This is a genomic window from Lactococcus lactis, assembly GCF_029023865.1.
Lineage (GTDB): Bacteria > Bacillota > Bacilli > Lactobacillales > Streptococcaceae > Lactococcus > Lactococcus lactis.
This window is the reverse complement of sequence record NZ_CP118969.1, coordinates 691873-749543: the sequence shown is the minus strand read 5'-3', so window position 1 is coordinate 749543 and position 57671 is coordinate 691873. Positions and strand designations below refer to the sequence as shown.

At 34.2% G+C, this 57671-nt stretch carries 54 protein-coding genes, 1 tRNA gene and 1 riboswitch (1 of these 56 running past the window's edge); of the genes, 17 read left to right on the top strand and 38 right to left on the bottom strand.

Annotated features, from left to right (window positions below):
• Window positions 1-43: 43 nt before the first annotated feature.
• Together PYW37_RS03905 and PYW37_RS03900 are read left to right on the top strand one after the other, a co-directional pair.
• The gene (locus tag PYW37_RS03905) at window positions 44-1024 is read left to right on the top strand and encodes a Gfo/Idh/MocA family protein (protein ID WP_017864844.1); all 981 of its coding nucleotides are present in this window, start codon (window positions 44-46) and stop codon (window positions 1022-1024) included.
• Between the two features lie 57 nt (window positions 1025-1081).
• Window positions 1082-1154, top strand: a tRNA-Arg gene (locus tag PYW37_RS03900).
• A 136-nt stretch (window positions 1155-1290) separates the two neighbouring features.
• Here PYW37_RS03900 and PYW37_RS03895 read toward each other — a convergent pair.
• Window positions 1291-1890 (bottom strand): transglycosylase, encoded by a 600-nt coding sequence (locus tag PYW37_RS03895; RefSeq protein WP_003130347.1) that lies wholly within the window; start codon window positions 1888-1890, stop codon window positions 1291-1293.
• Between the two features lie 657 nt (window positions 1891-2547).
• Between PYW37_RS03895 and menA the strand changes: the two genes are divergently transcribed.
• On the top strand, window positions 2548-3507 hold the full coding sequence (gene menA / locus PYW37_RS03890) for a 1,4-dihydroxy-2-naphthoate polyprenyltransferase (RefSeq protein ID WP_003130349.1): 960 nt from the start codon (window positions 2548-2550) through the stop codon (window positions 3505-3507).
• A 24-nt stretch (window positions 3508-3531) separates the two neighbouring features.
• Here the strand turns inward: menA and PYW37_RS03885 are convergent, their stop codons facing one another.
• The 19 genes from PYW37_RS03885 to PYW37_RS03795 form a co-directional block, all read right to left on the bottom strand.
• On the bottom strand, window positions 3532-5070 hold the full coding sequence (locus PYW37_RS03885; RefSeq protein WP_023189689.1) for a ClC family H(+)/Cl(-) exchange transporter: 1539 nt from the start codon (window positions 5068-5070) through the stop codon (window positions 3532-3534).
• 168 nt (window positions 5071-5238) lie between these two features.
• Window positions 5239-5472 carry a hypothetical protein gene (locus tag PYW37_RS03880; RefSeq protein WP_017864847.1) on the bottom strand — a complete coding sequence of 78 codons (234 nt, stop codon included), beginning with the start codon at window positions 5470-5472 and terminating at the stop codon, window positions 5239-5241.
• 12 nt (window positions 5473-5484) lie between these two features.
• On the bottom strand, window positions 5485-6099 hold the full coding sequence (locus PYW37_RS03875) for a hypothetical protein (RefSeq protein WP_017864848.1): 615 nt from the start codon (window positions 6097-6099) through the stop codon (window positions 5485-5487).
• Window positions 6096-6422, bottom strand: coding sequence for a bacteriocin immunity family protein (locus PYW37_RS03870; RefSeq protein WP_017864849.1), 327 nt, complete (start codon window positions 6420-6422; stop codon window positions 6096-6098). The genes PYW37_RS03875 and PYW37_RS03870 overlap by 4 nt, the downstream gene beginning before the upstream one ends.
• 129 nt (window positions 6423-6551) lie before the next feature.
• Window positions 6552-7385, bottom strand: a complete 834-nt coding sequence (locus tag PYW37_RS03865) for an XRE/MutR family transcriptional regulator (RefSeq protein ID WP_023189691.1) — start codon at window positions 7383-7385, stop codon at window positions 6552-6554.
• Between the two features lie 36 nt (window positions 7386-7421).
• Window positions 7422-8162 (bottom strand): demethylmenaquinone methyltransferase, encoded by a 741-nt coding sequence (locus tag PYW37_RS03860; RefSeq protein ID WP_025016941.1) that lies wholly within the window; start codon window positions 8160-8162, stop codon window positions 7422-7424.
• 97 nt (window positions 8163-8259) lie between these two features.
• The gene (locus tag PYW37_RS03855) at window positions 8260-10965 is read right to left on the bottom strand and encodes a YhgE/Pip domain-containing protein (RefSeq protein ID WP_023189693.1); all 2706 of its coding nucleotides are present in this window, start codon (window positions 10963-10965) and stop codon (window positions 8260-8262) included.
• Window positions 10966-11223: 258 nt separating this feature from the next.
• Window positions 11224-12657, bottom strand: coding sequence for a 6-phospho-beta-glucosidase (locus PYW37_RS03850; protein ID WP_023189694.1), 1434 nt, complete (start codon window positions 12655-12657; stop codon window positions 11224-11226).
• A gap of 121 nt (window positions 12658-12778) precedes the next feature.
• Entirely contained in the window at window positions 12779-13045 is a 267-nt protein-coding gene (gene yidD / locus PYW37_RS03845) for a membrane protein insertion efficiency factor YidD (RefSeq protein ID WP_010906087.1), read from the bottom strand.
• A gap of 116 nt (window positions 13046-13161) precedes the next feature.
• Window positions 13162-14904, bottom strand: a complete 1743-nt coding sequence (locus tag PYW37_RS03840) for a 1-deoxy-D-xylulose-5-phosphate synthase (protein WP_025016942.1) — start codon at window positions 14902-14904, stop codon at window positions 13162-13164.
• 147 nt (window positions 14905-15051) lie between these two features.
• A complete protein-coding gene (locus PYW37_RS03835) occupies window positions 15052-16422 on the bottom strand; it encodes a sensor histidine kinase (protein ID WP_023189696.1) in 1371 nt (456 codons plus the stop codon).
• Window positions 16423-16514: 92 nt separating this feature from the next.
• Window positions 16515-17183 (bottom strand): response regulator transcription factor, encoded by a 669-nt coding sequence (locus tag PYW37_RS03830; RefSeq protein ID WP_211279595.1) that lies wholly within the window; start codon window positions 17181-17183, stop codon window positions 16515-16517.
• A 177-nt stretch (window positions 17184-17360) separates the two neighbouring features.
• Window positions 17361-18335, bottom strand: coding sequence for a LacI family DNA-binding transcriptional regulator (locus PYW37_RS03825; RefSeq protein ID WP_025016944.1), 975 nt, complete (start codon window positions 18333-18335; stop codon window positions 17361-17363).
• A gap of 152 nt (window positions 18336-18487) precedes the next feature.
• A complete protein-coding gene (locus PYW37_RS03820; RefSeq protein WP_025016945.1) occupies window positions 18488-20743 on the bottom strand; it encodes a glycoside hydrolase family 65 protein in 2256 nt (751 codons plus the stop codon).
• 22 nt (window positions 20744-20765) lie between these two features.
• Window positions 20766-22403: an alpha-glucosidase gene (locus tag PYW37_RS03815; RefSeq protein ID WP_050428193.1), complete on the bottom strand. Its 1638-nt coding sequence runs from the start codon at window positions 22401-22403 to the stop codon at window positions 20766-20768.
• A gap of 42 nt (window positions 22404-22445) precedes the next feature.
• Window positions 22446-24020: an alpha-amylase family glycosyl hydrolase gene (locus PYW37_RS03810; protein WP_025016947.1), complete on the bottom strand. Its 1575-nt coding sequence runs from the start codon at window positions 24018-24020 to the stop codon at window positions 22446-22448.
• Window positions 24010-24615, bottom strand: coding sequence for a sugar O-acetyltransferase (locus tag PYW37_RS03805; protein ID WP_032943491.1), 606 nt, complete (start codon window positions 24613-24615; stop codon window positions 24010-24012). Before PYW37_RS03805 ends, PYW37_RS03810 begins: the two co-directional genes overlap by 11 nt.
• A gap of 26 nt (window positions 24616-24641) precedes the next feature.
• On the bottom strand, window positions 24642-26237 hold the full coding sequence (locus PYW37_RS03800; protein ID WP_023189701.1) for a glycoside hydrolase family 13 protein: 1596 nt from the start codon (window positions 26235-26237) through the stop codon (window positions 24642-24644).
• Window positions 26238-26473: 236 nt separating this feature from the next.
• Window positions 26474-28228, bottom strand: a complete 1755-nt coding sequence (locus PYW37_RS03795; RefSeq protein ID WP_044009705.1) for a glycoside hydrolase family 13 protein — start codon at window positions 28226-28228, stop codon at window positions 26474-26476.
• Window positions 28229-28595: 367 nt separating this feature from the next.
• On the opposite strand from PYW37_RS03795, the gene PYW37_RS03790 reads away from it, so the two are divergent.
• From PYW37_RS03790 to PYW37_RS03780, 3 genes are all read left to right on the top strand, one after another.
• A complete protein-coding gene (locus PYW37_RS03790; RefSeq protein WP_025016949.1) occupies window positions 28596-29822 on the top strand; it encodes an extracellular solute-binding protein in 1227 nt (408 codons plus the stop codon).
• A gap of 77 nt (window positions 29823-29899) precedes the next feature.
• Entirely contained in the window at window positions 29900-31282 is a 1383-nt protein-coding gene (locus PYW37_RS03785; RefSeq protein WP_023189703.1) for a carbohydrate ABC transporter permease, read from the top strand.
• A gap of 5 nt (window positions 31283-31287) precedes the next feature.
• Entirely contained in the window at window positions 31288-32154 is an 867-nt protein-coding gene (locus tag PYW37_RS03780; protein ID WP_015426871.1) for a sugar ABC transporter permease, read from the top strand.
• Window positions 32155-32282: 128 nt separating this feature from the next.
• On the opposite strand, the gene PYW37_RS03775 is transcribed toward PYW37_RS03780, so the two are convergent.
• From PYW37_RS03775 to PYW37_RS03755, 5 genes are all read right to left on the bottom strand, one after another.
• Window positions 32283-32936: a CPBP family intramembrane glutamic endopeptidase gene (locus PYW37_RS03775; protein ID WP_023189704.1), complete on the bottom strand. Its 654-nt coding sequence runs from the start codon at window positions 32934-32936 to the stop codon at window positions 32283-32285.
• A gap of 147 nt (window positions 32937-33083) precedes the next feature.
• Entirely contained in the window at window positions 33084-34229 is a 1146-nt protein-coding gene (locus PYW37_RS03770; RefSeq protein WP_023189705.1) for a hypothetical protein, read from the bottom strand.
• Between the two features lie 337 nt (window positions 34230-34566).
• Window positions 34567-34878, bottom strand: coding sequence for a hypothetical protein (locus PYW37_RS03765; protein ID WP_025016952.1), 312 nt, complete (start codon window positions 34876-34878; stop codon window positions 34567-34569).
• Between the two features lie 361 nt (window positions 34879-35239).
• Window positions 35240-35446, bottom strand: coding sequence for a helix-turn-helix domain-containing protein (locus PYW37_RS03760; RefSeq protein ID WP_023189708.1), 207 nt, complete (start codon window positions 35444-35446; stop codon window positions 35240-35242).
• A 16-nt stretch (window positions 35447-35462) separates the two neighbouring features.
• Window positions 35463-35936, bottom strand: a complete 474-nt coding sequence (locus PYW37_RS03755) for a DUF2975 domain-containing protein (RefSeq protein WP_025016953.1) — start codon at window positions 35934-35936, stop codon at window positions 35463-35465.
• A gap of 214 nt (window positions 35937-36150) precedes the next feature.
• Here PYW37_RS03755 and PYW37_RS03750 point away from each other — a divergent pair, with 214 nt between their 5' ends.
• From PYW37_RS03750 to PYW37_RS03740, 3 genes are read left to right on the top strand one after another with little or no spacing between them, the layout of a single operon-like run.
• The gene (locus PYW37_RS03750) at window positions 36151-37146 is read left to right on the top strand and encodes a hypothetical protein (RefSeq protein ID WP_023189710.1); all 996 of its coding nucleotides are present in this window, start codon (window positions 36151-36153) and stop codon (window positions 37144-37146) included.
• Between the two features lie 3 nt (window positions 37147-37149).
• Window positions 37150-38094 carry a hypothetical protein gene (locus tag PYW37_RS03745; RefSeq protein ID WP_025016954.1) on the top strand — a complete coding sequence of 315 codons (945 nt, stop codon included), beginning with the start codon at window positions 37150-37152 and terminating at the stop codon, window positions 38092-38094.
• Between the two features lies 1 nt (window position 38095).
• Window positions 38096-38653 carry a hypothetical protein gene (locus PYW37_RS03740; RefSeq protein ID WP_025016955.1) on the top strand — a complete coding sequence of 186 codons (558 nt, stop codon included), beginning with the start codon at window positions 38096-38098 and terminating at the stop codon, window positions 38651-38653.
• 32 nt (window positions 38654-38685) lie between these two features.
• Here the strand turns inward: PYW37_RS03740 and PYW37_RS03735 are convergent, their stop codons facing one another.
• Both PYW37_RS03735 and PYW37_RS03730 read right to left on the bottom strand, forming a co-directional pair.
• Entirely contained in the window at window positions 38686-39222 is a 537-nt protein-coding gene (locus PYW37_RS03735; RefSeq protein WP_012898278.1) for a YagU family protein, read from the bottom strand.
• Window positions 39223-39331: 109 nt separating this feature from the next.
• The gene (locus tag PYW37_RS03730; RefSeq protein ID WP_023189713.1) at window positions 39332-39607 is read right to left on the bottom strand and encodes a bacteriocin immunity family protein; all 276 of its coding nucleotides are present in this window, start codon (window positions 39605-39607) and stop codon (window positions 39332-39334) included.
• Window positions 39608-39826: 219 nt separating this feature from the next.
• On the opposite strand from PYW37_RS03730, the gene PYW37_RS03725 reads away from it, so the two are divergent.
• From PYW37_RS03725 to PYW37_RS03700, 6 genes are all read left to right on the top strand, one after another.
• Window positions 39827-40645 (top strand): LssY C-terminal domain-containing protein, encoded by an 819-nt coding sequence (locus tag PYW37_RS03725; RefSeq protein ID WP_025016956.1) that lies wholly within the window; start codon window positions 39827-39829, stop codon window positions 40643-40645.
• 64 nt (window positions 40646-40709) lie between these two features.
• Window positions 40710-41012, top strand: a complete 303-nt coding sequence (locus PYW37_RS03720; RefSeq protein WP_003130388.1) for an ArsR/SmtB family transcription factor — start codon at window positions 40710-40712, stop codon at window positions 41010-41012.
• A gap of 91 nt (window positions 41013-41103) precedes the next feature.
• Window positions 41104-42279 carry an NADH-dependent flavin oxidoreductase gene (locus PYW37_RS03715; RefSeq protein ID WP_025016957.1) on the top strand — a complete coding sequence of 392 codons (1176 nt, stop codon included), beginning with the start codon at window positions 41104-41106 and terminating at the stop codon, window positions 42277-42279.
• Window positions 42280-42450: 171 nt separating this feature from the next.
• Window positions 42451-42990, top strand: a complete 540-nt coding sequence (locus PYW37_RS03710) for a YagU family protein (protein WP_017864865.1) — start codon at window positions 42451-42453, stop codon at window positions 42988-42990.
• Window positions 42991-43260: 270 nt separating this feature from the next.
• Window positions 43261-43419, top strand: coding sequence for a hypothetical protein (locus tag PYW37_RS03705; protein WP_012898283.1), 159 nt, complete (start codon window positions 43261-43263; stop codon window positions 43417-43419).
• A 218-nt stretch (window positions 43420-43637) separates the two neighbouring features.
• Window positions 43638-44279 (top strand): CPBP family intramembrane glutamic endopeptidase, encoded by a 642-nt coding sequence (locus PYW37_RS03700; protein ID WP_025016958.1) that lies wholly within the window; start codon window positions 43638-43640, stop codon window positions 44277-44279.
• An 87-nt stretch (window positions 44280-44366) separates the two neighbouring features.
• Here the strand turns inward: PYW37_RS03700 and PYW37_RS03695 are convergent, their stop codons facing one another.
• From PYW37_RS03695 to PYW37_RS03645, 11 genes are all read right to left on the bottom strand, one after another.
• Window positions 44367-45515, bottom strand: coding sequence for an LCP family protein (locus PYW37_RS03695; RefSeq protein WP_081039435.1), 1149 nt, complete (start codon window positions 45513-45515; stop codon window positions 44367-44369).
• Window positions 45516-45543: 28 nt separating this feature from the next.
• Complete coding sequence (locus PYW37_RS03690) at window positions 45544-46341, bottom strand: ABC transporter ATP-binding protein (RefSeq protein WP_017864868.1); 798 nt, start codon at window positions 46339-46341, stop codon at window positions 45544-45546.
• 17 nt (window positions 46342-46358) lie between these two features.
• Window positions 46359-48116 (bottom strand): ABC transporter permease subunit, encoded by a 1758-nt coding sequence (locus tag PYW37_RS03685; RefSeq protein WP_025016960.1) that lies wholly within the window; start codon window positions 48114-48116, stop codon window positions 46359-46361.
• Window positions 48117-48172: 56 nt separating this feature from the next.
• A riboswitch (M-box (ykoK) riboswitch) is annotated at window positions 48173-48342 on the bottom strand.
• Window positions 48343-48460: 118 nt separating this feature from the next.
• On the bottom strand, window positions 48461-49414 hold the full coding sequence (gene arcC, locus PYW37_RS03680) for a carbamate kinase (protein ID WP_025016961.1): 954 nt from the start codon (window positions 49412-49414) through the stop codon (window positions 48461-48463).
• A gap of 24 nt (window positions 49415-49438) precedes the next feature.
• Window positions 49439-50539, bottom strand: a complete 1101-nt coding sequence (gene aguA, locus PYW37_RS03675) for an agmatine deiminase (protein ID WP_023189720.1) — start codon at window positions 50537-50539, stop codon at window positions 49439-49441.
• Between the two features lie 10 nt (window positions 50540-50549).
• A complete protein-coding gene (locus PYW37_RS03670) occupies window positions 50550-51911 on the bottom strand; it encodes an APC family permease (protein ID WP_017864872.1) in 1362 nt (453 codons plus the stop codon).
• 15 nt (window positions 51912-51926) lie between these two features.
• Window positions 51927-52955: a putrescine carbamoyltransferase gene (gene ptcA, locus PYW37_RS03665; RefSeq protein WP_023189721.1), complete on the bottom strand. Its 1029-nt coding sequence runs from the start codon at window positions 52953-52955 to the stop codon at window positions 51927-51929.
• Between the two features lie 233 nt (window positions 52956-53188).
• Complete coding sequence (locus PYW37_RS03660; protein ID WP_223848552.1) at window positions 53189-54019, bottom strand: LuxR C-terminal-related transcriptional regulator; 831 nt, start codon at window positions 54017-54019, stop codon at window positions 53189-53191.
• A gap of 328 nt (window positions 54020-54347) precedes the next feature.
• Window positions 54348-55751, bottom strand: coding sequence for an LCP family protein (locus PYW37_RS03655; RefSeq protein ID WP_025016962.1), 1404 nt, complete (start codon window positions 55749-55751; stop codon window positions 54348-54350).
• 77 nt (window positions 55752-55828) lie between these two features.
• Window positions 55829-56491 (bottom strand): (d)CMP kinase, encoded by a 663-nt coding sequence (cmk, locus tag PYW37_RS03650; RefSeq protein ID WP_003130902.1) that lies wholly within the window; start codon window positions 56489-56491, stop codon window positions 55829-55831.
• Between the two features lie 82 nt (window positions 56492-56573).
• Window positions 56574-57092 carry an SAG1386/EF1546 family surface-associated protein gene (locus PYW37_RS03645; RefSeq protein WP_025016963.1) on the bottom strand — a complete coding sequence of 173 codons (519 nt, stop codon included), beginning with the start codon at window positions 57090-57092 and terminating at the stop codon, window positions 56574-56576.
• 46 nt (window positions 57093-57138) lie between these two features.
• On the opposite strand from PYW37_RS03645, the gene PYW37_RS03640 reads away from it, so the two are divergent.
• Window positions 57139-57342 carry a ferredoxin gene (locus PYW37_RS03640; RefSeq protein WP_010906103.1) on the top strand — a complete coding sequence of 68 codons (204 nt, stop codon included), beginning with the start codon at window positions 57139-57141 and terminating at the stop codon, window positions 57340-57342.
• Between the two features lie 268 nt (window positions 57343-57610).
• Window positions 57611-57671 carry the 5' portion of a PTS sugar transporter subunit IIB gene (locus PYW37_RS03635; protein ID WP_003130898.1) on the top strand. It continues 929 nt past the right edge of the window, so the window shows 61 of its 990 coding nt (coding positions 1-61); it begins with the start codon at window positions 57611-57613; its stop codon lies beyond the right edge, outside the window.

Here is a 57671-nt window from a genome sequence, read left to right as displayed (position 1 = left end):
ATCTTCTAACGAATGATTCTGTCCACCTATAAAGGAGAATTTGATGCTAAAACTTGGAGTAATTGGTACGAGCTGGATTGCTCGCTCATTTATTGATGCTGCCCATATGACTGAAAAATTTCAGTTTTCTGCAGTCTATTCCCGTCGGCTCAAATCTGCTGATCAGTTTTCTGCCGATTTTAAAGACATCCAAAAATTCGATAATCTTGACGATTTTTTTAAAGCTTCACTTGATATTATCTATATTGCCAGTCCAAATGCCCTCCACTTTGAGCAAGCTAAAGCCGCAATTTTAGCCGGACATAATGTCATTGTTGAAAAACCTGCCTTTTCAAATCCTAAAGAACTGACAGAAATTATTAAGCTTGCTAAAGAAAATGAGGTCTTCTTCTTTGAAGCAGCCAGAAATATTCATGAACATTCATTTTCAATTATTAAAGACTTTCTTGCTGACAAAACAGTCAAAGGGGCAGACTTTACTTATTCAAAATATTCATCAAAAATGCCTGCTCTTTTAAACGGTGAAATCCCTAATAAATTTAATGCAAAATTCTCTGGTGGACTTTTAGCCGATCTTGGTGTATATCTTTTGTATGCTGCAATCTTTTGGTTTGGCAAACCACAAAAAGCAACTTATGATGCAGTTTTACTTCCGTCAGGCGTTGATTTAGCTGGTGTTGGAATTCTTGACTATCAAGATTACAAAGTTTCGATTAAATGCGCAGGAAATGTGAATTCATATCTTCCTAGTGAAATCTATACTACTGATGGAACTTTAATTTTGGATGGTGTTAATGCGATTACTTCTGCCAAATTCATTGCTATGGATGGTTCAGAAACTATAATCGACATTGAAGCTCCAAAACACTCTCTTTATGATGAAGCTGTTGACTTTGCCCAAATCTTAGAAAATAATGATTTTGCTGCAAGTTATGACCTACATCAATTTGCCCAAGAAGTTTCAGAAACTTCATACCAAATGCGTCAAAGTGCTGGCATTGTTTTTGATGCTGACAATAAATAAAGCTCATTAAAAGTTGCTGACAGAAATATTTTGTAAGCCTGTCAGTAATTTATCTCTGGTCTCTTAGTTAAATTGGATATAACTACTGCCTCCTAAGCAGTGATTGCCAGTTCGATTCTGGCAGGGGCCATCTAATAAAAAAGAACACCGAATTCGGTGTTCTTTTTTATACTCAATCAATCCCAAACGAACTTGAGAGTTGATTGCTATGAGCCACTAAGTTTGATTTATTTATCAAAGATTTTAAGACGAGTTTTAATCAATGCTTAGTTATAAACAACCCAGCTACCAGCAGGAAGTTTACTTGCCATCGCAATTTGTTCTGCCAAAGTCATTCCAGCATATTCGCCATGACCTAGCAATTGGAAAGCACCATAAGCACCTGAACTTGAATTCACACTATCAATCCCACCATTTGATTCGTGAGTAATGATATAAGCCCATTCGCTAGCAGAATAGCCCGCTGCATTAGCTGTATTCGATGCCATATAATTAGCAAGAGCTTGGATGTCAACTTGTCCAGAAGTTTGGCTCATATTAAGCCCACCAGAAACACTTTGTGTTGCTTGAGTTGGTGCAACTGATGTAACTTTAGTAGGTTGTTCTTCAGCAGTTTTAGTTGTTGCAGAAACTTGAGTTGTTGTTCCTGTAAGAATGTTATTAACTTCTGTTTGGATTGCTTTCACATCAAAACCTTTACTTTGAAGGTTAGTGACACGAGTATCTCCATTTCCGTAGTTTCCGTTAATTACTTCTATAGCAACTTCATGAGTTGATTTAGGTGTATCCGCATGAGCGATTCCGCCCCCAATAAACATGAATGATGCAACTAATCCCGTTGAAATAGCAACTTTACTTAATTTCATTTAGACCTTTCGATTTCGCCACTAAGAACATTCCATAGGATTCAAACTGAATCCAGTCTATCTTCTATTAACATGGTTACTTCCCATACACATCATAAAGTCCGAACGCTTGTGTAGGATTACCGTAAGCAGTTTAACGTCATTGCACGCTATGGACGTTTAAAAATTCATTTCTCACAACTTATTGTGAGTTAAAAAACAATTTAACATCAGTAGTAAATTTTCTCCACCACTCATGAGAAATGATTATATTACCCATTACTTAACCGAACCTTAAAATAAATGCTAAGAATCCCTCACAAAAGTGATTATAAAGCCTTTTCCTTCAAATCTTATTCTCATATTGTAGTATCTTTAGTACGAACTATTGGAAGCTTAAACCGTTCCCAAATCAATTAAAATTAGCATATTTTATATTTATCTTAACAAAGATTACTAAATATAATCTTCAAGTCTATGTTGATTCTTAACCTATAATCAGTTATAATTACAATAGAAATGAAAGCACTTCAGTAAAATGAGTAACATTTGTTAACGTTTTTACTTAAACTTTTTTAATATGATTAAAAAATAGAGAATTATTTTCTCAAAAAATAAATAAGTAAAAGCCGTAAAATAACGGCTGTTTTTATTCAAATTATATTTTCAGGAGTAATTATGTCCCTCAAAAATTTTTTAGAACTCGTCGAAATAAAAACTAAAATCGCCAGTATTTTCCCTTACATTATTGGTTTACTTTTTAGTTTAAGCTATTTTAAAATGATAAATATTGGCCTATCTCTCTTATTTTTAATAGCAATGCTCCTTTTTGATATGACCGTAACTGCTATTAACAATTATCAAGATTTCAAAAAAGCCAAAGATGAAGATTATAAAAAGCAAGAAAATATCATTGGTCAAGCCAATCTTTCCACCCGATTGGTAGCTTCTATTATCTTGTTTATGCTTATTTTGAGCCTTTTTTTAGGATTTCTCCTCGCTTATTTTGTTGGCTGGCTTTTCTTTATTCTTGGTGGAATCGTCTTCTTTATTGGCGTTTTCTATACTTACGGTCCTATTCCACTTTCACGTATGCCTTTAGGAGAAATTTTTTCTGGTGGGACAATGGGCTTTGGAATTTTTGCAATGATCATCTTAATCAACAGCGCTCAATCACCTATTTTTAACCTAAATCTTGATTTCACAAACGACTCTTTTAGCTTTACTGGTAGTATTTTTGCAGCCATCGCCATGATAATTGCAAGTTTACCACTCATTTTTACCATTGCAAACATCATGCTGGCCAATAATTTACGTGATTTAGATAGCGATATAAAAAATCATCGTTACACATTAGTTTATTATATCGGTCGTCCAAACGGAATCAAACTTTTTCAACTTTTGATGTATTCTTCCTATTTAGCTATTATTATTGGATTTATCTTTAGAATATTTGAATGGCCAACTTTACTTAGTTTACTCACTTTTCCAATTATCAGAAAGAATCTAAAATCTCATGCTAGTCAAGTTCCAAGTCCTCGCAGCTTTGTTTATTCACTGAGAAATATGGTTCTATTTAACAGCGCTTATGCTGTGAGTCTGTTTTTATCAATCCTTTGGCAATATTTAAGCAAATAAAAAAAGTGATAGAATATCACTTTTTTATTTTTCATTTAAAACCTGACGAAGTTGTTCTCTAGCAATCACTTCATCTTCTCGTCTAATCAAAAAGGTCAAATAATCTCCTGCTTGTAATTCAGTATTCCCGTGTGGAATGATATCCTTACCTGAACGATGAACCGAAACCAGCAAACATCCTTCTGGTAAATGTATCTCTGACAACTTCTTACGATCCGCAACTGAATCAAATTGAACAATTGTTTCAAACATCATCTGCTTATCCGAATCATCAACATCAATTTCTTTTTCTTTCAACATGTTGTCTAATAAGGAATCATAAATTGGCTCAGATTGTAATAAATCAGCAACGACATAAGCAATTAAAGAGACAAGAGCCAGAGGAAGTAAATGGTCAAATGAACCAGTCATTTCCACCAAAAGAAGGATTCCAGTCATCGGTGCTCGAACAATTGCTGTAAAAGTCCCAGCCATCGCTAAAATTACTAGATTGGCAAATAAATGGCTTGGAAGATGAAAAAGTGAAATAACAATTGTCGCAAAAACAGCTCCAAGACTAGCACCCAAAACTAACAGGGGAAAGAAAATTCCTCCTGGCACACCCGAAGAATAAGATACCATTGAAATCAGATATTTCCCAATGAGAATCAAACATAGAAAGGCTAATCCCATTTCTAAACTAAAGGAATCCATTAAACGATGGCCACTCCCAATTATATTAGGAAACAATAAACCAGTTGCCCCAACCACTAAAAAAGTAAGTAAAACACGAAGAAATGGACTCTTTATTTTCTTCATCAAATTTTGACTTGTGAGGAGTGTCCAGTTATAAAAAGCACCGAAAAGTCCTAAAATAATTCCTAAAATAATAAGTAGCCAATAATTTGAGAGTTCAATTGAACCAACAATTTGGAAATGAAAAACTGGACCACTCCCAAACATTATTCGTGCAACCATATCAGCAACCATTGCTGAGGTCATACAAGTTAATAAAATCAATGGAGAAAAGTATTTAAATACTTCTTCCAAAGTAAACATGACACCTGACAAAGGTGCATTGAAAGCAGCAGATAAACCAGCAGATGCTCCAGAAGCAATTAGAATTCTTTTATGACGTTCAGTTTCAGCCAACCGGCTAGAAACCATCTGACCCATTGAAGCCCCAAGTTGAACTGAGGGACCCTCACGCCCCAGTGATAGACCTGCAAACATTGCTAAAGTCCCAGCGATAAATTTAGCAAAAGCAGTCGTGAACCAATTATTTTTAAAATAACCCTGTAATTGCCCTTTAACTTGTGGTATCCCAGAACCTGAACTCATCGGATATTTCTTCATAAAGAAAGTAACCACAAAGGCTAAGAAAGCCAAACCCAAAATAAGGAGGGGAATAAAAATAATGTGTGAGCTAACAAAGCGATAAATACTCAAGCCCCAAGTTTCAGCTTTTTCCAGTGCCAACCGATAAAGACTGGCCAAAAAACCCGCAGTCAAGCCCACGAGTACACTTAGAAAAAGCAGATAAAGATTTTTATTTGTTGATTTCTCTATATCTTTTAATTTCATTACTACTTCCCTACTAACGCTTATTTTAATAAATTTTTAAGCAAGATTATTATACCATAAAATAGATTCCTTATGTTTTGTACTTTTAATAATATACACATCACCTGTATAAATTTACTCAAAAAGGCACTCAATCGAGTACCTTTAATTTTTTAACTACAGATTTACTTAAAGTTTTCTATCTTTCCAAAAAAGAAAGAGCCCGAAAAACATCATCAAATAAAATGGAAGTGTCAATGCAGTAATTTCTAGTGGTATTCTTACAACAAAAATAAGAATAATGAGAGAAATAGATAAGACTAAACCTCTATACTTAAAAATTGATTTTGGAATTCGTGGCCAAACATAGATTTGTAAAAGAAATGAGATGACGATAATCGCCAGCCATAAAACTAAAAACATCACTCTACCTCCTTACGGAACATAAATTGAATAGACTCCCACCCAGTTTACCTCCATATTAAGATAATCCTTTTGGTGGATACTATTCATATAATCTAAATCACTTTTAACCTTCAAATAATAAGCACCACCCAGAGCAGCAATTGGTGGGGCAAATATACCAACAAGACCTGAACCGATAGCCCAATTATCTAAATCATGGTCCATTTGATAAACTGCTGCATTACTTCTGAAGTAGTAGCAAGTTCCCCACCAAAAATTCCCATAGGTGTATCCCGATGATTTCAGGGTAGAGGCACGATTCACAATTTCTTTAGTGATAGGATTTATAATTAATTTATTCGTTTCAACTTGCTGATTTACAGCATTAATTTGTTGTTTTACTTGTTCAATCTCAGTTTGGCTAACCTGAATATTTTCCGGAATATTTAAAACATACTGGTTATCCTCAACAGAAACATAGGGTTCAAATTGTCCTTGTACATCAGTGTTTGAAGCTTGTCTATTAGAAACTTGCTCTGTTGTCCCGTTAGAACTAATGACATCAGCATTAACTATTATTGGAGTAACTGCTGATAGCAAGATTGCTGAAGTCATAAGACTTACATAAATTTGTTTTGTTTTCATAAGTGTTTCCTTTCATTTTTTTCTGGAAATTGAGCTATCCCAGTCAGTAAAGAACTTCCCTCGCCCCAAGTCACCTTTCGCTCTGAACGAAGTTCCTTGTAAAATTTTAAGACATTTAAAGAATGTTGAGAAGAAATCACCAAAGGAAGCAAGGCATTTCTAAGATGAACGAGTTCAAATTCCATATTTTTAGATTTTTCAATCTGTTCATAATAGTCCATCAGTATTTTCTTTTCTGCTTCGTTTAATTTTGAACCTGCCTGTAGCAATTTCTCAATTCGATTCAAAATTTTCTCTCTCATTTCTCTTTCTTTTTTTAACATATTTCCTCCTTTTTTATTTTTTCTTGATAATCAAGCGCGCTTTCTTTTATCTTTAATTTTATTCTAGCAGAAAAAAAGTCTCCTTTTTAAATCATTGCAAAAATGCAACGAAGTAATCTGGAGACTTTTTTATGTTAATAATTTTCCTAAAAGCTTTTGATATCGTTTTTGATAATAATCTGCTAAATCTTCATATCCAACTTGCCCAAAAATTTCAATGGCATTTTTGATTTGCTTTTCACCGCTTATCTTGTCTTTGAAACAATAGCTATAAAAACCATGTGCCAGATTTCTTAGATTTTCAACATAGAGGTCGTAGAAATAATCTTTAGGGTAACTTTTTTGCAAGATACTTCTAGCTGAGTCACGAGCTCCTTTTGAGGAAAGCAAAACGACCGCTCGATACGAAGATTGAAGAACTCTTCTGCGATATTTAAAAACACCATATAAGTGTTTACTCTTCCCCCATAGTTCTTTCATCAAATACATAATTTCTCGTTCACTGAAACTATCCAAAGTCAGATAAAAAATTGAAAGTTCAAAATAGCCCCATTCTCCAACGTCATAGAGATATTCAACCACATCGTCAGCTTCCATTTGTGTCAGTGTTTCATACCGACTTTTAGCACAATAAGCTAGCATTTTTGAATCATATTCCATAGCTTCTAAATAGAGACTATGAAGTTTATCGACGTCATCTGCAATATCCGCAAGAATTATATCTTCTAAAAATTCTTCTTTATAATCCATTGAAAAATTATTGATAAAATGTTCATACTCAGCTAAAGTCACATTCATCTCTTGCAGCGCACTATCCAAGCGTTCAAAGCTTATCATGGTTTGACCTAATTCAAATCTTGATAAACTCGCTTTTGAAATACCTATTTCTGAAAAATGAGAAAGCGAAAAATTCTTTTGTTCTCGTAGTTTTTTAAAAATTTCCCCATAACGTTTATAAGGCATATTTTTCCCTCGAAATTTTTATTTTTTATTGACCGACTACTTTTTACCAATACGAATATTTGATTTAGGTTTTTTGGATTTAGTGGCAAAATGACTTGCGATTGCTCCACCGCCATGTTTTTGATAGTCTACGGCAACAAAGCCAGCTTTTCTAAAAAGTTCTTCAAGCGTCTTGGCATCTGGAAAATCTTCTGCTGATTTTTGAAGCCATTGATATTCTTTTAAAGATTTGGCAAAAACTTTACCAAAAAAGGGCATGACATTTTTAAAATAAAGTTCAAAAGCTTGTTTATAAATTGGTAATGTGGGGTGTGAAGTTTCGATACAAACTACTCTGCCCCCTGGTTTTAACACACGAAAAATTTCTTTTAATACAGTAAGATAGTCAGGTGTGTTTCTTAGACCATAACCAATCGTAACTACATCAAAACTTTCATTTTCAAAAGGTAAAGCCATTGCATTTCCTTGGAGAAATTCAATGTTTTTCTTCGCTTCTTCTTTAAGTTTAGCCTTAGCAATTTCGAGCATATTTTCTGAAAAATCAAGACCAATTACTTTACCAGAAGGGCCGACACTTTCAGATAAATCAAAAGTCCAGTCTCCAGTTCCACAACACAAATCAAGAATAGACAGACCAGTTAAATCTCCCATCCTTTTCATTGTTTTAGCACGCCATAAATCATGTTGTTTAAAACTGATAATGGCGTTCATTTTATCATAATCTGATGAAATACTATTAAAAATTTCTTGTACACGTTCTTCGTTTACTTTTGTCATAGACATATTATAGCACAAGTTCTCCCTTACTATTTGCTCATTATGATTATAAATAATAGAAAAACTACTGACCAGTCTGTCAGTAGTTTTCTTAACATTAATGGAAGAAATGACTCTTGCTTCCGATTTCGGAAATTTTCTTCGTTTTATCTTCAAAGTGTGGGAAGAGGAAGGCACCTATTGCAACAAATACTATTGATACTGCTACAAGAATGATTATCGCAAACCAAGCATTTGGCCAGTAAATTCCTCCCGCTGATTCTCGTAAAAGGTTGACAGCATGAGTAAATGGTAAATAAGGATTAATGGCTTGGAAGAATTTTCCAGAAACTTGGATTGGATAGTTCCCACCACCACCAGAAATGGAAAGAACCAGGATGATAATCGCTATTCCTTTACCTACATTGCCAAACAGGGCGACCAGAACATAAACCATTATCATAAAGGCTATGGATATTAGTAAGGCAAAGAGAACACTGTAGAATGGATCTCTTACATCTACTCCTAAACCAAAATAATTTCCAAGCGTTACAATCAAGGCTTGAGCAAGTCCAATGGCTACGAAACTTCCCATTCGAGCAAAGAATTGTTCACGTTTAGAATAACGTTTTTTATCTTTATCTGATAAGTGAACCTCCGTTGTTGCCAAACTTGAAAGTAAGACTGCACCGACCCACAGACAAAGCGCAGTATAGAAAGGTGTACTTGCTGAACCATTATTGGCAATCGGATAGATTTGATTTTCTTGGACTTCAACCGGTTGTGTCAGGAAGTCACTTTCTTTGGTCGCATCTAATTTTAGGAGTTTGACGATTTCACCTAAGTCAACTTCTTTTTCACCTTTTTGAATAGCTATGGCTGCTTTTTGAATTCCTGATTTGATTTCAGGCCAATCATTTTGAATTAAATCGTTGGCTTGATTCAAAGCAGACTCAACATCAGGCATTTTCTCATTTGCCATTGTTAAGGTATCTGTCAAATCCTTACGAACACCAGCATAATCATTTTTAAAGAAATCAGAAGCAGTCCCTAACTTAGTTTTAAGAGTAGGAAACTCATTTTTATAGAGATTAGCTCCTTCATTAATTGCATTAACAATCGTTGTCATATTGCCATTTAACATTACATTCGCATCATGAATTTCTTGTTTAATGGCTGGCATTTCGCCTTGATATTTTTCTAAAATGGTAATAGCATTAGAAACTGTTTGACTTGTTGAATTTAGTAAGGCATCAAAGTCGATTTGTTGAGCTTGATTTAATAAACCTTTAGCGTCTGTTATGGTATTAATCAATGTTGTTAGAGCTTTATTAATTGTACTACTAATCTCACTGACATCAATTTTATTAATTAAATCAGAAATATTATTTACTACATCATTGATTTGTGATAGATAAGCTCGAATTTTAGATACATCACCCTCTTGCACTAAGTCATTTAGGTGACTCATTCTGGTACTAAGTTCTGACAAGAGCGAATCTAGATTAGTTAATTGCTCAATAGTAGAATCTAAATCGTGATTTCCATTGCTTTCTTGCACCTGCTTCATATATTCAACAATATTTTGAATGGCTTCTCTTTGTTTAGCAATGTTATTAGTAAAATTGGTAATTAAGCTATTTATTTGTTCCTTTTCATCATCAGTTAATTGATTATCGGCAATCGCTTGATCAATAACAGAAATAACGGATGAAGTATTTTTTGAGAACTCTTGAATTGATTGAAGTGTTATTTGAACGCTATTTGTAATGCTAGGCAATGCACTCTGCATTTTTTTCACCGCATCCAAGGTTATAGTCCCCAAACTATCAGCATCTTGTCCCAATTTTTTAATGTCTGGCATTGATTTTTGGACTTGATTGATAATTTGTAAACCTTGTTTGGCTTCTTGAATACCTTGAGTCATGGTACTTTCTACTGACGCAAAGTCATCATCAATCATCGAGATTTGTTTTCCAGCATTTTGAATCTCAGGTATTTTCTCTTGAAGGGTCAAAACGAGTGAAAAACTTTTATCAATTTCTGGCATTTTATCATTTAATTTAATGACCTTTTGACCTAAAGCATCTACTTCTGGTAAATAAGTGATAAATTCATTAGCTTTTGCCAGTTTTTCTTTAATTTCTGGCATTTTTCCATGAAGATCAACAACTTGTTGAGTGTATTTATCAATGGTTCCTAAATTATCATTAGTTGATAAAATCGCTGATTTAACCTTCTGAATACTTACCATGTTTTTATCAATATCGTAACCAATTGTATTGAAGGTTTTTAAAAGGGTACTACTTGCCGTTTTGATAAACTCTTCAGAAATTTGCGATTGTAGAGAAGAGGCTCCTTTTGATGTTATTTTGGGAGCGATGGCATTGATTTTTTCGTTAATTGAATAAACAATTTGTGGTTTTTTAATATCACCCGTGGTGAAACTTAAGAGGTCTTTTGAAAAATCCTTTGGTAAATAGATTCCAGCATAGTATTTTCCAGATTTCACACCTTTATCTAAATCTGCTTTGGAATCAACAAATTTCCAGCCTAATTGGTGATTTTTCTTTAAATTTTTCAGTACTTCATCACCAATATTGATGGTTTTATCTTGAAAACTTGCCGATTTATCTGCACTATAGACCGCAATTGGCAGTTGCGAAGTATTGGCATAGGGGTCCCACAGGGCTTTAATATTAAACCAAGCATATAAAGAGGGAATTATCATTAGGGCGACAATTAAAAAAGTCGCCACGGGATTTTTAAATATTCGCTTCCAGTCTAGGGCAAACAACTTCCATGTATTTTTAATACTTTTCACTTCTTATCCTCATCATTCTTATCTCACTTGTAACTTTTTAAATTTCTTAAATATCATCGAGGCTTTTTCATACTTCATGACTGCGGATTTAAAAATTACGCAATACACGATTTTATCATATTTCATAAAAAAGTTCTAGCACTGCTTCCTTTTAATGGACACTTGCTTAACTATTGTAAATTTTTCTTGCTAGATAAAAATCTTAAATCAAAGAAATGTTTTGTTTGATAAAAAAAGGAGGAAACCCCCCCTTTTTAATTATTCATTTGTTAAATCTTCACCGTTGCTTGCAATAACTTTCTTGTACCAGTTAAATGATTTCTTAGGCGTCCGTTTCAAACTTCCTTTACCAGAATCGTCTCGGTCGACATAGATGAATCCATAACGTTTGCTCATCTCACCCGTTCCTGCTGATACTAAGTCAATACATCCCCAAGAAGTATAACCTAATAGTTCAACGCCATCAAGTTCAACTGCTTTCTTCATTTCTTTGATGTGTGCAGCCATGTAATCAATTCGATAATCATCAGCTACAAATCCATTTTCATCAGGTTTATCTACTGCTCCTAAACCATTTTCTACAATAAATAATGGTTTTTGATAGCGGTCATAAATAGAATTCATTGTGATTCTTAAACCAAGTGGGTCAATTTGCCAACCCCATTCACTGGCCTCTAAATAAGGATTTTTTACAGATTCAAAGATATTTCCAGCTGATTTATCTGCATCCTCATCCTTGACTTTAGCGACTCGACTTGCATAGTAACTAAATGAAATAAAGTCAACTGTGTTTTCAGCAAGGATTTCTAAGTCGCCTTTTTCAATCGGAAGTGTAATTTCTTCACGCTCTAATCTCTTTAAAAGGTAGTTTGGATATTTTCCACGAGATTGAACATCAATGAAAAAGAGATTATCATGATTTTGTTTTTGAGCTTCAAAAACATTTTCTGGATTACAATCAAATGGATAGTAATCTCCAGCAGCTAACATGCAGCCTATCTTATTTTCTGGGTCAACTTCATGTCCAATTTTTGTTGCTAAAGCCGATGCTAATAGTTCATGATGAGCGGCTAAGTATTTGGCTTGTTCTTTATTTTCTCCTTCTTCAAAAACAAGTCCTGCTCCCATAAATGGAGCATGGAGGAGCATATTAATTTCATTAAATGTCAACCAATAGCGAACTAATCCTTTATAACGAGTAAAAATTGCTCTGGCTAAATTTTCATAGAAACCAACCATTTTTCGATTACGCCAGCCACCATATTCTTTAATTAGGTGGACAGGACAATCAAAGTGAGTGATGGTTACTAAGGGTTCAATTCTTAAACGCTTGCATTCTCTAAAAATATCTTCATAAAATTGCAAGCCTTCTTCATTTGGCTCTTGTTCGTCGCCTTTTGGAAAAATTCTTGTCCAAGCAATAGACATTCGATAGGTTTTAAATCCCATTTCAGCAAAAAGTGCGAGGTCTTCTTTCCAATGATGATACATATCAATCGCTTCTTTTGCTGGATAAAAATGGTCTTCATCGAATTCAAGGTGCTTCATTTCCCCTGTAATAATTGGAAAACGATCTTTTCCGTGTGGAACAAGGTCGACATTGGCAAGCCCACGTCCTCCCTGATTATAGCCGCCTTCACATTGATTAGCTGCAGTTGCTCCGCCCCAGAGAAAATCTTTACTAAATGGCATAATAGATGACACTCCTTTTTTATTCTTTTTTTCATTTTAACATTTTTTTATGACATTTGATAGCGATTTCATCTATTTTTTGAAGCGTTTTCTATAATTTTATAAATAGAAAAGACTCAAATTAATTTGAGTCTTCTTCTTTTTCTGGTTCTGCCCAATTTCTTCGCAAACTAAAATGGTCTGGAACTAAATCATATCCTGGCTGGCAAAATGGGTGACAACGTAAAATACGTGCTGTTCCCATTGCCAAACCTTTGGCTGGTCCATGTTTTTCAATGGCCTGAACCATGTAATTGGAGCAGGTAGGATAATAGCGACAGGCTGGTGGCAAGGCTGGAGAAATCCAGCGTTGGTAGCCATGTACTGCTTTTACTAATACTTTTTTCATCTATTTCACTTTATTAAGTAAGAACTTATCATCATTCTTGCTAGTTTTACTGACAGACATTACCAGTTCTTTATTTTTACTGACAGAAATATTTTGGAACATCTGTCAGTAAATTTTTATTTCAAAAGACTAAGAATATCAGCAACCATAAGTTCTGGTGTCAAATGATAACGATTATAAAGTTCTGTCACTGGAACAGAATCATTAAATTCACGTTTCGCACCAAAGTTCAAAACTTTAACATCATACTTACCAAGGAGGGAAGCAACTTTTTGACCAAATCCTCCGTCAAGAATTCCATCTTCGATCGTCGCAATAACTTGATGATTTTCAACTAAGTTTTCAAGGAAAGCTTGGTCCAAATCGTTGATGAAAAGTGGATTTATTAGGGTTGCATTAATTCCATTTTCAGCCAAAACTTTAGCTACTTTTTCACCATGTGAATAAAGACCACCAAGTGCCAAGAGGGCAACTTTTTCGCCTGATTTTGTCATTTGATATGAAGGGGTTGAATAATCTGTGAGAACAGTCGGACGTGATTCTAAGCCGTGTTCTGGCATTTGAATCACAACTGGTTCTTCATGTTGCTCAAGTGCCCAATCAAGAATTGAAATAAATTCTTCTTCAGAAGTTGGAGCAAGATATTTGATATTTGGAATGTTTGAAATCCAAGTCATGGCTGATGAGCCTTGGTGTGTTTCATCTGAACCTGAAATAACTCCACCTTTAACAATAACAATTGCTGGTTCTTCATTAATTGCTAAGTCATGCCAAAATTGATCATAAGCACGTTGAACAAAAGTAGAATTGTGGAAAATAATTGGACGAGCACCAGCCGCAGCCATTGCACCACCAAAAGTAATGGTAAATTGCTCAGCAATTCCTGCATCAATATAACGGTTAGGATATTTAGCTGCAAATTGTTTCAGTCCAAAGATTCCTGGAATTGCTGCATTGATGGCAACAAGAGGAAGGCCTTCTGAAACCTTTTTATCCATGTAATCCAACATAACTGAACTATAAGATTTACCAGAATCAATCACTTTTGATTGACCAGTTTCTAAATCGAAAGGCATGTGCCAGTGAAAAGCTTCTTTATTTTCAAGAGCTGGTTGATAACCACGTCCTTTTTCAGTATGAATATGAAGGACAATTGGATGGTCGATATCTTTTACTTCTTCAAATAGGTGAATTAAAGATTCAATATCATTTCCATTTTCAAGATATTTATAATCTAAACCAAAAGTTTTAAAGAAGTTATTTTCGGCTTGACAATTTGTCGCCCGAAGTTCGGCAAGGTTACGGTAAAGTCCTCCATGATTTTCAGCAATTGACATTTGATTATCATTAACTAAAATAATGAGGTTTCCTTTGAAATCTCCGGCATTATTGAGGGCTTCCATAGCAAGTCCCCCAGAAAGTGAACCGTCACCAATGACCGCAACAATGTTGCCTTTGTCATTTGTCAAATCACGCGCTTTGGCATAACCTAAGGCATTAGCAATTGAAGTCGAGGTATGGCCAACTGTGAAAAAGTCGTGTTCTGATTCTCTTTGACTGGTGTAAGGTGTGATGTCATGGAAATGTCCATCAGTAAATCCATTTTTACGTCCAGTTAAAATTTTATGTGGATAAGTTTGGTGAGAAACATCCCAAATAAACTTATCAATTGGTGAATTGAAAACTTTATGAAGGGCAATTGTTAATTCAGTCACACCCAAGTTTGGGCCAACGTGTCCACCGATGTTTGATACTTTATGAAGAACTGCTGTTCTAATTTCTGAAGCTAATTCTTCTAGTTCTTGATTTGATACTTTTTTTAAATCCGCTGGGCTGTCTATTTTTTCTAACACTGATATCTCTGATTTTCTCCTTTTTAGATTTACTTAGTTATTTACTAACAGAAATTGTCTTTAAAAACTAGTAAATCGACTGACAAAATTGTCATAATTTGAATGTTACTATTATCTTATCATAATTTGTCAGTAATTTTTTCCTATCATATTTTACAACTTTTGGAAAATTTTTGCAGGATTTGAAATTGTGCTATCCACACGAATTCTAACAATGAATTTTGTACCTTTAGGTTTATTATCTTCAACTGTAATCTTCCCATTGTAAGCTTCAACAATTTGTTTGGCCAGAGAAAGACCCAAACCTAAGCCACCTTTTTGACGCGTTCTTGCTTTATCTACTCGGAAAAAGCGGTCAAAGATTTTTTTCTTATCTTCATCAGAAATTCCTTCACCATTATCGGCGACAGCAAAAACTAAGAATCCCCCATTTTTTTGAACATCTACAGAGATTTCACCCTCATCACCCGTGTATTTAAGAGCATTATCAAATAATATGGTTAGCAATTGTTTGATCAGGGCTTGGTCCAAATTAATCGTTCCATCTAATTTCAAATGGCCTGAAAACTTTTTACCTGCGTTTTCAGCAAGCATTTCATAGCTATTAAAAATATTCTCAAAATAAGTTGCCGTAGTCGCCTCTGGCTCAATTCTGATTCCAGAATCTCGACGAGCTAAGTTCAGTAAGTTACTTGTTAATAAACGCATATTACGAACTTCTGATAAACTTTCAGAAATATTTTCTGATTCATCAATAATTGTTGCTGTTGGCTTTTGGAAAAGTAATTCTAGACGATTTTGCAAGATTGCCAGAGGTGTTCTCAATTCATGTGAAGCATTTTCAACAAATTCTTTTTGTTTTTCATAAGCGGCCAAAATTGGTTTTAATGTCCAGTTTGCAAGATATAGACTAATAATTACTGACAGAAGCCAGAAAGTAATCATTGTTGTCACAATGACCCACATGGCTCGGCTCATGGCATCTTGAATTTGGTCAACATTTGAAAAAATTTGTGCATAAACCGGAGTTACTGTTCCATCAGTATTTGTAATAATAAATTGTGATGTTGTCAGATAACGATAGTGCCAATTATCTCCATAAGGATTTTTTACAGAAACAGTTTGAATAGTGTTAATTTGATTTTCGTTAAATTTCATTGTTTTTTGCAGAAGGCTCATGCCAAAGTCTGTACTTATATTTGCATTTGAACCCGCTGAAGGTATGAAACTTTTACCCTCTGAATCATAAAAAATTACACTATTATTGGGACCGTAATAGCCACTATCTTGCGAATTATTCATTCCTAATTGATTATTCGCTGCTTCTATCAAAAAGACTCGGTTTTGAGCCAAATTGTGTAAATTTTGGTCAGTCGCTCGATACATTCCTAATTGCATGACTTGAATAATAATCACGGCTAAAGCAACAAAAATGACTGTAAAAGCTAGAAAAAAATGAAGGAAATTTTTCCCATCATTTTTTACAATAGCTGAAGATTTAACTTTTTTAATTATTTTCTTCAAAGAGGTCTCATTTCTAGATAGATTTACTGACAGAACTTTTTGTTAATTTATAGATGACTTTCATCTCTAGACAATAAGCTGTCAGTAAAATTTTATCTCAAGATATAGCCAACATTTCGCAAGGTTGAAAGATTATTGACAAATTCTGTATCTTTCAATTTTTTCCGAATTTTACTCATATAAACTTCAACAACAGTTACTGTTATATCACTGTCATAGCCCCAAATCCGGTCAAAAATTTGCTCTTTTGGCAAAACAACATTTTGATTTTGCATTAAATAAACGACTAAATCAAATTCTTTTCCGATTAAATCAACAGGTTGATCATCAACTAAAGTTGATTTATTTGATAAATTCAAACGAATATTTCCATAAGTTAAACCGTTTGAATCTTCTAATTTACCTGTCCGTTTCAAAAGTGCTTGAATACGTGCTTTTAGTTCATCTAAATAGAAAGGTTTTGTTAAATAATCATCTGCTCCAATGTCGAATCCGTGCATTTTATCATCCAAAGATTCCTTAGCAGTCATGATTAAGACTGGTGTATCTACATTTTGCTCACGTAATTCCTTTAAGACTTCAAAACCATTCTTTTCTGGAAGCATTAAATCAAGCAAAATTAAATCATAAATTCCCAATTCTGCCTCATAGAGTCCTTCAACTCCATCATAAACCTGTTTGACTTGCGCAAATGATTTTAAGAAATCGTAAACAGATTTTGAGAGTGATAAATCATCCTCCACTAATAAAATTTTAATCATTGAATCCATCCCTTTTCACATTTTTTAGGGCTCATAATTTATAAATTATTTTTAGTTAAATTGCTTGGAAAGTCAATAAAACTGCGCCCAACCCTTTCTATTATTTTACACTATTATCATATTTTTGTCTTGTACTAGGCTTAACCTTATCTTAAACAAAACTAAAAAAGCTAGAACTTAAATTCTAGCTTTTGTTGATTCTCTAATAATTAATTCAAAAGGGATAATTGATTTTTCTGGCAAATTTTCTTTCTTATCTCGTAAGTCCAAGATTTTCTTAATTGCACTTGCCCCTAATTGCTCAATATGAATGTCAAAAGTTGTTAAATAAGGATGAATCATTGCTCCAAAGATAGAGTTGTTGTAAGTAATTAAACTCACATCTTCTGGAACATTTAGACCTTGACTTCTTAGACGTTCCACAACTTTTAAAGACAAGACATCATCCATAACTACAAGAGCTATTTCATTTCGCAAGGAAAAATTAGCATCCATAAACAAGAGGTCATGATTGAGCCCAAGTTTCTCGGATTCATCTTTAAAACCTTGATAACGTTCTTCAAAAACTTCTGTTTCTTTCGTATCGGTCACAAATGAAATATTTTGATGTTTTAATTGTGCTAAATGACGAACAGCCTCGCGTCCAAGCAGCATATTATCATTATCCACATGGGTAATTTCATTTTTTCCTTCAGCCGGAGTTCCAACTAAAACAAAAGGAACCTTATTTTCTAATAAATAATCGCGAACTTCATCATTTTTTCCAGCGTAAAGCACGATAAATCCGTCAACACGCTTTTCTGAATATTGAAGTTCAATCTGTTTTTTCAACTCTTTGGCTGAATGCCCCGTCGCAATAGCGATTGAAACATCGTAATCACGAGCTGTTTCATTGATTGAGGTCAATATTTTCATAAAGAAAGGTTGGCTCGCTTTGTCAGCCACTGGCGGGAAAACAACACCAATTGTATTTGTTTTTCCCGAAGCTAGAATCTGAGCCGCTGCATTCCTTCGATAACCTAATTCATGCATGGCTTTGCGAACTTTTACTTTTGTTTTATCCGAAATCTCTGAACTATCTTTAATGACCCGACTGACCGTTGAGGCATTAACACCAGCTTTTTTTGCAACATCTTTAATTGTAACTGCCATATTTTCACTTGAGACTAGCTAAACCCAGCTCAACTCACCGCTCCTTTCTCTTTCTTTTATTTGACACTCTGAAATTTTATTTTGCCAAATTTTCGATTAATTTTCAACTATTTTTTAGATTTTTGATAAAAAAGTCATTTAAAGACATCAAATTACTTTGTTTTCGTAACATAAAAATCTTTTAACTCAATTTTTTCACCATAGATTTCAAGATTTAAGACTTGGCCACGTAATAATTCAAGTTTCACTTCTTGACCAACAGAAATTTTTAATAAACGTCCGCGATAGTTAATGTGAAAGGCATAACCCGTCCATGCTTGTGGTAAAAATGGGGCGAAACTCAATTGACCATCCCAGGTTTTCATTTGGGCAAAACCATGAACAATCGCCAACCATGAGCCAGTCATTGATGTGATGTGAAGTCCATCTTCTGTGTCGTTATTATAATTATCTAAGTCAAGACGAGCTGTTCTTTCATACATTTCAACAGCCTTGTCTTCCATGCCAAGCTCTGCTGCTAAAATCGCATGAATGGATGGAGAAAGTGAGCTTTCATGAACAGTTAATGGTTCATAAAAATCAAAATTTCGTTGTTTTTCGGCTAATGAAAATTGATTGCCGAAGAAATAAATTCCTTGAAGCACATCTGCTTGCTTAATATATGGACTACGTAACACTCGATCCCAAGACCAATTTTGGTTCAATGGAAGATTTTTAGGGTCAAGTTGAGCCACTGGAGTCAAATCTTTATCTAAATAGCCATCATGTTGAACAAAGATACCCAATTCTTCATCTTCTGGATAATACATTTTATCCACAATTTCTGCCCAGTGAGCAATTTCAGCTCCTTCAATTAAATCTGGGCGTGGATATTTCGCTAAACTTTCAGCAGTATAAGTCAAAACCCAAGCTGCCAATTTATTAGTGTACCAGTTGTTATTGATATTATTTTCATACTCATTTGGGCCTGTGACTCCATGAATCATGTATTTATCATTTCGTTTACTATAATGCACACGATCTGCCCAAAAACGAGCAATTTCAATCAAAACTTCTAAGCCTTCATGAGCAAGATAAGTTTCATCTCCCGTGTAGTTGCTGTAGTTATAAATCGCATAAGCCATTGCTCCATTACGGTGAATTTCTTCAAATGTAATTTCCCACTCATTATGACATTCAACACCTGTAAAAGTAACCATTGGATACAAAGCACCTTTAAGTCCTTGTTGACGGGCATTATGTTGTGCTTGTGGCAATTGATTATGACGATATTTTAAAAGATTTTTAGCAACTTTTTCATCAGAAAGTGCCAAGTATAATGGAACGGCATAGGCTTCTGTATCCCAATAAGTTGCTCCGCCATATTTTTCTCCAGTAAATCCTTTAGGGCCAATATTTAAACGTTCATCTTCGCCGTAATAGGTAGAGAAAAGTTGGAAAAGATTAAAGCGAATCCCTTGTTGAGCTTCTGCTGAACCGTCAATTTGTACATCAGCAATTTCCCAACGTTTTTTCCAAGCGATTTCTTGTTCTTTATAAAATTCATGATATGTTTTCTTAGAAATTTCAAGGGTCAAATTTGATAGCACCTTTGTTAAATTCGAGGGTTCAATATCACGACTTGTGACAACTAAAACATTTTTGATAAAGGTGAGTGGTGCATTTTCTATTAATTTTGCTTCGTAAACATCTAAAACAGAACTTTCTCTTGTTTCTTGCTTAACTCGAGTAAAATCGCCTGCAAAGCTTTGTTTAGCTGCTACCGTAAATTGTTCAACTCCAAATGGATTAGGAATTGTTTCGGTGACAATAAATGAACCTGTAGCTGTATTATCAAGGTTTTTTACTGTCCAAAATTTTTCATCGTAGTTGGAATCTTCATTACGAACATTTGCATCAATGATTGAGGCTGTACGGATTTGATGAATTTCACCATCTAAGCTTTCAAACATGAAAGCAAAAACCGCAAGTTCTTGTTGAGCAATTGAGAAAAATCTTTCGGCGGTCACACGTACTCCATAAGCTACATAAGTATAGGTGAGTACCCCTTTTTCCATATCAAGCGACAGATTAAAATCAGTCACGTGACTTGCGGCTAAATCAACTTCTTTGTCATCAATAAAAACTCTGACAGAAGCAAAATTGAGGGCATTGATTGCTTTACCAAAATATTCAGGATAACCATTTTTCCACCAACCTACACGTGTTTTATCTGGAAACCAAACCCCTGCAATGTAAGTTCCTTGGTGACTGTCGCCACTATAAGTTTCACTAAAATTTCCGCGCATTCCCATGTAGCCATTGCCAATGGAAGTAAGTGATTCTTGCAAACGACGGTCTTCTTTTTCAATCTGATTTGATGTGATTTTCCAAGGGTCAATGCCCATAATTCTTTTGATTTGTTTCATAGTGTTATCTTGTTCTCACCTTCTATTTTTTATAAACCCGATATTCCCAGGCTGACAGAACCATTTTTTCTTGAAATTTTTGATTTGAACTACCCAAGACTTGTTGATAATTAATGACAGAACTTTCAGCAGAGCTGTCAGTAAAACTGTCAATTTTTGTAAAATCTAAATGAGCTTTTTTGTCAGCCAAATTGACAATAATTAAAAATTCAGCTCGTTCATAAACTAAAACTTGAGGATGTCTTTTAAAATGAAATTTAATTGAACCCTCTGAAATCGCTGGTTCTTGATGCCGTAATTCAATCAATTTTTTATAAAGTTCAATGAGTTCTTGATTAGTTTGACTATTAATAACAGAAAAATTTGGATTAATTTCCATCCAAGCTTGTCCACTTGTAAATCCTGCATTTTTAGAATTGTCCCACTGCATTGGTGTTCTTGAGTGTTCACGACTATTTTGAGTGACTTCTGCTAGTGCTTGATTTGCTGACAGTTCTGTCAGTAACATTTCATATTTCTTTTTAATCTCGTCAGCTCGTAATTGCTTTGCGTCAGTAAATGGAAAATTAGTCATCCCAAATTCCTGCCCTTGATATATGAAAGGCGTTCCTCTTAAGAGCATATAACTGACAGCTAACGCTTTTGCTGATTCTATTGAACCATCGCCAAAAGTATCAATACTTCTTGGTTGGTCATGATTTTCAATATACAAAGCATTCCAACCCCGTTCAAGCAAATCTTCTTGCCAACGCATAATGACTTTTTTGTAGCCATAAATACTGCCCTGACCATTGCCATTTGATTTTCTGACATTATGTTCTAATTCAAAAATCATATTGATATAGCCAGCTTCATCGGTCCAATCGGGCGCTTGCTTGGAGCGAACCCCTGAAGCTTCCCCAACAGTCAAAGCACCATATTCATCAAAAATAGCTTTCAAATCTGACATATATGTTTCAATCCCAGCAACATTCATGAAAGGCACCCACGGGCCGTCGCCTTTCCAAGATTTAATTTTATAGTTCCATGGCATTTTTTGAATGTGTGAAATCGCATCTAATCTGAAGCCATCTATTCCCAAATCTAACCACCAGCGAATCATGTCATAAATTTCTTGCCGAACTTTGGGATTTTTCCAATTTAAATCAGGCTGCTCTTTGGCAAAAACGTGAAAATAAGCTTGTTTTGTTTTTTCATCATAAGCCCAAGTTGAACCACCAAAAAAGGAAATCCAATCATTTGGCATTTGGTTAGGGCTAGCGTCTTCCCACAAATAATAATCACGGTAAGGATTATCTTTTGATTTTTGACTTTCTAAAAACCAAGGATGTTGGTCTGATGTATGATTGACTACCAAATCCATGATGACTTTCAAGCCATTTTCATGCGCTTTATCTAGTAATTTTTTAAAATCTTCAAGTGAGCCAAACATTTCATCAATGACTTGATAATCAGAAATATCATAGCCCCCGTCAACTTGTGGACTCTTGTAAATTGGATTTATCCAGATAAAATCAATCCCCAATTCACGTAGATAAGGAATTTTTTCAATGATGCCATTGATGTCGCCAATGCCATCTCCATTGGTATCTTTGAAAGATTTTGGATAAATCTGATAACCTACCATCTTGTGAAAATCATTTGTTTTTATTTTTTTCATAGTTTTACATTTTCATTTTTAAAGTCCCTAAACTGAACTTATTTATTTTTTCAAAATAACGGTGCTGTAAGCTGGAATTGTCAATTTTCCATCAGTTAATTTTGCTTGAGAACTACTGACAGAAAGTTGGTCAGTGATTTTTGTCCCAACAACGCTTTTTGGGAGTTTCATTGTCACATTTTCTGTATCGGAAAAATTATTGATAATAGTCAAATCCTTTCCATAATTAATGACAGACAAGCTCTCTTCACTGACAGAAATATTTTTCAATCTATCCGTCGCAATTTCAGGATATTTTGCTTTGACCCGTAAAATTTTTTTGTACCAATTGAGCAGTGAGTTCGGATTGGCTTCTTGTTGAGCTACTGAGCCTCCGTCAGTTGTGGCAATTTCTGTCGCACCTGGCACAGAAATGTCTGCTTTGGGAGAATCTGTCCCGGCAGCATTCCACGGCATTGGCAAACGTTTATTTTGGTCAATGCCAGAACCGGTCAGCCCCAATTCCTCACCGTAGTAAATAAATGGATTTCCCGGCATCAAAAGATAAGTTTGAGCAGCCATTTTCTGCATGGATAAAGAACTTAAAAGTGTTGCAGATCGGTCTGTGTCATGATTACTCAAGAAAGGAGCGTCAATGGCTTTCGGGTTATCCGCATGAATTTCTTGGTCCCATGCTTCAATTTGTTGACCAAATAAAGAGCCTTCACCTAAGACTAAAGCTGAATTAATTGGACTTGAACTCGATTGCAAAGCATTCGGAAAGTCAAATAATGAATCAATACCTGATGGATAAATATCATCAATTGCCGAAGCCGTTGAAAAAACTTCACCCACTAAATAGGCTTTTGGATTTTGCTTTTTGACCGTGTCTGTCAGCCATTTGGTAAAGGCCGTCGTTTTTTTGTCATCATTTGAGAAATAAAAACCGACAGCGTCCAAACGAAAACCAGAAACACCTTTGTCTAACCAAAATTTCGTAATTTTTGCAATTTCTTTTTTGACCTCAGGATTGGCAAGATTGAGGTCTGGCATGAATTTATCAAACTCTGACTCATAGTATTTGCCGTTGCTGGCTAAACTATAACCCTCTTTAGCTGTATCTGACCGATTATAATAAGCCACATATTTTTTGTCGCCAGCTAGTGCTTTTTGAAACCAAACATTATCAGTCGCCGTGTGGTTAAATGGCATATCTAAAATCACAGCAATTCCTCGTTTTTTAGCTTGAGCAATCAGATTTTCAAAATCAGCCATTGTTCCAAATTTAGGATTAATTTCTTCGTAATTAGTGACATCATAGCCATGATAACTAGGACTAGCAAAAATCGGTGTCATCCAAAGTCCTTGCACTTTTAAATCCGTTGTAGAATTGGATTTTCCAGTATTCAAGTAGTCTAAATGTTGCGTGACCCCATTTAAATCACCTTCGCCATCATGATTTGAATCGGCAAATGAACTCGTAAATATTTCATAAAAATTACGATACAAACTCCTATCAACCTTTTGGCTGACAGCCACTTTTTTTACTGATGAATCTTTTGAATTTGCTTTTTGACAAGCACTTAAAGCACACGTCGCAAGTAAAGTTACTGACAGAAGTAAAAGCCTATTTTTCATAATATTCGTTCTCTTTTTCTTCCCAGTAAAGTCGGTCAGAATCAGTAATTTCGCGGAGAATTCTTGCTGGATTACCTACTGCAATCACATTTGCTGGCAAATTTTTTGTCACTACCGTTCCTGAACCCACAATTGTATTTTCGCCAATCGTAACCCCCGGATTAACAATTACTCCTGCACCAAGCCAAACTCGGTTACCAATCGTAATCGCTTTTCCATATTCTAGTCCACGCTGTCGAACTCCGGCATCAATTGGATGAGAAGCCGTAATCAGACTGACGCGAAGTCCAAACATCACATCATCGCCAATCGTAATCGGTGCAACATCCAGAAAAATACAGTCCATATTGGCATAAAAGCGCTGACCAATTCTTGTATTTTTACCATAGTCGATGTAAAGCGGTGGATTTACAAATAACTCATCGCCAGTTTGACCAAAAAGTTCTTTTTCAAGTGCCACAATTTTTTCTGTATCAAGTAGATTGAGTTGGTTAATTTCTTGATTTAATGCTCGATTATTATCAGGTTTGTATTCTGGTTCAACTTTACTTGCTTTATAGAGTTCGCCAGCAACCATTCTTTTAAATTCGCTCATTTTCACCTCACCCTTTTGCGCTTTAACTATTCCACTTCGCAAGCAAAGGCTTCCCAAGCTTTTAATTTAATCTGAGAAAGTTCAGGCAGGAAATTTTCATTGTGGATCAATAAGTCACGACAGACAAATCCTGTTTTAAATTGATTTTCTTCATCAGATAAATTGGCAACGACCAAATATTTCTTGCCCTTATAAGTCCGCAAATATGCAAAAACATCAGCCTCAGAATCAATCAACTTGAAGTCCCCATAAATGACCCAATCATGTTGTTTACGAAGTTCAATCAACTTTTGATAAGTATAAAAAACAGAATCAGGATCACTCATGGCTTGATCAGCATTAATTTCTTCATGATTAGGATTGACAGCGAGCCAAGGTTTTCCATCAGTAAAACCTGCATTTTCTCCAGCAGTCCATTGCATTGGTGTTCTTGCATTATCACGACCAACACGACGAATTGAATCCATGATTTCATTTTCAGAATGACCAGCAGCTAAGCGTTCAGCAAACATATTCCGTGACTCGATATCATTGACTTCTTCAATTGATTCAAAAGGATAATTCGTCATTCCAAGCTCTTCACCTTGATAAATATAAGGCGTTCCTTTCATCAAATGCAATAAAATCGCAAAAGCTTTAGCTGATTTCAAACGATATTTCCCGTCATTTCCCCAATTTGAGACAATCCGTGGTAAATCATGATTATTCCAAAAAAGTGAATTCCAACCTTTTTCTAAAGCTTGCCATTTGGCTAAAATTTCTTTAAGTTTTGAAACTGAAAATTCCTTTTTATCCCATTTTTCGCCCTCATCAAGATAAGCATTTGTGATGTGTTCAAATTGGAAAACCATTGATAATTCTTGACGTTTAGGGTCAGAATAAAGTTCCGCAATCTCTGGTGTTGCTCCCCAAGTTTCACCCACAGTCAACAAATTTTTCTGACCAAAAGTTGCCTGATTCATTTCATGCAAATACTCATGTAATTTAGGCCCATTTCCTGTGATTTCTTGGTCAATTTCTTTCCCAATCAAGTCAATCACATCCATACGAAAACCGCCGATTCCCTTATCAATCCAGAAATTCATCATGTCATAAACTTCTTGATGAACCTGAGGATTTTCCCAGTTTAAATCTGGCTGACGCTTGCTAAAAAGATGAAGGAAATATTGGCCCGATTCCTCATCAAATTCCCAAGCAGAACCAGAAAAGGTAGATTGCAAACCATTGGGTTCATCAGCCCAAATATAATAATCACGATAACCGTTATCTTTTGATTTTCTAGCTTCCACAAACCATTTATGTTCATCAGAAGTATGATTAACTACCAAATCCATAACAATTTGAATATTTCGCTTTTTAGCTTCCAAGAGCAATTCATCCATATCCGACATCGTTCCAAAAACATCAGCAATTGCTTGATAATCAGAAATATCATAACCATTATCATCCATTGGCGATTGATAAACTGGACTCAACCAAATTGCACCAATCCCAAGTTTTTCAAGATAATCTAATTTAGAGATAATTCCCTGCAAATCACCAACACCATCACCATTAGCATCCATAAAAGAACGCGGATAAATCTGATAAACGACTGTTTTTTGCCACCAATTTTCTTTCATATTAATTACTCCATTAAGATGTGAGTTCATTCTCCTATTTTCCTAGGATATAGGAGAATGAACTCAATTAAAATTTTACTGACAGCTTTATAAGTTAATCCCGTCAGTAAAATACTCACTAAACCAAAGATTCTGTCAGCAATTTTTACTGACAAAACTATCAGCAAAGCCGATAGTTTCTTTATTTACCGATTCAATGATTCCCTCGGTCGCAGTGAACTGACAGAATCCGTTTTCTATTTATAGATTACAAAACCATATTGTAAAATATTATTTTGGTCAACCAAATTAGAGAAAACCACTTCATCAGCTGAAAAATAAGCCGGTTTTTCGCCAATATTGAAAATAGCTTTCAGAGATCCACGTTCAAATTTCACAATGCCATTTTCTGAATCTACGATTTTCCATTCTACTTCTGAATCACTTAAAATTCCTTGATATTGTTTGCGTAGAGCAATCAAATTTTTAAAGAAGTCAAACATCTCTAAATCTTGATCTTTTTCTTCCCAAGGCATCACCTTACGACACTCAGGGTCCATTCCACCTGTCACCGCATACTCATCCCCATAATAAATACAAGGCACACCTGGTTGCATGAAGGTGAACGTTTCAACCAATTTCATCAAATTTTTATTATTTTTTGCAACAGTCAAAATTCTGGGTGTATCATGAGAATCTAAAACATTAAACATCATTTGATTCACTTGCTTACGGTATAATGTCAGTTGCGTATTAATATTAGAAACCATTTGTTCCAAAGAAATCTTCTTCGTAATCAAACCATCTTTAATCGCATCAGTATAAGCATAGTTCATAACGGCAGAGAATTCGTCACCAACTAACCAAGGTTGTGCAGAATGCCAAACCTCACCTAAAATATAAAAATCATCTTTTGCCGCATCACAAGTTGTGCGGAATTTTTTCCAGAAAGTATGATCCACTTCATCCGCCACATCCAAACGCCAAGCATCAATATCAAACTCAGAAATCCAATAATCAGCTACTTTCAAAAGATAAGCTTCAACCTCTGGGTTAGCCGTATTCAGTTTTGGCATATGTGGGGTGAAGGCAAAAGTATCATAAGTTGCATTTTCAGCATTTTCAAAATCATCAGTCGGAGTATAAGTTGCTGGCCAACTATTAACATGGAACCAATCCGCAAATTTTGATTTTTCCTGATTTTTCAATACATCTTGCCATTGAGCAGACGTATCTCCGATGTGATTAAAGACCGCATCTAACATGACTTTAATACCACGCGCATGTGCTTCTTTCACCAAAGTTTTAAACAATTCCTTATCCCCAAACTGCTTATCAATTTCCGTATAATCTTCTGTATCATATTTATGATTAGAAAAAGCTTGAAAAATAGGGGTAAAGTAAATACCATTCACACCGAGTTCAGTCAAATGTTCCAAATGATCAATCACCCCTTGCAAATCTCCCCCATAAAAATCTTGACGGTCAGGAACATCTTGTGGATTCCAAGCTTTTGTTCCCTCAGGATCATTGCTCGTATCCCCATTGGCAAAACGTTCAGGGAAAATTTGATACCAAACCGTTTCTTTGACCCATTCAGGTGCTTTAAAACGATCACTTTCATGGAAATAAGGCAAACGGAAAGCCCCATATTTTTTAGTCACCAAGCTCTCATCATAATCAAACATTCCTTGGTCTGTGTAAACTACTTTTTCTCCATCCAAACCTGTAATGACAAATAAGTAATCTACTCGTTTCGTTGCAACAGTAATTTCGGCCTCAAAATAATCGCTAATATTAGTAGAGAGATACTTTTTCATCTCTACTTTTTGACTAGCCCAATACTGTGTTTCAGGGTTGTCAAGCCCTTCCCACGAATAAGGATCGCCATAAAATAATTCGACTTTTTCCACATCACATTTTTGTGTTTGCAGACGAACATGCATCAGATTTTTTGCATAAAGATAAGCAAATTCCGACTCAGGACGATGATAAATTGCAGCTTTGTTCATAATAGAACCTCCAAATTTTTTTGATGGCTGTACTGTCTTAAACTATTTTCAATTAATCTCAAGGACAGCGAAAAGCACCTTTTCCGTCGCTTTTCGATAGTGTCATTTCCACCACATCTGGAGAAGATAAATCTCACATTAATCATATTTTATCATAACGCTTTCATTGACGCAACCGTTTGCGAAAATTTTCGCATATTATTTTTTAAAACATTTATTTTTCATTCTAAAGAATACGCTGAAAAGTCGGTATAAACCAATTTCTAAGTAATCAAAATGTAATATTTTTTCCCTTGACAAAAAGCAAACGGTTGCGTAAAATGAGGAGTGTATAAAATAAACCGTTTTCATTAGGAGGAAACACAAAATGAATTCATGGAAAAAAGTTGCTCTTGGTGGAGCATCTGTACTCGCCCTCGCAACCCTCGCAGCTTGCGGTTCATCAGCAAGTTCTAACAAATCATCATCTTCTAGCTCAGACAGCATTAAAGGAACAGTTCGTGTTTATGTAGACACACAACAAAAAGCAACATATACAGACGTTGCTAAAGGATTGGCTTCAAAATACCCAGACCTTAAAGTTCAAATTATTGCCAATGCGTCTGGTTCAGCAAATGCTAAAGTAGATATCGCAAAAGACCCTTCTAAATATGCTGACGTCTTCGCTGTACCAAATGACCAACTTGGTGATATGGCTGATAAAGGTTATATCAATCCAGTTGCTACAAAATTCGCTAACGAAATCAAAAAAGACAACTCTGATGTCACTGTTAATGGTGTAACTTACAAAGACAAGATTTATGCATTCCCTAAATCAACAGAATCTCTTGTCCTCTTCTATAACAAGTCTAAATTGTCAGCTGACGATGTCAAAACTTGGGAAGGAATGACTGCTAAAGCTGGATTTGCTGCTAACTACACCGACCCTTACTACTCTTATCCAGTATTCTTTACAGCTGGCACAACCCTTTTCGGTAAATCAGGCGAAGATGTGAAATCTACTGACGTTGCATCGGCAAATGGTGTTAAAGCACTTGAATGGATTGCTGCACAAAAATCAAATAAAAATGTAATTCAAACAACTAACGCCTTAAATCAACTCCAAGCCGGTAAAGTTGCTGCCATGTTTGACGGTCCTTGGGATACTGCTAACATTAAAAAGATTTTAGGTGATAACTTCGCAGTTGCTCCTTACCCAACAATCAACATTGATGGACAAGCTAAACAACTCCAATCATTCCAAGGTATTAAAGGATTTGCAGTCAATTCAGCTTCTAAGAGTCAAGCTGCTGCTCAAACAGTTGCTCAATATCTCTCAAGTGAATCTGCTCAGTTGAAACTCTTTAATTCTCAAGGAGATGTTCCTACAAATAACGACGCTCAAATGAATGACGCTGTGAAGAATTCAGACGTTACCAAAGCAGTTATTACAATGTCTAAAGAAGGAAATTCTGTAGTAATGCCTAAACTTCCACAAATGGCAACTTTCTGGAATAATGCTGGTCCTTTGATGAACGGTGCTTACACTGGCTCTATCAAACCAGCTGACTATCAAGCTCAATTACAAAAATTCCAAGACAGCATCTCTAAATAAGAGACAATCTAATGGTTATATGTGAATAAGAGGTTGGGCTCCTTCAGCCTAACCTCTTAATTTTTAAAGGAAATATTATGACTAAAAAGAAAAAAAGAAAACTCACTGAAAGCACGATTTCTCCTGAAGAAAAATCAATTAAATTAGGCGAAGTTTTCTCAAAAGGGGACACAGTAACAAAATTAACCTTCTTTGTTATGGGTTTGAACCAAATTAAAAATAAACAATGGGTAAAAGGCTTCACACTTTTAATTCTTGAAATTGCATTTATTGGCTGGCTTCTTTTCTCTGGAATCAGTGCCTTCTCTCTTCTTAGTAGCTTAGGCCCAAATAAAATAAAAAGAACAATTACCGATGCCTCTGGTTTTCCACAAACTTTGCAACCAGATAACTCTGTTTTAATTCTACTTTGGGGACTTATTGCCTGTCTTGTTGTGATTTTATTTATACTGCTTTATTGGTTCAACTACCGCTCAAATAAGCATCTTTATTATTTAAAACGAGAAGGTAAACATATCCCAACAAATAAAGAAGAACTCGCTTCTTTACTTGACGAAAAACTTTATGCAACTTTGATGGCTGTTCCATTGATTGGTGTTCTAGCATTTACCGTTTTACCTACTGTATATATGATTTCAATGGCGTTCACAAACTATGATCGCCTTCATGCTACTGCTTTCTCATGGACTGGATTCCAAGCTTTTGCTAATGTTTTAACCGGTGATTTAGCTGGCACATTCTTCCCAGTTTTGGGATGGACCTTAGTATGGGCAATTGTTGCAACAGCTACAACATTCCTTGGAGGTGTATTACTAGCTCTTCTCATTGAATCTACTGGAATTAAATTTAAAGGATTCTGGAGAACCGTTTTTGTTATCGTATTTGCCGTTCCACAATTTGTAACCTTATTGATGATGGCACAATTTTTGGACCAACAAGGAGCTTTAAATGGAATCTTGATGAATCTTCATCTTATTTCTAATCCAATAAACTTTATTGGTGCAGCTTCTGACCCAATGGTCGCACGTATTACGGTAATTTTTGTTAATATGTGGATTGGTATCCCTGTCTCAATGCTTGTGTCTACTGCAATTATCCAAAATCTCCCCCAAGATCAAATCGAAGCTGCTCGTATTGACGGAGCAAATAGTTTGAACATCTTCCGCTCTATCACTTTCCCTCAGATTCTCTTTGTTATGACTCCTGCATTGATTCAACAGTTTATTGGTAATATCAATAACTTCAACGTTATTTACCTCTTGACTAGTGGTTGGCCAATGAATCCAAATTACCAAGGTGCAGGTTCAACCGACCTTCTTGTTACTTGGCTCTACAACCTCGTATTCGGTCAAACACAACGCTACAACGCAGCCGCAGTTCTTGGTATCTTGATTTTCATTGTTAATGCATCTATTTCATTAGTAGCATACCGTCGTACAAATGCATTTAAGGAGGGCTAATTGAAATGAAATCTTATAAAACGCAACGCCGTATCTCATTAAGTTTGAGATATATTCTACTCGCTCTCTTAGCAATTGTTTGGATTTTCCCTATTATTTGGATTGTCTTAGCCAGTCTGACTCAAAACAATACAGGGTTTGTCTCAACAATCATCCCAAAAACATTTACCTTTGAGAATTATATCCAACTTTTCCAAAATAAAAGTGGTAGTTTCCCCTTCGTTTCATGGATTATTAACACTTTTATCGTAGCCGTTATCTCTGCTACACTTTCTACATTTATTACGATTATCATGTCGTATACACTTTCCCGTTTACGTTTTGCTTTCCGTAAACCATTCTTGCAAATCGCCCTCGTTCTCGGAATGTTCCCTGGATTCATGTCAATGATTGCTCTTTATTATATTTTAAAAGCAATGAACATGTTAAACCTCGGTGGTTTGATATTGGTATATGTTGGTGGAGCTGGATTAGGTTTCTACATCGCTAAAGGCTTCTTTGACACCATCCCACGTTCAATTGATGAAGCTGCAACAATTGATGGAGCAAACAAATGGCAAGTTTTCACGCATATCACCTTGCCTCTCTCTCGCCCAATCATTGTTTATACTGCTTTAATGGCATTCATCGCCCCATGGACAGACTTCATCTTTTCTGGAATCATTTTAGGAAATAATCAAGCCCATCCAGAAACCTTTACAATTGCCTATGGTTTATATAGCATGGTTCACTCGCAAAAAGGAGCTGCCACAGCCTTCTTCACACAATTTATCGCAGGCTGTGTTATCATCGCCATCCCAATCACAATCCTATTTGTCATCATGCAAAAATTCTATGTCAATGGAATCACAGCTGGTGCGGATAAAGGATAAATATCTTCATAAAATATAAAAAAAACAGACTTTCATTAGTCTGTTTTTTTTATTCTTTTTTTGATCTAAGCATATTTTTAATTAGTTACCAGATGAATCTTTAATCAAAATATTATTATAACCTATCCTTATTTCGGTATCACAAAAGGTAAAACAAATAGAAACACTAAATCAAAGACTAAATGAACAGCATACGAAGTCCAAATACTCGATGTTTTCAAGTAAGCGTAATTGAATATCAATCTCGCCACTCCCTGAACTAATAAGATTTGAATAATTGTTCGCAAAACATTTCCACCATTATAGGTATTAAAATGAATTAAACCAAAGATTACCGAAGTGACTAAAGTCGAAATCATAGTTGATAATCCCCACTTTGTACGAAGTATTTCCAATATTCCGATTGAAAATAATTCTTCGCCCATAATCATAAACGGGACGAAAAATATCATGATATAATCTCCAAATACTGCATTGGCATGATTCCCTGAATTACCAAAAATCAGTGCAACAATAATTCCTCCAAGCATTGACCATACCGTATTAATAATTAAACATGCAATGGCAATTTTTGTATATCTTCCCTGTGGTTTTGAAAACCATATCAATGCCTGATTTCCAAAAATCACAGCTACTCCTACAATACTAAAAATCAGAAGTGTAAATTCTTGAACATATCCAATATGTAAATCAATACTTGACATGATATAGAAGCCGACAAACAATAATAAAAGTCCAATTATCGTTCTCAGAATATCCGTTGACTTTATTTTCTGTCCCATCTCTTTTTTCTCTCTCATAATAAATAAACTACGATTCTCACTATATTAATTATACCTACTCCCAAGTATAAATATAAGTTTAAGGTTTGAGAATCTTCAGCATAATAGTTTCAACGCAAATTGAACAAAATCTTCAATAAACCAGAATTATTTACTATGACGTCCATGTTTTTGAAATAACGCAAGGATAACTCCTACAGCACCAAAAAGTATCATTCCTATAAATGTAAGAAAAAGTGAGAAACCCGCATCATCACCTGTTGTTGGTAAACTTGCAGCAAGAGTTTTAATTTCATTTTGATTAGCTGATTTAGTTGCAGACGTTGTAATAGCTTTTGTTCCCGTAGCTGTTGCTTTTACAGCTTTAGCACTTTCAGGTTGTGCACTATGGATTGATACCGTTCCACTTGAAACGATAGGATTGACTTTAACAGCTTCTTTTCCAGCCACTTTATTAGTTGTTTCTGTAGTTTCTGTAGTTTTTGCACTATCTTTTTTGTTTAACTCTTGCAACTTAGTGACGCTCTTACGGTAATCTGTTCCACTAATATTATGTTCTTGTGCTTCTTTTTCAGATGCTTGACGCTTTAAAACTGCTGTTTTATAGTCACTATCTTTGATATTATCTGGGTTTCCGATTGATGCTTCTTGTGCTGATATTTCAGCATCTTTATACGCTGAAGGAGATTGGTTATACTTAGCTGCTTTAAGATTATTAAATTCTGCTCTTAATTCTGTTTGTTGCTCTTCATGCTGTGCTTGAAGCTCTGTAGCTTTATAATCTGAAGGAGATTGATTATATTTAGCCGCTTTAAGATTATTAAATTCTGCTCTTAATTCTGTTTGTTGCTCTTCATGCTGTGCTTGAAGCTCTGAATTCTTGTAATCTGTTCCAGATATTGAATTTGGATTCCCTGCCGCCGCTTCTTGCGCTTCAATTTCCGCATATTTATATGGGGTAGCAAGGAGATTATTTGTAGCGGCCACTTGATTTGTTGCAATATCCATTACTTTATGTTGAGAAGTAAGTTCTGCATTTTTTTCATCACTTGCATTTTTATTGTATGTCGCTGCCTCTTGATTCGCCTCTTTTTGAGCTTTGAGTTCATTAAAACGTGCTCTTAACTCATCTTGTGTTGGTGTTGAATCTGTTGAACTATTTTGGGGATTATTTAATGATTTCTCCGTACTATTTTCTGCGCCTGATACAGTAGCTGCATCTACGCTTTGCATACCAATTGCAGTAAGTGTCAGTAATGTCACCGTGGTAAGTAAAATTTTAGAATTTTTCATGAAGTCTATCTTCCTTTTTTATTCAGACTTTTAAGTCCATATTTTTGTAGGAGGGAAATAACTCTTCCACCCTTACAATGCCTTAACCCCTGTCGCTTAAAAATTGCAACAAGGGTCATCATTTAATGCTAAAGATATCTAAGTTTTTACTATGAACATCCAGTTTGTTCTGTAAAAGTGCTCCCTACCGTATTTCTAGCACTTCTTTCTATACTATGTTGTTCTTTTTTAAATTCAAGAGTTATTCTTCTGTCAAGCTCATAATTTATATACACTTTAAAAGCAATCAATGAAACGATTAGGGTAAGAAATATGAGACAGATTATTCCAACTTTTCTCATTGTCCTATCTTACTTTCCTTTTCATTAAACTCTTTAGCATCATCTAGAGTTTTCACCAACTTTGTATCCGATAATTTAGAATTTTCATTTTGGGCATTCTCCCATTCAATTGGTACTGATTTATAAAGCAGCATAATCATATTGTATTGACGAGCACGCGCTATATGTTCAACTTTATACTTTTGTATTAACACCTCACACCGTTGTGATTCGTGGATATTAAAGACGATACTTATTACCATAAAACACATTAAAACTATTACAGCACCTTGTATTGGAGAAATTTTGATCCTTTTTCTCTTTTTCATATCATTAATTTCTTTATTTTAGATTTTCTATCCTTTATTTTGGTTCCTATTATAGTAATAGGAGAACAAGTCTTGTGCTACTTTACCATACATGCTACAATATTTTAAGGTAGCAAAAAAGAACTGGTGTCTTCACAAAAGACCTCATTAATTTTGTTATTTTCTCTATAAATGATTTACTCAAATTTTGGTCGATGCGAGTAAATCATTTTTTTGATATCAAAATACCACTTTATTTTAGTAAAAAAATTACTGATTGTCAACACTTTTTTATCGTTTTACGATATATTTTTATTGTTTATCTTGATATTTAAAGAAATAAAAAAACACCTCTAGGTGTTTTTATTTATTATTTAAATAATTAGTCCTCTATATATTCAAGTAAATCTCCTGGTTGACAGTTTAATACTTTACACAAACTTTCTAAAGTGGAGAAACGTATAGCCTTGGCTTTTCCATTTTTTAATACCGAAATATTGGCCATCGTAATACCAACTTTTTCTGACAACTCTGTCACGGACATTTGCCGTTCTACCAAAATTCTATCTATATGTACTTTAATCGCCATTAATTTCTTCCTCCTCTTATACTGTTAAATCATTTTCAGATTTTATTTCAATAATTTTTCTGAGGAGTTGTTCAATTACGGCAGTAAATGTACTTAAAATTAAAGGTGAAAAAATGAAAACTAGTGCAATTGGAATCGTAGCATAAACCTTTGTAGTCATTGCCGCATGATACATCATTGGGAAAATTCCCCATAAAACAACAAATACAGCATATGTTATCTTCTTTATTCTATTAATTATTCCCTGAATTTGTTTGGTGAATATAACATCTTTATCCATATATTTTAATATCTTATATACTTGAGAGCAAGATACTAAATTTAACAACAAAGATATAAGAAATGAAAAATAAAATAAAACTTTTATAAACAATATATCAGGTTTATGGAAAATTTCCCATATTCCTATCCCAAATACAATAGACAATATCACTGTTATAACCATAATGACTGACACGACAATTTTTAGTGGAATTGTATTAATTTTCATGTTAAGCTCTTTTCTAATTTCTTAAACTATTGTATCATAACCCCCTTAGAATTTATATCAACATATTCAATAACTGTTTGACAAAATGCACTTGCATAATAATTTTATAAATAATCTTCAAAATACATCATCATTTTTCTGATATTACTTATATTTATTCACTTATATGCTATAATTAAGCCGTAATGTCACCAAAATTGGAGTATATAAATTTATGAAAAAATTTTTTATTATCATCTTTGCTATTTTTTCTATTGGAATTTTAAGCAGCTGTAAAACTTCAAGTAAAGATAGCGTTAAAACTAATACTAATCCTCACCAAGCTATTCAAGGGGAGTGGATTTCGTATTCTGAAAGTAAAATCAATCTTCCGAAAACAACGAGTACTGCAGATGCACATAAACTGCTAGATTTAACCGCATCTACCAGTGAAAAAATCAAGTTTGATAAGAAAAAAGTCACACTTGCTACTAATGAATACGACTATAAGCTAGGTCGACAAATTATTATTGGTTCATACAGTTATGATTATAAGTTAGAACATGGTCAGGATATTTTAAAATTTGATACGACGAGTTCAGATATTGGTGGAAATGTTTATTATCGAGTAGGAAGTAAGCTTGAAAAAGAAAAGACCAAAGAAATTAACGACAAAGAAGCCAAAGAGAAAAAATCAGTGACTCATTTGAATGAAGTTTGGAAAGCAAAAACAGACATCATTGAAAAATCACTCAAGGAAGCAATGATTGGAACATGGTCAGGCCACTTTAAGGCAGTAGCAACTACTGGGCAAGGTGTGGCTTGGGCGCCCGGAATGCAAACATTAACTTTTGATGGTGGAACTAATCTTTCATTTCACGCCTCTTCTGATTCTTTGACAAATTTTGACCAAAAAGTAATTCACAACGCTTATGCTTCTTATCAACCTAATGGAATTTTAGGATTAGAACCTTCAGATCATATTCCAGTAGATCCTAAGAAACTTTTAAATATCATTAAAGACCTCACCGCCGAACAAATGTTTAACCGTATCAAATATATTGCTTTTTCCTATGATGTAACAACTGATACTGGCACGATTTCTCAAAGCTTTTCCCCTTCCGAACTTTCATATAAGAACGGAAAGTTATCATTTGATACTGCCTTACTCATCACACAATGTGGTGATGAAGGGGTTCAAATTTCTGGAAATGTTTCTAAAACGGAGTAAAAATTGAAAAATAAAATTATCGTAGTAGCTATACTAATAACAACTTTTTTCTCTCTTTCAGCATGTAGCAAACTAACAAAGTCAGAAAGTACACTAATAAAGGGTCAGTGGGAACTATTACAAGAACCCATACAAGTAACAAGTAATCTCAAATTATTAGATTTTCCCAATAAGAGTACTTCTATCGTTAATTTCACTAAAGAAAAAAATTATCAATTTAATGAAAAGAAACATGAATTAAGTTATCTCAACTCCTACAAATATCAAACATCTTTTGATATTTCGGGAAACATTTTGACACTAAGCAATAAAAAGCAAAAGATGATCTACTATCGGAAAAATTCCGTTCAGTATAAAAAAGCAATAACTCCAATTAAAAATAACATGACTTCAGTTAATGAAGCATGGAAGGCTCAAAATCAATCTTTTTTGAAGGATTTTGAAGAGGCAATTGCAGGAAACTGGTCGAATGCCAAAGGAAATGCCCAAGTTAATTTAAATCATGATTCTCCAGATCCTGATGCCACTCTAACCATCTCCGCACCTAAATTTCTCTTCTTTGACATTTCCTTTACTGGAGGTGCTCGGGATAAAACGATGTCAGTCAACTTTAAAGACAAAAATATCTCTGATGCTGCAATAAAAATTTCATATTACGATTTTGACACTCTTTTAGATCTTGGATGGAGTGCCTCAGAAAATTTAAACGAAACAAAAGAAAAAATAAAAAAATTAAGTTTCAGAGATTTATTTATGGACTTGGAAGAAGTGACCTTAGCATATAGCATTCCCGACTCAACATTAAGTCAAGAGATTACTGTTTCTGCCTATAGAGCTACAGTTTCATCAAATATCACTCATTTTGATGAGTGCACTATCACAACAAGAGACAGCTCCACAGATCACGAATTTAAAGCTTATTTAACCCCCGTAGAAACCACAAATTAATATGAATCTATTTTCCCTGAAACTACTTCTAATCCCTATTCTAGTTTTATCACCACTTGCCTTATTGTTAATTGAAAAATTAACTAAAAAAAAATATATTACCGCTAAAAATATCTCAGAAGACGTAATTAAGGCTGATGAGATTGAAGCTCTTATTTTAGCTGTTCTTAGCTCATGGAATCAGTCAAAACTATATCAAAACAGTCAATTTTACAGTAAAAATTTACTAAAAAAACAGGACAAACATATTGTTCACAATGATATGTATGGAAAAAAAGAATCCATTTTTGATATTCAGATTGAAGGAATAAACAACCTACACCAATTCAAGAATAAAATTACTGTGGAAATTTCCCTTAAAGCGAAATATTCTCTATCTTTTGATGAAAATGATAGCCTTATGTACCTTGTCACCTCAAGGTCAATGTCCAGATATAATGAAATGCTAAAAGATCCCCTGCCTGATAGACAAACATATCAAAAAGACGTACAAAAGTGGGAATTTGTTATTGAAGAAAATCTCTTTAAAGTGAATAAATTCTCATCAAATCTGAAATAAAAAAAGCCCCCTTAAGAATGGCTCTTTTTATTTTAGAAAAGTGAAAGAACATCTGAATAGTGAGTAGCAATCATATAAAAACTCACAGCAGCTATTGACCAAGCCCAGACGATGTGCCCAAAAAATTCTGAAAAGTGTTCTGAAAAAGGTTGCTTCCAAGGTTGTGGTACCGTTCTAGTAATAGGCATTAACAGAATATGCCATAAAAACCAGATAATAATACCGTAAAGAGCCCCCTCGCCTAAGCTTATACCACTCCATATTTGTGATAAGACAACAAAAATAAATGAAAAAACAATTGAAAAACTGAAATGAAGAATCAAGGCAAACCAATACACTTTTTGGTCTTTAGAATACAAAAAGTAAGCATGAGTAATTTTTTGGGGAAAGCCAATTTGTTGCATAAGTTTTTGAGGAGGGTTTGTTTCATCTCGCTCTTTTGTACGAGGAGGAAGAATGGCTTCCCAACCAATTTTTACCATTCCAGAAATTAGTCCAGAAACAATACCAATCCATAAGCAAGGCAATAAAATTCCCAAAAACCAATCCAACGATATATTTTTTACCATTTTAAAATCTCCTTATAATATATAAAAAAAAACTACTCTTATTTTATAAAAAATTTATTATAAAGTGTATTGAATTGTTTGCTCATTCTAAAGGAAAGATTTATTATCATTAAAGCGAAAGCCAACTTCCACGTTGACCTCTTTCAATAAATTGTTGCGACAACTGAAGATAAAACCTCACAACTTCACTAGATAATTCCTGTTTTCTAGCAAGAGGCGCTAGAGAGTGTTGGAGATCGTTGATTACCTTCGGAGTATAATTTCCCTTTTCTAAATTATTCTTACTCTTCACTAAAACTTCACGTTCTTTGCTATTCAATGTTTTACAAAGAATTAAATCATAAAGTTCTTCTAAGATTTCTGCTTCACTCGCTTTTTTGACCATTTGTTCACTCCTTTAACCTTTCAGATAGCTTATTTTATAATTTTCTGATAATATAGTCAATTTCTTCCGAATCTATTTTATTTATTTCTAAATCTTTAGTCAATACTCTCTCTAGTATTTTAGTCATTTTTAAATTAGAATAGATATATAAATAGATTTTGTGTCAAAAAATCTATAATACTTTATCAAAAAATATTCATTAACCTCTAAATAAGAAAGATGATATCAATGGATCAAAAAACTAAAATTATAAATTTCACCGCTCGTACTTTTCGTGTTTTAGTAGCAGTTGTCTTTGGATATACCATTTATGATTTATTTTTCAGAGAGTTATTAACTCGTAAAATTCATATTTTTTTATATATTGTCACATGGCTAATTTTGTCCTATCTGATTATCCCCAATATCACAAAAATCATCACAAAAATTTATCTACCGGAATACTTTATTGGAAGGTCTAGAACTTCTGATGGTGTGTTAGGTGATTCGGTAAATTTATTAATTGACGGTTCAAAAGAAGATATAGAAGCTGCTTTTTTAGGAATGGGGTGGACAAAATCAGATAAAATTACTTTAAGGTCCTCTCTCAAAATTATAAAATCAAGCTTATTACATCAAAGCTATCCCACTGCACCCGTTAGCTCTCTCTTTTTATTTTCTAAAAAACAAGACCTCGCCTTTGAAAAAGAAATTGCTGGCAGTCCTAAACAAAGGCATCATATCAGATTATGGGAAACTCCACAGGATTATTACCTCCCTGGGGGAGTAAAGTCTGATTGGGTCTGTGCCGCTTCTTTAGATATTGGTATTAGATTTTCTTTATTTACAGGACAAATTACTCATCGTATTGATGAGAATATAGATGAAGAAAGAAATCTTATCGCAAATGAACTCATCGAGCATGGACTAGTTGAAGAAAGGAAGCTATATACTCATTTCACAAATCCTTATCGAAGTAGAAATGGTGGGGGAGATAAGATTTCTACAGATGGTTCTTTAGTTTATTTGAAATTAAGAAAAAAACCCAACAAACGATAGGTATTTAACTTACTCCCAAAATCTTTTATATTGACACATCGTATTTTTTCGATATAATAGACTTATGGAAAATGTGGAAACTTTTAAAACCCTATCAAATGAATATCGATTGAAGATTCTTACTTTACTCAAAGAACCAAAAAAACATTTCTACAACGAAACTAAAGTAGATGAAGTTGAAACGGGTGTTTGTGTAGGTGAAATCCAAAAATTACTGAACTTAACTCAGTCTACTACTTCTCATTATTTATCTATGTTAGAAAAAGACAATTTATTAATTGCTACTCGCATTGGTAAATGGACCTATTATCGTCGAAATGAGGAGATGATTTCCGATTTTAAAAATTTCATATTAGAAGAGTTATAATTAACTTTCTTTTTATTTCTTCATATCGACATTTCTCGAATTATAGTTTTAATAATCTACTTTCCAAATATAATAATAACAGGATAAAAATATGTCAAATCAACTAACTGATCATGTTACCTTACGTCATGGGGCAACTTTAAACAACCGTATTGTAATGTCTCCAATGCAAACTCATTCTGGTTTAAAAGGTGGTTTCGCTTCTGATGATACTATTCAATATTACTCTGCCCGTTCACAAGCGGCAGGTATGTTAATTACAGAATTCCATTATGTAAGTGAAAATGGTGGACCAGCATATGTGCCAGGATATCCTGAACAACTAGGAGCTTATTCTGACGCTCATCTTGAAGGACTACGCAAAACTGCACAGGCTCTAAAAAAAGATGGAAATAAAGCTATTCTTCAAATTCATCATGCTGGGCGAGCCGCTGTAGGACGTCATGTTAATGGATTAGATGTGGTGGCTCCTTCTGCTATCGATTTTTCTTTCTTAGATTACCCTGTTCGTGAACTCACACTAACAGAGATTGATGTTATCATTCTTGATTTTGGTAAAGCCACAAAACGTGCAATTGATGCTGGTTTTGACGGTGTTGAAATTCATGGAGCCAATCATTATTTAATTCAACAATTTTTCTCAAAACTTTCTAATCTTCGCACAGATAAATGGGGTGGTTCACTGGAAAATCGAATGGCCTTTCCGCTAGCTGTTGTTAAAGAAGTAAAAGCAATCGTTGATGAATATGCTCCTAAAGACTTTATCATTGGTTACCGTATTTCTCCTGAAGAACTTCATGGAAAAAATGTTGGCTATGATTATAAAGAAGCTCTCTCACTTATCTCTGAAGTAATTAAATATGAACTTGATTATATCCATCTTTCATTATGGGCAGGATACAATTCTAAACCTGAAAATAGCGAAAAATCTTATGCTGAACTTTTTAGAGAAATCTTTGATGATAAAACAAAACTTCTTATTGTCGGTGGTATTTTTGGGGAGGATACAGCTACTGATGCGATTGAAAACTATGCTGATTTAATTGCTGTTGCTCGTGGAACTTTGATTGACCCTAACTTTGCTAAAAAAGTTACTGAAGGAAAAGGGGACACAATTCTTCATAAGATTAGTCCGGAAACAGTTGAGTATTCTCACTTAACTCCTGGATTACTTGAAGCCTTTAGCCGTGAAGATTCTCTTGGCTTACCTCCTTTACCCGGAGGCGAATCAATCAGGACTTTGCATACAGGAAAGTACGATATATAATTATTTCCTCACAGAAATTTCTGTGGGGATTTTTAAATATCTAGTAGCAATTTTTTTACTTCCTTTGTTTACAATTTTGGAAGATAGCATCAAAAACACTGAATCCTCTGGTATTTTTGAATTACATTTAACTTTTTGTTAGAATAGAGGACATAAGAAAGGAGTATTAATATGTTCTCATTAAGAAAACCAATTGCTTCTCTAAAAGAAATTATTCTCAAAAGCATTTGGTTCGGATTTATTTCAGGTATGATTTCTGGAATGGTTAAAATTGGTTGGGAAGCAATTCTTCCGCCACGAACTATTGCTCGTAATTTAACCAACCCTCCACAACATATGATGGAACAGTTTGGTGTGCCATCTTCTCTCACCCACTCATACATTTTATATTCTCAAGATCAAAAAGTATTTTGGTTCTCTTTGATTCTTCACTTTAGTTTTTCAATTTTCTTTGCTGCATTATTTATTTTTATAGCGCAATACTGGAAAGCTATCACTTTATGGCAAGGTGCTGCTTATGGTATTGTAATATGGATTATCTGGCATATTATCTTAATGCCAGCTATGGGAACAGTTCCTGCTCCTTGGAACCAACCTTTCGACGAACACTTTTCTGAGTTCTTTGGACATATTGTTTGGGCCTGGGCCATTGCAGCGTGCGCCTACTACTTAATAGCTAAAGATAAAAAAGGGCACTTAGAAAATATTTAATATAGTAGAAGGATTATTCCTTCTTTTTTATTTTTTTTAGTTCTTTTTCGGAAAAATATTGCCCTGTTTATCTCTAAAAGGATTGGATTAACAGATATTTTATCAAAATATCATAAACCTGATTTTAAATTTCAATCTAAGGGCAAATACTTTATTACCTATTAATTTTCTCGTATATTGCAAATACTTTGTTTTTGTGTTAAACTGAACTTGGAATTTCGTTGTGATTGTTATAGTCCCTTTCGTTAAAAAAAGAAAGGAGAATGTATTATGATGACATACACTAACAAAAATAAATTTTTTGAGTATAGTATTCAACTTGATACTTCAAAAAATGTGTTTCAAGCTTTTTTGGCTAACAAACCTCAAATTTTTGGTATTGGTAATACAATTGAAGAAGCAACACACAATTTAGAAAAAATAGTATAGGAGAATAAGTCAATGGATGAACATCCCTCACCGTAAAAGCATCTACTTTAGGATATAGAGTAGGTGCTTTTTTTGTTGTCAGATTTTTTCAAATACACTTTTAAGCTACCTATTTTTATCCATTGTTTATATTCCTTAAAAAATTTTTATTCATGTTATACTTATTTAAATAGCTTTATTAGGCTTGTCAATCTATCTAAATTTTGGAGGTTTCTCTTTTGAAAAAACTTTTTACCGCACCTATGAGCAAATCAGCAGTTCCTCTATCACTGATTTTACTATTAGCTGGGTTTTTAGCATTATCTTTTGGGCTGCCAGTTATTGCTCCTTTTTCCTTAGCTATTGCTGGATTTATCAGCCTTTACATTCTTTTTGGGAAAAAGGGAATTTCTTACACTTTTTCTAAACCTCAAAAAATAGTGAGTACTTATTTTGCTGGACTTATAGGTGCTTATATTTTTGCTGGAGTTGGCATTCTAATTACTAAAATACTATTAAGAAGTTCTCCAAATTCTAATCCAGTAGCAGATGGAATGACTCTTTTTGGACTTCTTAAGACAATTCCTATGCTTTTAGGGGAAGAGTTAATTACAATAATTTTACTTATAATTATCGCAAACTTATTAGGTGGAAAACGCAAAGCTTTAATTGTTGCGGTTATCATATCCACTTTAATATTCGGATTTCTACATTTACCTACTTACGACTGGAATTTTGCCCAAGTTATTTTTATTATTGCAGCCGCGAGAATTCCCTTTACCCTTGCCTCTTTAAGGAGCGACTCCTTGTATACAGGTTTACTTATTCATATTACCTATGATTGGATTATTTTTATCCTTGTAATCCTATCCCATCACTAATTCATTCTGTGATTGCCCTTCTAATTGTAAATATTTTATTAAGTAATTAAGATAAATAGCTCCTATGATAGGGGCTATTTATCTTAATTACTTAATAAAACCATTTGAAGTCTTAATATTAGGCAGAGGGCCAGTAGTTGTATTACCGCTTGTCCCAATATATGTATTTCCATTCGTTGAAGTATCTTCTTGTGCTTCAGCTTCTGGATTCTGGACAGTATAGTCACTTTGATAAAGATAGTCACCATTTGTATGGAAGGAATATCCATTGTTATCAGTCTCATTTTTACGATCTAATTCGAGAGAGACTCTTAATTTATGACTGACAAATTTGATACTATCTTTATAGAGTTCTACCATACTTCTTCCTTGGTTACTGAAAGTTCTCCAATCAAAAGTTAATTGTTGTTTAGAGTAATTACTAAAAGTTAAAGCGTTAGAAATAAGCTCTTTAATATCTTTTGGTGTGATATCAGTCTGAATATTATCATCTAAAGAATCAATAATAGAATATAAATTAGTGAAAGAAGTCATTGATTTTAACTTCTCCTCAACTGCTGAAATTACCTTTTGTTGCCTGAAACCTCTCATAATATCTGTATCTACATGTCGTTCTCTAGCATATGAAAGAGCCTTGGCACCATCTAAGTGTTGCTCACCTGAATTAAACTTTATAGACTCAATACCACTTTCATCAGTACCCATAAATGACTTTTCAACATCAATATCAATTCCACCTATAGCATCAATAAGCTTAATAAATGAATTGAAATTAAAAACACAATAATGATCAATAGGAATATTAAAAGTTTTTTCTACCGTGTTAACTGAAGCCGAAGGTCCTCCATAAGTATAGGCAGCTTCTATCCGTTGCATACCTTTGTATGATTTTGAATCAATTTGAACAAAACTATCGCGAGGGATACTACAAAAAGTTGTCGTTTTTGTTTTTTTGTTAATTGTAATAATCATCATCGCATCCGTTCGCGTCGTTCCCAAATTTCTCTCTTGAGTATTATCTAAACCCATGATCAAAAATGACTCTGTATCTTTATGTTTCTCAGATTTATAGTTATTATCAACTTTATGATAACCCTTGTCTAATATATTATTTAAGCGATGATTGGCCATAGCGATATACCCGAATACTCCAACTGCTATTATTATTACTAGAGATATGAGAAATCCGACCATTTTTTTTATTTTATTATTTCTTTTTCTCCTATGTGGAATCATATTAATTTTTCTTCCTTTCTTTTACCTACTAAAAATTTTTATTAACCTTAAGTTCTGTCATGACTACCATCTCATTAGTAATTTCTTCAACAATACTTGAGATACTACTTATAGTTCTTTGATTTCTTGGGATATCAATGTTGTAAACTTTCGCAATCCTCCCTGGATTTGAATCTAACAATATAATCCTATCAGACATCTGCACTGCTTGTTCTATATCGTGCGTAATCATTACAATTGATTTTGTGACAATTTGTTGACTTAACCACATACTTATTAGTTGATCTGACAGCTGTTTGGATGTTACAACATCTAAAGCAGAAAAAGGTTCATCAAGTAATAATAATGTAGGTTCTGCGGCTAAAGCTCTAGCAAATCCTACTCTTTGTTTCATTCCGCCAGAAATTTCTCTTGGATATGATTTTTCATTGCCCTCTAGCCCAATCATTTTTATTAGTTTTTTTACTCTATCATTAATTTCATTTTTAGATATTTTCAAATTATTATCTATGCCAAATGAAACATTTTTATAAACATTTAACCATGGGAATAGAGCAAAATTCTGAAAAACCATACTAATGTTTGGATCCGGTTCTTTAATCTTTTTTCCTTCAAAGATGATTTCTCCATGACTTGGATGAACAAGACCAGCTAAACTTCTCAATAATGTCGATTTCCCTGCTCCTGATTGTCCAATAAGACTTACAAATTCTCCTTCCTTTACGGTAAAGTTTATGTCTTTCAGAACTTGTATATATTTCTTTGATCTTTCTACTCCATAATCTTTGCAGAGTGAAGTTACTTTTATTAAATTTTTCTTTTCCATTCTTATTTCCTCCCTTTTTAATAATGGAATTTTTCTCTAGCATATTTGTAAAGTGGTTGCCAAACGAATATAATACACAATCCTACTACAGCACACATCGCCAAAGTACCAAGTGCTGATTTATCTTTAATTCCATCATTCACAGCAATATATTGCCCTAAGCCAGTAACATTTATTGTTTCTTTACCCCACTGTAGGCTTTCCGCTGCTATATCTGCATTCCATGCTGCTCCCGCAGCATTTATGATAGCTGTTATCAAGTACGGAAACATTGATGGAATGAGATAGCGAGTCCACCACTTAAACTTGGATAATGGAAAAATTTTTGTGACTTCTTTTATATCATCTGGTATTGCTAAATACCCAGCAATAACATTGAAAAAGTAATACCATTGACAACCAACCATGATTAGCGGCAAAATCCACCACTCAAGTTGCTTATACCCTAAACTAATAAAAATTACTATGAATGGAGTATATACGTTTGAAGGAATCGATCCAACAACTTGTCCAATTGGTTGGATAAAGCTTAAACGTCTTTTGTTACTTGCAACCCAAACCCCAAGAGGTGTAAAAATCGCTGCTGCTATAAGCATTGCTAATACTACCCTCAATGTAGTTAAAAGCATTAAGTGAGGGATTATTGAAAAATCTTCATGAGGTAAGAATCTATAAAGTTTAATAGCAGAGATAACAACCGCATACCCTAAAAGGATATACCAAATGATTGAAATATATTTCTTAACTTTTCCTAGATATTTAAAAATAAGATTTATCCTAAGAATATACCAAACTCTAGCTAACTTAAAAATCCAGAAATCTTTTATTTTTTGAATCCATTTCATTAATATTTTTCCAAAATTAGATGCTTTTACTAAATTGTATACAATTGATTTTGGAGGATTACCTTGAGTTGTTCCTTCATCATAACGATAATAATAAGTAGCTTTAACCAAAGGTTGAAAAACTAAGAAATTTAGTATGACGACATTAATAATTAAAGCAATAACAGCGAAACCACAAGCTTTAAAGTCTGCACGATCTAATGCAACTTGAATATAAGAGCCAATTCCTGGCAAAATTAAAGTTTCAGACTTAGGGATTGCGACGGTAACCTGTTCACTTGCAACAATGGCAAACCATGCTGCTGACTGAGATATGACAAGATTCCATAGTAGGCCTGGAATTGAATATACAAATTCAAGACGCCAAAATTTTTCCCAAGCACTATATCGAAATTGTGATGTTACTTCTTTCAAATCTTTGGGAACTACTTCCATTATTTGGTAAAGTGACAACATGATGTTCCATGCTTGTCCAGTAAATACTGCAAAAATGGCAAGCGCTTCAGCTCCCATTACATTACCTGGATATAATCCAAGTAAAAATGCAGTAGTGAATGTCATGAAACCTAATAAAGGAACTGATTCTAAGAAATTGACCATCGGCAAAATAATTCTTCTTGCAGTTTTAAACTTAATTGCCAATACACCACAAATAACAGAGAATAAAATTGACCACATCATTCCTACAATCATGCGAAACATTGTTCGCATTGAAAAATACGCAAGGTTTCCAATAGATAAAAAATCGTGCATTTTCTTGACATCATCCACTGAACTTTGAGACGGTAACGATGAAAGGGGTTGGTTAATAGTTATTTGTGTCACAATAAGAATAAATGCAAACAAACAAATAATACCAATTAAAATAAAATCACCCATAATAGATTTTACTTTTGGTTGTTTTGTATCAAGATATTTTCTTCTTGACATAAAAAGCCTCCTTTTCATATAAAGGGAGGCTCTCAAAATCAATAGATTATTAGTCTATTTAATCACGACATTTGAGTTTTGGCTTTCTGAGACGTAAGAAATGATATTTCTAGTTATCTTGGAAAAGCCTTGATTCGACTAGTCCTGCTTTACCCATTATTGTCTCTCGACAGTTTTGAGCGATAACCTATGTTCTTCAGAGTAACCTCACCTAATATGATTAGTTTTTATTTACTACAAAAAAGTATAGCACTAGCTATACTTTTTGTCAAATTAAAATGGGTAACCTACTTAAATTCTTTTTATTTCAAATTTTAAATAAATTATTTTGAAAAATACTTTTTTTAAACTAAATCGGGTACAATCCGTGTTCCTGCCCCACTTTTAACAAAGTTTTCCACATTTTCAAGTGAAGTAATCGTGGCTTGCTTACCAGTATTTTCGACAAAAGCGACAGCTGCTGCCACTTTTGGTTTCATAGAACCTGCCGCAAAATAACCTTCCTCTAGATATTGACGCATTTCGCTAACTGGTACAACTCCTAACGCTTTTTGGTTGGGTTTACCAAAATTTAAAAAGACATCACCGACAGAGGTAAAAATAACTAGTTCATCAGCATCAACAAGTTCTGCTAATTTTGCTGCCGAAAAATCTTTATCAATTACCGCTTCAACTCCTTGATATCCCTTATTTTTTTCAATAACAGGAATTCCTCCGCCACCAGATACTGTAACCAAAGCTGATGATTCTAACAATGGTTTAATTGCGTTAGCTTCAACAATTTTGAGAGGTAAAGGTGAAGGAACTACTCTTCGGTAACCTCGTCCAGAATCCTCAATCAATTTCCAATCAGGATATTGAGTCTGAATATTTTTAGCCTCTTCTTGGCTATAAAAAGGTCCAATAGGTTTTGTCGGATTTTTAAAAGCCTCATCATTAGCATCAACTACTGTTCTTGTCACTACAGAAACAAATGGAACATCAGACATTCCATTATTAGCAAGAGCTTCTGTAAAAGCTTGTGCCATCCAATAACCGATTTGCCCTTGAGTCATAGCAACAGCTGTATCAAGTGGAATTGCCGGATTTTTAACTGAATTACTTTCAAGTTGTTGCAAAAGTAAATTACTAACTTGGGGGCCATTTCCATGAGTGACGACCATTTCAACATCATTGTCTTTTATTAAAGGCATTAATTGTGCAGCAGTCTTATTAAGTGCCATAGATTGTGCTTGCGCTGTAGGGTCGCTAGTTAAAATAGCATTCCCCCCTAGAGCAACTACAATACGTTTTGCCATTTTCTGTTAAATCCTCTCTACTCCTTATTTGGCTTTAGGTTGTTGTTGAGTAATACAATGGATATTTCCTCCACCATAAACTACTTCAACAGTGTTCACGCCAACTATTTCGCGGTCTGGAAACATCTCTTGAACTTGTTTTAATGCTAGAGCATCATTTTCATCACCGTATTGTGGTACGATAACTCCTTTGTTTGTAATCAAGAAATTCATATATGAAGCAATACAAATATCTCCATCTTCACGTGGCATTGTTCCTTCAACTGTATCAATTCTAAATTGTTTTTTAATCGTTACATTTTTAGCTGGACAAGTCAATTTATGAACTTTGAGTTGACGTCCTTTAGCATCTGTCATTTGGCTCAAGCGTTTATAGGCATCTTGTGCTGCTTCATAAAAAGGTGACTTCTCATCCTCAGTATAAATGCATGCAACTTCCCCTGGTGCTACGAAGCAAGCAACATCATCCACGTGACCGTTTGTTTCTTCTGGGTCAATTCCATCCCCAAGCCAAAGAATTTTTTCAGCATTCAAATGTTCTTTAAGTTTATTTTCAATGTCCTCTTTGCTCATGTGAGGATTGCGTCCTTCAGATAAAAGGCACATTTCAGTAGTCAAAACTGTTCCTTGACCGTCAACATGGAACGAACCTCCTTCAAGAACAAAATCATCTGTCCGATAAGAGTCAACACGTTCTAATTCACAAACTTTTTGTGCCACTAGATCATCTTGATCCCAAGGAAAATATAGACCATCAACAAGTCCACCCCAAGCGTTAAAAGTCCAGTCATTTGCTCGAAGTTCGCCCTTATCATTAATTACAAAACTTGGCCCACAGTCACGAACCCACGAGTCGTTGTTAGAAACTTCAAGCACACGCACATCAGCGGGTAATTGATAACGAGCATTTTGATATTGGGCTTGTGAAACTAACATTGTTACTGGTGTAAATCTACTAATTGCTTTAGCAACATTAGTAAAGGCAATCTGAACAGGTTTTGCTCCATCACGCCAGTTATCTGGACGTTCGGGCCAAATCATAAAAATTTGATCTTGAGCTTCAAATTCACCAGGCATCCGAAAACCATCTTCTTTTGGTGTTGTACCAATAATACGTTTTGCCATTTTTTCTCTCCTATTTTTTTATTTTTTTAAATTTAATAATTAATTCACCAATCACAATAAAAATAATTGCGCCAATTGTAATCGGTAATTGTTCTGTTAATGATGCCTTATCATATTGCAAGGGTATGGCTGTAAAAATTAATGATATGATAATAATAATCATTGGTAAGGCCATATATACTTTCAAGATTCCGTCACTACCACTCACTTTAAATGGACGTGGAGTCTCAGGGTCAATCTTGCGCAATTTATAAAAAGCAGGGAAGACCGGAATATAACTCAATAAAAATAGTACTAAATTTAGTGAGAAGAATGACCAGAACAAATCTTGGTTGGGTAATAATGGGGCAATCACAACAATAAATGTCGCTACAATCCCATTCATCAAAGCTGCCCCCCAAGAAATTCCATTAGAAGCACGTCTTTTTGAGAAGAATTTAGGCATATCACCATTATCAGCAGCATAACTAGCAATATTATTAACCCCTTGTGACCAAGAAACCATATTACCCACTAAAGTCAGCATAAACAAGAAAGCGATTAAACTAATGAACCAACCTGTCGGTGTACCCAGCATCACTTGGAAACTATCTACCAATCCCGAACTTGTCGATAATTTATCGGTTGGAATAGCAACACCGATCCCAAAGGCCGAAAACATATAAATCGCTGCAATTACGATCCCACCAATGATGATTGATTGTGGGATTTGTTTCTTAGGATTTTCCATACTGTCAGCAAAAGTACAAATGACTTCAAACCCCAGTAAGTTAAAAATGATTACTGAGATAAATGATAGACTATGCAAATCAAAACTGGGAAGTAATGATGCTAAAGTATAATGATTTGCTACTCCCTTAGTCAAAGCTGAATAAACTCCTAAGCCTCCTAATGCTAATGCTAAGAATACCTTAATTACTGCGCCGCCATTTAAAATCCAAACGCTATCACTTACTGGATATAAACTAATCAAAACAATAACCCAGATGAAAATTAATTCAATTAATAGTGAAATACCTGTATTTAATTGAAAGCCAAACATTGTATGCAATAAATCAGGACAAAGTACAGCAAGTGAAGCCATCCATAATGGGAAGTTTACCCAATAAAACCATGAAGCACGTGCTCCCCAACGATGACCAAAGGCTTTTGTAATCCAATCATACAGCCCACCCTCACCAGTATAAGTTGTTCCAAGTTCAGATGTAATTAGACCATAAGGTAAGAGAAAAGCAACGATGAGAACAATCCACCAAAAGAACTGCGAGTTACCAATAGCAGCAACCGGTGCTGCTGCTTCGGCAACAAAAACAACACAAATGACAGAAAGAATAGCACTAAACAGACTAAATTTTTTCTTTCCATTTTCCATAAATGATACACTTTCTTATTTGGCTAAGTAAGCCTCTAACTCAGCCTTAGCTTTGGCTTTGGCTTGTGCTTTCAAATCATAAGGATTTTTTTCAGCATAATCGGACATCAACCAAACAAGGAGAGCACGAATTGAAGTCAAGCGATTTTCGGCTTCGTCAAAACAAATTGAGTTTGGACCATCAATAACCGCATCAACAACTTCTTCACCTCTTGAAGCTGGAAGACAATGCATAAATTTTGTATGTGCTCCTGCTTTTGCCATCATCTCAGGTGTCACTTGATATTTAGGGAAGAAAATCGCTAGACGTTCTTCTTCTGATAGTTCTGCATCATACAAACCGTACCAAACATCTGTATAAAGGAAATCTGCACCGACAATTGATTCTTCATCGTCTGTTACTTCATAAGTACCACCAGAAACCTCACAATTTGCAGCTAATTTTGCTTGATGTTCTTCATTAAGTTGGTAGCCTTTAGGGCCAAAATGAACAAAGTGCATTCCCATTTTAGTTGCGATTAAACCTAATGAGAAACAAACTTGAGTCGCATCACCGACAAAGACAACTTTACAATCTTCTAATTTTTTACCAGCTGGTAAATGTTCAATCATTGTAGTCAAATCACCGACTTCTTGTGTTGGATGATTATAGTCTGACATCCCATTAAGAACTGGAATGGTTGTATGTTTTGCAAGGTTATTAACTGATTCATGACGATCAACACGCGCCATGATGATATCAAGCAATCTAGAAAGAACTGTGCTTGTATCTTCTATTGTTTCATGACCACCGAGTTGAATTTGACCAGGTGCTAAATATTCTGCATGTCCTCCTAATTGAGTCATAGCTGTTTCAAAGGAAACACGAGTACGAGTTGATGTTTGTTGGAAAATCATTCCTAGTGATTTGTTTTTAAGAAGTGGTGGATAGTAGCCATTTTTAATCGCTGCTTTGATTTTTAAGCCCAATGTTACAATATCAAGAATTTCTTCTTTAGTGTACTCTTCTGTTGTGATGAAATCACGTTTGTTTGTTGTTACCATTTCTTTATTCCTCCTGAATAAAATAGTTATTTGACTTCCCTCTTGGGAACGCTTTCAGTATATAAAGAGCAAAAATATAAAACAATCAACTCTAGGATTTAATCTTTTATAAAAGCCGAAAACCCTTTGATATCAAAGGGTTAAGTAAAAAGCTTTAGTAAGGTTTAGAACTATTTTAACCGCTTTCTTAATTAAAATAAAAATAAACTCCATTAAAAAATGGAGTTTTAGGATTATTGAGTAAGCTCTGATTTTTCAAACGCTTCCCAGACTTCGCAAACTTCTGAACGTTTTTCAACTTGGAGTTTTATAAAAATATTGTGAGTGTGGGTTTTGACTGTTCCTAGAGAAAGATATAATTGATTGGCTATTTCTTGATTGTGTTTACGTTGAAGGAGAAGTTCAAGAATTTCTCCTTCCCGTTGAGTGATTCCATATTTATCCATAAATCTTTTAAAGTAATATTCATCTTCTTCAAAATTACTTACAGAATCATTAGTCTCATTTTTTTCATTTCTAATATCAATGACAGCTACTTCTTCGTTGCCTTTTTGATAATTGGTTAGAAAATATTTAATGGCAATAAGGCAAAGTGAGATATGAAAAATATCTTCTGAAACATTTCTATTATGGATTTTAAGCATATTTGTATGATAAATATCTCTAAAATAAATAATAAAAGTATCTTCTACCACTATAGCTAATCCAAAAAATATTGCTAGGCTTCCAATTAATTTTACATATTTTCCTAAACTGCTTTTAGGAATCATTTTTCGATTATGAATTAATAAATAAATTCCAAGATAGACCGTTAGTAATTGGCTTGGAAAATAATAGAGCCAGACCTTTAGCGCTGAATTTGCCATAAAAGGCACAACAATAAGCCATAAAGCAAAAACAATATAAATACCATATTGATAAGTTGTTATTTTTTCTTCAAATAATTCGGTCACTAATTTTAAGGCAATACCAAAAGTTGCCAAATAATAAATGGTTTCAATGATTGGATTAACCATAAATTGCCGATTATAGTCATTTGCAAATATTTGAAAGGTTTCGGACATGGTCACTATTAAACCGTTTAAAATAAGAAGCAAAAAATAAAGACTTACCAATAAATAATTTTTTTCTCGCTCTTTTAGATACAAGCTTAGAGAAAGTGACATCACGACTGTGTATAAAATTGTCAAAAAAGTAGTATAAATATAATTAAACATCATTGGATTAGACCTACTTATCTTATTATCATACTCATATCATATCATAAAAATACAAATTTATAATTTATTTATAAGCCATTAATCAATAACTAAAGAAAAAAATTGTCATCATTTTTTTCATATGAATATTTAAAATTAAAAATTACTAACAAAACTGTTAGTAATTTTTAATTTATTGACCAAGAAGTTCTTGGGCTTTCGCTTTGTATTTTGTCATATCAATTGAAAGTCCTAGACCTCCATACATATCATAGGCATTCACCCAGTCATTGTTAGCTGGAATCGTTGTTGATTTTATACCATTTTTCATATCCAGAAGAGCTGTAATTCCTTTAGTTAAGAAAAATGAATTTGGAATATTCGTCATTGTAACTGCTCTTGTTGTTCCCAATGCACTTGAAGCAGTAAACAATGAGAGTGGATTTTTCATTTTAGACATTACTGTTTCTAAAACTTGTTGTTGACGTTTTACTCGCCCATAATCTCCCTCGTCATCATGACGGAATCGGGCATAATTCAAGAGCATTCGTCCATCCATTTTTTGAGTTCCTGGTTTAATCATCATAAATGTTCCACCACCATCAGGATAACCTAAAGCGGCTGCTTCTTCAGCTGTCAAGTCTTTGTCACTTGAAACTTTTCCTTCTGTTGCAGCTAAATCATCGGGAACAGGTACGGCAGAAAGATTCTCACCATTCACAGTCGAAAATTTTGCATCAATTTTCAGGCCAGTTGGGAACAAAGAATCAATAATCGTTGCAAAACTTGAAAAATCGACGACTGCGTAATATTGACAATTAATGCCAAAGTTATTTTTCAGTGTCTCACTCATCAAATTCACACCCTGTTTATTGTATTGTTCTCCAATTGTAAAGGCAGAATTTATTTTTGAGTCTGGAGTATCACTTGAGCCGACATCAGGAATATTGACAAGGGTATCACGCATAAAGCTCACGATTTGTGTTTGATGATTCTTACCATTGACATGTAAAACCATAATAGTATCGGTATGAGCAACACCTGATGATTGCCATGGTCTTTGGTCTGCTCCTAACAAAAGAATATTTACAGAACCGTCCGAATTTTTTAAACTTGTGAACTTTTCTTGTTTAGCGACGCTTCCCTCATGTTTAACGCCCCTTTGATATCCATAAACAAAGAAACCAATCATGACTGCAATGATCAAAACAATAATTGTTAATATTGTTCTCAACCAGTGACATTTTTTCTTCTTGCCAGATTTAGCTTTTTTAGAAGATTTACTTTCTTTTTTTGATGGTTTATTTCTGTTGTTTTCTTGATTTGAAAAACTTTCTCGCGTATTTCTTCGACTAGTATTTCTACCGTTAGAAGAGGAAGTATTTTTTTGAAAGCTTTCTGGTTCATAATCGGAATATTCATATTCTGGCTCAACGTATTCTTCAAACTCCTCGAATTCTTCGGGTTCAGATTGATTTCCAGCTTTTTTTAGTTCATTGAGTAAGTCATAGTACTCTTGACGCTCTCGGATTGTGAGATAATTGATGTTATGTCTCAAATATTCTAAGCGTTTATACTTTTTTTCATTCATTGTCATATTATTATATCAAAGTTTGATAATTCCTGCAAAATCTTACCAATCTTTAGACTATCTAATAATTAAAAAGAACTCATTTACATGAGTTCTTTAGCTTTGTCTTCAATAAATTGAACAATTTCATTGATTGTTTTTCCAGTACTATCAAGTAATATCGCATCTTCTGCTTGTTTCAAAGGAGAAATTGCTCGTGTACTATCTTTGCGGTCTCTTTCCGAAATTTCAATTTTCAAACGCTCAAGATCGGTTGGAATTCCTTTAGACAGATTTTCTTTATAACGTCTTTCAGCTCGTTCATCAACTGAAGCAACAAGGAAAATTTTCAAATCTGCCTTTGGTAAAACAACTGTTCCAATATCACGTCCATCCATGATAATTCCACCATTTTTAGCAATTCTTTGTTGTTCTGCAACCATGAATTCACGAATTTCGGTCATAGCTGAGATTTTAGAAACAGTATTTGTAACTTCATTTGTTCTAATCACTTCTGTAACATTCTCTGATCCCATTAAAACTTCTTGACCTTTTTGACCATTCATAAAAGAAATTGGATTTTTTTCAATAAATTCAATGATTTCTTTTGCATCATCTGTTTCCTTTTGCAAGGCAACAAAAGTAGCTACTCGATACATAGCGCCCGTGTCCAAATAAATTAAGTCAAGATTTCGTGCAATAATTTTAGCAACTGTTGATTTTCCACTTGACGCTGGACCGTCAATTGCAATTTGAATCTTTTTCATAGAATCTCTTTATTTACCTTATTTCCTATTTTAGTTCAATTTTTACTGACAGAATTATGTAAAAAGGTCTGTCAGTGATTTTCTATTTTAATTTTAAAACTTGTCCAGCATGAATAGCTGATCCATCAGCATTATATCCATCAGCTGTAATTCCATTCAAACTAGCAATCGTTGCCCAAGGAATTCCTGTCTTAGCTGCAATCGTACTTGGATAATCTCCGGTAGCAATTGTATAAGTTGTTCCAGACTCAACGCTACTGCTAGATGATGAGGCAACTGTGCTGCTGCTACTAGCAGGTGGAGTCGCTTCTGTTGAGGAAGAGGCCGTGGCTTGACTGGTTGATTCTTCGGTTTTAGCTACCGATGAAGATTGATGAAAACTTTTTGCGATACTAGCTGTATTTCGTACTTGGTTATTCCATAAAATAAAGCCAATAGCTAGCCCAACAAGAATAAACATGAGGATAACGAGAAAAGTCAAAAAACGCGTCGTTAACGGACGTTTACTTTCATCTCTACCTCTATCATGTCTCTTCATTTCAGTCGATTCTTCTTTCATCGCACGATAAATTTCATTATTCCAGGGTTCTTTTGTTGACACGACCTTTTCCTTTCAATTTTACTATTTTTTTATTATCATTTCCTATATGAAGATAAAAATAATTCCCGACAAATGTATCGCATGTGGTTTATGTAATCTCCATGCGCCAGAAGTTTTTGATTATCACGATAATGGAATCGTCAAATTTTATGATACGGAGGAAGTTCAAAAAGAATTTTCCGATGATAATTCACTTCTTTTAGCTATAAAATCCTGTCCTACAGGAGCACTTAAAATCGAGAGAGATTAGTGTATTATTTTATCAACTACTATTCTACCATAAGTTTTTCGATTCCTGTTACTTTTCAAAAAGATTTATCTTACTTTGATAATCTTTTTTTATTTACGACCCAAAAAACGCTTTATAAAGCTATCTATACAAATTATTTATAAAGGGTTTCCATTCCTTAAAAAACAAGTGTAATATTTTTATGAAAACATTTGCAAATATTGATTTGAAGTAGTATAATAACTAAGTAATAATTTTTATTATAATCTTATATAGGAGGTTACTCACATTGAGTATCGGAATTGTTATTGCGAGCCATGGTGAATTCGCCGCAGGCATCAAACAATCTG

Excerpts from the sequence above, each read along its gene's own strand:
- PYW37_RS03905 (WP_017864844.1), top strand. The coding sequence starts at position 44 with ATGCTAAAACTTGGAGTAATTGGTACGAGCTGGATTGCTCGCTCATTT.
- PYW37_RS03895 (WP_003130347.1), bottom strand. The coding sequence starts at position 1,890 with ATGAAATTAAGTAAAGTTGCTATTTCAACGGGATTAGTTGCATCATTC.
- menA (WP_003130349.1), top strand. The coding sequence starts at position 2,548 with ATGTCCCTCAAAAATTTTTTAGAACTCGTCGAAATAAAAACTAAAATC.
- PYW37_RS03885 (WP_023189689.1), bottom strand. The coding sequence starts at position 5,070 with ATGAAATTAAAAGATATAGAGAAATCAACAAATAAAAATCTTTATCTG.
- PYW37_RS03880 (WP_017864847.1), bottom strand. The coding sequence starts at position 5,472 with ATGTTTTTAGTTTTATGGCTGGCGATTATCGTCATCTCATTTCTTTTA.
- PYW37_RS03875 (WP_017864848.1), bottom strand. The coding sequence starts at position 6,099 with ATGAAAACAAAACAAATTTATGTAAGTCTTATGACTTCAGCAATCTTG.
- PYW37_RS03870 (WP_017864849.1), bottom strand. The coding sequence starts at position 6,422 with ATGTTAAAAAAAGAAAGAGAAATGAGAGAGAAAATTTTGAATCGAATT.
- PYW37_RS03865 (WP_023189691.1), bottom strand. The coding sequence starts at position 7,385 with ATGCCTTATAAACGTTATGGGGAAATTTTTAAAAAACTACGAGAACAA.
- PYW37_RS03860 (WP_025016941.1), bottom strand. The coding sequence starts at position 8,162 with ATGACAAAAGTAAACGAAGAACGTGTACAAGAAATTTTTAATAGTATT.
- PYW37_RS03850 (WP_023189694.1), bottom strand. The coding sequence starts at position 12,657 with ATGCCATTTAGTAAAGATTTTCTCTGGGGCGGAGCAACTGCAGCTAAT.
- yidD (WP_010906087.1), bottom strand. The coding sequence starts at position 13,045 with ATGAAAAAAGTATTAGTAAAAGCAGTACATGGCTACCAACGCTGGATT.
- PYW37_RS03830 (WP_211279595.1), bottom strand. The coding sequence starts at position 17,183 with ATGATTAAAATTTTATTAGTGGAGGATGATTTATCACTCTCAAAATCT.
- PYW37_RS03825 (WP_025016944.1), bottom strand. The coding sequence starts at position 18,335 with ATGGCAGTTACAATTAAAGATGTTGCAAAAAAAGCTGGTGTTAATGCC.
- PYW37_RS03820 (WP_025016945.1), bottom strand. The coding sequence starts at position 20,743 with ATGAAACAAATCAAAAGAATTATGGGCATTGACCCTTGGAAAATCACA.
- PYW37_RS03815 (WP_050428193.1), bottom strand. The coding sequence starts at position 22,403 with ATGAAAAAAATAAAAACAAATGATTTTCACAAGATGGTAGGTTATCAG.
- PYW37_RS03810 (WP_025016947.1), bottom strand. The coding sequence starts at position 24,020 with ATGAAAAATAGGCTTTTACTTCTGTCAGTAACTTTACTTGCGACGTGT.
- PYW37_RS03805 (WP_032943491.1), bottom strand. The coding sequence starts at position 24,615 with ATGAGCGAATTTAAAAGAATGGTTGCTGGCGAACTCTATAAAGCAAGT.
- PYW37_RS03800 (WP_023189701.1), bottom strand. The coding sequence starts at position 26,237 with ATGAAAGAAAATTGGTGGCAAAAAACAGTCGTTTATCAGATTTATCCG.
- PYW37_RS03795 (WP_044009705.1), bottom strand. The coding sequence starts at position 28,228 with ATGAACAAAGCTGCAATTTATCATCGTCCTGAGTCGGAATTTGCTTAT.
- PYW37_RS03790 (WP_025016949.1), top strand. The coding sequence starts at position 28,596 with ATGAATTCATGGAAAAAAGTTGCTCTTGGTGGAGCATCTGTACTCGCC.
- PYW37_RS03785 (WP_023189703.1), top strand. The coding sequence starts at position 29,900 with ATGACTAAAAAGAAAAAAAGAAAACTCACTGAAAGCACGATTTCTCCT.
- PYW37_RS03780 (WP_015426871.1), top strand. The coding sequence starts at position 31,288 with ATGAAATCTTATAAAACGCAACGCCGTATCTCATTAAGTTTGAGATAT.
- PYW37_RS03775 (WP_023189704.1), bottom strand. The coding sequence starts at position 32,936 with ATGGGACAGAAAATAAAGTCAACGGATATTCTGAGAACGATAATTGGA.
- PYW37_RS03770 (WP_023189705.1), bottom strand. The coding sequence starts at position 34,229 with ATGAAAAATTCTAAAATTTTACTTACCACGGTGACATTACTGACACTT.
- PYW37_RS03765 (WP_025016952.1), bottom strand. The coding sequence starts at position 34,878 with ATGAAAAAGAGAAAAAGGATCAAAATTTCTCCAATACAAGGTGCTGTA.
- PYW37_RS03760 (WP_023189708.1), bottom strand. The coding sequence starts at position 35,446 with ATGGCGATTAAAGTACATATAGATAGAATTTTGGTAGAACGGCAAATG.
- PYW37_RS03755 (WP_025016953.1), bottom strand. The coding sequence starts at position 35,936 with ATGAAAATTAATACAATTCCACTAAAAATTGTCGTGTCAGTCATTATG.
- PYW37_RS03750 (WP_023189710.1), top strand. The coding sequence starts at position 36,151 with ATGAAAAAATTTTTTATTATCATCTTTGCTATTTTTTCTATTGGAATT.
- PYW37_RS03740 (WP_025016955.1), top strand. The coding sequence starts at position 38,096 with ATGAATCTATTTTCCCTGAAACTACTTCTAATCCCTATTCTAGTTTTA.
- PYW37_RS03735 (WP_012898278.1), bottom strand. The coding sequence starts at position 39,222 with ATGGTAAAAAATATATCGTTGGATTGGTTTTTGGGAATTTTATTGCCT.
- PYW37_RS03730 (WP_023189713.1), bottom strand. The coding sequence starts at position 39,607 with ATGGTCAAAAAAGCGAGTGAAGCAGAAATCTTAGAAGAACTTTATGAT.
- PYW37_RS03725 (WP_025016956.1), top strand. The coding sequence starts at position 39,827 with ATGATATCAATGGATCAAAAAACTAAAATTATAAATTTCACCGCTCGT.
- PYW37_RS03720 (WP_003130388.1), top strand. The coding sequence starts at position 40,710 with ATGGAAAATGTGGAAACTTTTAAAACCCTATCAAATGAATATCGATTG.
- PYW37_RS03715 (WP_025016957.1), top strand. The coding sequence starts at position 41,104 with ATGTCAAATCAACTAACTGATCATGTTACCTTACGTCATGGGGCAACT.
- PYW37_RS03710 (WP_017864865.1), top strand. The coding sequence starts at position 42,451 with ATGTTCTCATTAAGAAAACCAATTGCTTCTCTAAAAGAAATTATTCTC.
- PYW37_RS03705 (WP_012898283.1), top strand. The coding sequence starts at position 43,261 with ATGATGACATACACTAACAAAAATAAATTTTTTGAGTATAGTATTCAA.
- PYW37_RS03695 (WP_081039435.1), bottom strand. The coding sequence starts at position 45,515 with ATGATTCCACATAGGAGAAAAAGAAATAATAAAATAAAAAAAATGGTC.
- PYW37_RS03690 (WP_017864868.1), bottom strand. The coding sequence starts at position 46,341 with ATGGAAAAGAAAAATTTAATAAAAGTAACTTCACTCTGCAAAGATTAT.
- PYW37_RS03685 (WP_025016960.1), bottom strand. The coding sequence starts at position 48,116 with ATGTCAAGAAGAAAATATCTTGATACAAAACAACCAAAAGTAAAATCT.
- arcC (WP_025016961.1), bottom strand. The coding sequence starts at position 49,414 with ATGGCAAAACGTATTGTAGTTGCTCTAGGGGGGAATGCTATTTTAACT.
- aguA (WP_023189720.1), bottom strand. The coding sequence starts at position 50,539 with ATGGCAAAACGTATTATTGGTACAACACCAAAAGAAGATGGTTTTCGG.
- PYW37_RS03670 (WP_017864872.1), bottom strand. The coding sequence starts at position 51,911 with ATGGAAAATGGAAAGAAAAAATTTAGTCTGTTTAGTGCTATTCTTTCT.
- ptcA (WP_023189721.1), bottom strand. The coding sequence starts at position 52,955 with ATGGTAACAACAAACAAACGTGATTTCATCACAACAGAAGAGTACACT.
- PYW37_RS03660 (WP_223848552.1), bottom strand. The coding sequence starts at position 54,019 with ATGTCCGAAACCTTTCAAATATTTGCAAATGACTATAATCGGCAATTT.
- PYW37_RS03655 (WP_025016962.1), bottom strand. The coding sequence starts at position 55,751 with ATGACAATGAATGAAAAAAAGTATAAACGCTTAGAATATTTGAGACAT.
- cmk (WP_003130902.1), bottom strand. The coding sequence starts at position 56,491 with ATGAAAAAGATTCAAATTGCAATTGACGGTCCAGCGTCAAGTGGAAAA.
- PYW37_RS03640 (WP_010906103.1), top strand. The coding sequence starts at position 57,139 with ATGAAGATAAAAATAATTCCCGACAAATGTATCGCATGTGGTTTATGT.